A 57671-nucleotide genomic window follows, 5' to 3' on the forward strand; every position below is an offset into this window, starting at 1 on the left:
TATGTACGTCCCGTCCTCGCGCCGGATCACGTAGCCCTCGTAGGCGAGCGTGCGCACCAGGTGGTAGGTGGTGGCGACAGTCAGCTCGCAGCGCCTCCCCGGCCGGGACGGGCCGAGGACGTGCTCACGCCGGACGCCGGCGCGGCGGGCGGCGGCTGGTTCAGCCGGCAGGGACCGGCCGCGTCGGCGCCGGGTGTGACGCCGGCCCCGGCGGCGACGCCGGTGACCGGAGGGACGAACGAGCGGGGCCTGCCGGTACGCGTGCCGATGGCCCAGCTCACCTCGGTCGCCCCGGCCGGGCGTCCGGACCGCCCGGTGGTGCGGCACGAGCCGGATCCGGAGGCGGTCGGCGGCATGCTGTCGCGCCTCTACAGCGGCGTACGGCGGGCCGAGGCCGAGGAGACCACCGAGATGTACCTGCCGCACGACGAAGGAGGGCGACGACAGTGACGACGTTGAGCCAGGAGGCACGCGACCTGAGCTGGCTGGTGAACGCGTTCGCCGAGCGTGTTCCGGGGGTGGCCCACGCGGTGGTGGTGTCCTCCGACGGGCTCCTGGTGGCGATCTCGGCGCACCTGCCCCGCGACCACGCGGACAAGCTCGCCGCGGTGACCTCCGGCCTGATGAGCATCACCGCCGGGGCGGCGCAGATGTTCGACGGTGACGTCGTCAAGCAGACGGTGGTCGAGATGGGGCGCGGCTACTTCCTGGTGATGCAGATCCGGGACGGCTCGATCCTGGCCACGCTGGCCGGGGCGGACGCCGACATCGGCGTGGTCGGCTACGAGATGGCGCGGCTGGCCAAGCAGGCGGGCGAGATGCTCACCCCGGCGTTGCGCGCCGAACTCCAGCAGGCGCTGCCGCGCTGAGAGCGCGCCCGGCCGGTGGTCTGCCGGCCGGGCGCGCACCGGGTCACAGGCCGTTGCGGCGGATCACGTCGCGGTACCAGTGGGCGCTGCGCTTGAGCACCCGTCGCTGGCTCGCGTAGTCCACGTAGACCAGGCCCCAGCGCTGCTCGTACCCCTCGGCCCACTCGAAGTTGTCAAGCAGTGACCAGACGTGGTAGCTCTCCAGCGGCACCCCGTCGGCGACGGCCCGGTGGGCGGCGGCGAAGTGGTCGCGCAGGAAGGCGACCCGCCCGGCGTCGTCGATGTTGCCGTCCGGACCGGGCACGTCGGGGCAGGGCAGGCCGTTCTCGGTGATGGTGATCGGCACCCGGCCGTAGTCGCGGGTGACCCGGGTCAGGATGTCGTACATGCCCTCCGGGTAGATCTGCTGCCACTCCGCCTCGGAGGTGGGCCACTTGCGGACCGTGTCGCGGGTGCCGGTGACGTAGAGCGGCGTGTAGTACTGCACGGCGAGCAGGTCGACCGGGCTGGAGATGATCTTCAGGTCGCCGTCGCGGACGCCGCGCGCCATCCGGCTGTCCGGGCCGAGGTCGTCCAGCACGTCCTCCGGGTACGCGCCCTTGAAGATCGAGTCGAGGTAGAGGCGGTTCTCGTAGCCGTCGTGGAGCCGGGTCGCGGCGGCCGACTCGGCCGAGTCGTCGGCCGGGTAGCAGGGGTGCAGGTTGAGCGCCGGGCCGATCCGGCCGGTGACGCCGGAGGCGCGCAGCGCCCGCACGGCGAGGCCGTGGGCGAGCTGGAGGTGGTGGGCGACCAGATACGCCGCGTCCTCGTCGCGGATGCCCGGCGCGTGGTGGCCCCAGATGTAGCCGTTCTGCACCACAGTCTTCGGCTCGTTGATGGTCAGCCAGACCGGCACCTGGTCGCCGAGGGCGCGGAACACCACGTCGGAGTACTCGGCGAAGCGCTCGGCGGTGTCCCGGTTCTCCCAGCCGCCGGCGTCCTGCAGAGCCTGGGGGAGATCCCAGTGGAACAGCGTGGCCATCGGCGCGATGCCGCGCTCGTGCAGCCCGTCCACCAGGCGGCGGTAGAAGTCGAGGCCGCGCTGGTTGGGGCGGCCGGAGCCGTCGGCCTGGATGCGCGGCCAGGAGATGGAGAACCGGTAGCTGCGCAGCCCCAGCTCGCGCATCAGGTCCAGATCCTGGGCGTACCGGTGGTAGTGGTCGGCCGCGACGTCGCCGGTGTCGCCGTTGCGGGTGCGGCCCGGCGTGTGGCTGAAGGTGTCCCAGACGGACTCACCCCGCCCGTCCTCCTTCGCGGCCCCCTCGATCTGGTACGCCGAGGTCGCCGCCCCCCAGCCGAAGCCGTCCGGGAAGCGCAGCCCGCGATCCGGCTCCGGGTCGGTGGTGCGCTCGGGCCGGCTGTCGCAGCCGCCGAGCGCGACTGTCGACGCGGCGACCCCGGCCGCGGTGGCGCCGGCGAGCCCGGTCCGGGCCGCGCCGGCCGCGGTCGCGGAGAGGGCGGCGCGGCGGAGCAGGCGCCGTCGGGTGAGTAACGACATGAGGCTTCTCCTCGGAGTGACGGGCCGCCCAGGGCCGGGAGCGCTCCCAGCATAGCCAGGGGCGGCCGGCCCCGATCCGGCGGTCGCGGCGAGGATGCGGCGCGGCCGGCGGGCGGCCGGAAGGGTGTGGGGTGGGCGGGGGCGTCGCTCGGGAACGTCGCTCGCGGCGGCGTGAGCGGCGAGGGATGGGGCGGATAGCGCGAAAGGCCGTCCGGGTGGCGTGTCACGCCTGTCCCGTCGGCCTCTTTTGCCGTCGACAACGGGGGTTTAGTGTGGGGACGGGGGAGGGCAACCCCCGTCCCCACCGATGGTGCACACACGCACGAAGTGGAATTGGCGTCCGTCGTGCGCGTCGCGCGGGAGCCGGGCCACGCGAGTGGCTCTGGTTCCACCTCCCTCCGTCTGGCGGGTGGCGGCCGGCGGCGGCGTCCGGGCTGGTCCGCCGTCGGCCTCTGGGCCGACGCGCCGGGCACGGGTGTACCCGGCGATCCAGTACTTATATCTCCGTCGATGGAAGCGCTCCCATCGGCGATGCTGCGACTGTAACGCTCGTCACGGGTTTGGAAAAGACCCTAAACGAGATCGAAACATGGAAGCGCGTATCTGCCCTGGCCGTTGTGGTGGGAGCGCTTCCATGTCACACTCTCGTCACGCAGCGCGGAGCCAGTGAACGCGAGCGCGGGCCGCCGAGGGCACCCGGTGACGAACCGGTGCGGCGCCCCGATCCCCGGCACGGCCGGGACGACCACCTTTCCGGACGCCTCCGTCCCCCCGCGTACGCCCGTCGTCGCGTGGAGGCGCCCTGCCGGGGCCCCGAGGTCCCGGCCCGGTCCGAGGAGACACCGCCCACATGAGACTTCTGGCCAGACGTCGCCGTACGGCGATGGTCGCCGCCACCGCCCTCGTCATAGGCGGGGTGGCCCTGCCCGCGGGCGCCGCACAGGCCGCGCCCGCCTGCGACGTGACCTATGCGACGACCGACTGGAACAACGGGTTCACCGCCAACGTCACCATCAAGAACCTGGGTGACGCGCTGAACAACTGGTCGCTGAAGTTCGCCTTCCCGAACAGCAGCCAGCGCGTGGTTCAGGGCTGGTCGGCCCGGTGGAGCCAGTCCGGCAGCGAGGTCACCGCGACGAACGAGTCGTGGAACGGCAGCCTGCCCACCGGCGCGTCCACCAGCATCGGCTTCAACGGCAGCTACAGCGGCAGCAACCCGAAGCCCACCGCGTTCACCCTCAACGGGGTCGCCTGCAACGGCGCGCAGACCAACCAGCCGCCGACGGTCTCCCTGAGCGTGCCGGCCGGCCCGTTCGAGGCGCCGGCGGACGTCCCGCTGACCGCGACCGCGAGCGACACCGACGGCACCATCAGCAAGGTCGAGTTCTACCGCAACGGCCTGCTCGTCAACACCGACACCACCGCGCCGTACGGTTACGACCTGCTCGACCTGCCGGCCGGCAGCTACACGGTGCAGGCCAAGGCGTACGACAACGCGGGCGGCACGGCGGTCTCGGAGAAGTCGTTCACAGTGACCGCGGCGAGCGGGCCGAAGCTGGTCGCCAGCCCGTCGGCGGTCACCGTGTCCGAGGGCGGCAGCGCCACGGTCCGGTACACGCTCAGCGCGGCACCCACCGCCAACGTCCCGGTGACCCTCGCCGTCACCGGCGACAGCGACATCACCGTCTCGCCGTCCACGCTGACGCTCACCCCGAGCAACTGGAGCACCGGCGTCACCGCGACGGTCTCCGCCGCGGAGGACGCCGACACGGTCGGCGGCACCGCCACGATCACCGCGTCGGCCACCGGCTACGCGCCGATCTCCGTCGTGGCCACCGAGGCGGACAACGACACCCCCGGCGGCGACAACGCCTACATCAAGAAGTTCCTCGACCAGTACGGCAAGATCAAGAACTCGGGCTACTTCAGCCCCGAGGGCGTGCCGTACCACTCGATCGAGACGCTCATCGTCGAGGCGCCCGACCACGGCCACGAGACCACCTCGGAGGCGTTCAGCTTCTGGCTCTGGCTGGAGGCGCAGTACGGCCGGGTCACCCAGAACTGGGCCCCGTTCAACAACGCCTGGACGGTGATGGAAAAGTACATCATCCCGTCGCACGCCGACCAGGCCACTGCCGGTTCGCCCGGCACCCCGCAGTACGCCGCCGAGCACAACCTGCCCAGCCAGTACCCGTCGGCGCTGGAGGCCAGCGTCCCGGTCGGCCAGGACCCGCTGCGCTCGGAGCTGCAGTCCACCTACGGCACCGGTGACATCTACGGCATGCACTGGCTGCTGGACGTGGACAACACCTACGGCTTCGGCCGCTGCGGTGACGGCACCACGCGGCCCGCGTACATCAACACGTTCCAGCGGGGCACCCAGGAGTCGGTGTGGGAGACCGTGCCGCAGCCGTCCTGCGACACGTTCAAGCACGGCGGTCCGAACGGCTACCTGGACCTGTTCGTCAAGGAGTCCAGCGCCCCGGCCAAGCAGTGGAAGTACACAAACGCCCCGGACGCCGACGCGCGTGCCGTCCAGGCCGCCTACTGGGCGCTGACCTGGGCCAAGGCGCAGGGTAAGCAGGCCGACGTCGCGGCCACCGTGGCCAAGGCCGCCAAGATGGGCGACTACCTGCGTTACGCGCTGTTCGACAAGTACTTCAAGAAGATCGGCAACTGCGTCGGGGCGAGCACCTGCCCGGCCGGCAGCGGCCGTGACTCGGCGCACTACCTGCTCTCCTGGTACTACGCCTGGGGCGGCGCGTACGACGCCTCGCAGAACTGGTCGTGGCGGATCGGCTCCAGCCACAGCCACTTCGGCTACCAGAACCCGTTCGCGGCCTGGGCGATGACGAACGTCGCGGAGCTGAAGCCGAAGTCGCCGACCGCGGTCTCCGACTGGCAGAAGAGCCTCGACCGGCAGCTGGAGTTCTACACCTGGCTCCAGTCCGCCGAGGGCGGCATCGCCGGTGGCGCCACCAACAGCTGGGACGGCAGCTACGCCCAGCCGCCGGCCGGCACCGCCACCTTCTACGGCATGTTCTACGACGTCGACCCGGTCTACAACGACCCGCCGTCGAACCAGTGGTTCGGCATGCAGGCCTGGTCGATGCAGCGCATCGCCGAGCTCTACCTGGAGACCGGCAACGCGAAGGCCAAGGCGCTGCTGGACAAATGGGTGCCGTGGGCGATCGCCAACACCACCGTCGGCACCAACTGGTCGATCCCGTCGGACATGAAGTGGACGGGCCAGCCGGCCAACTGGAACCCGAGCAGCCCGCAGCCGAACACCAACCTGCACGTCGAGGTGACGGTCAAGGGCCAGGACGTCGGCGTCGCCGGCGCCTACGCCCGCACGCTCATCGCGTACGCGGCCAAGTCCGGCAACACCGCGGCGAAGGACACCGCCAAGGGCCTGCTGGACGCGCTCTCGGCGTCCGCCGACAGCAAGGGCGTCTCGACGCCGGAGAAGCGCGGCGACTACAAGCGCTTCGACGACGTCTACAACGCCGCCGACGGCCAGGGTCTCTACGTGCCCAACGGCTGGACCGGGAAGATGCCCAACGGCGACGCGATCGCCCCGGGCAAGAGCTTCCTGGACATCCGGTCGTTCTACAAGAACGACCCGGACTGGCCGAAGGTGCAGGCGTACCTGAACGGCGGTCCCGAGCCGGTCTTCAACTACCACCGGTTCTGGGCGCAGGCGGACATCGCCATGGCGTACGCCGACTACGGCACCTACTTCCCGCAGGGGTGAGGTGACCCCTCCTCCGCGGGCGGGCGCGAGCCCGCCCGCGGAGGAGGCCGACCCGGCCGATGGGGGAACGGAGCGGCCGGGTCGGCGAACGGCCTGACGCCCACGGTCAGGCCGGGTGGGCCGGCCGTCCGGCCGACGCAGCGGACCGGCCGGCCCACCACTCCGCCCGGCGACGACCCATGGCGCGAAAAGGCACGCGAAATTCAGCGGTCCAGGGATCACATCCGGGCCGTGGACGGAGTAACGTATTTGACGGAGAGGCCGCTCCCCCCGTGGCGGCCTCTCCATTATTCTGTGCGCGGCGCTCTACGGTCCGTGTCCATCGGGTGCCGCAGCCCCGGATGCCCGGCCGGCAGTGAGCGCCGGATCACCACCCAGCTCCCCGCCAGCGCCGCCGCGATCAGCGGCCAGGTCAGCGCCGCCCGCGCCACCGTCAGCGCGACCACCTGCCCGGACAGCCACAGCGGCACGAACACCGCGACGCGCAGCACGTAGCTGGCGGTCCACACCCAGCTGCCCCGGCCGTACGCCCGCAGCAGCGCCGGGTCGCGCCGCCACCGGGTCCGCTGGCCCAGCGCCGTGCCGACCACCACACCCAGCAGCGGCCACCGCACCACGATGCTCACCGCCCAGGCCAGCGCGCTCGCCGCGTTGGCGGCGATCTGGAGCAGGAAGAAGTCGGCGGCCCGGCCGGTCCGCAACGCGATCAGCGCGGCCACGCAGACCGCGAGCAGCCCGACCAGCACCGAGCGGGGCCGGTCGCCGCGTCGCCACCGCCAGCCGGCCACCGCCGTGCCGGTCAGCACCGCCGCGAGCACGCCGCCGCCCAGCCCGCCGAGCGCCCAGCCGAGCCCGAACGCCAGCGCGGGAAGCGTCGCGTCCACCGCCCCGCGCCGGCCGCCGAGCAGGTCGGCCAGCGACTCCGGCCGGGGCTCGCCCTCCGGTCGCGGCCCTGGCGTGCCGGTCACGGCCCACCTCCTCACATCGCCCGCCTCACCGTACGCCGCCGCCGCTGGCGCTCCGCCGCGCGCCGGAGCGGACCTACCGTTAAGTTGTCCGGGTGCGTGAGACGGCGAGGGGTTGGACGGCGGTCTGGTTGGTCGTACTGGCCCTACTCCAGACAGCCGCGTTCGGGCTGGTGTGGCGCTTCGCCGTACACACCGAACTGGGGCAGTGGCTGGACACGGTGGCGTTGACCGGCAACCGGATCGGCCAGGACCGCATCGACGGTCCGGTGGACACGATCCTCAACGCCATGTCGGTGGTGTCGCTGCTGGCCGCGACCGCCGTGATCGGTTTCATCGCGCTGATCCGGGGCCGCAAGGCGCTCGCCGTCACCGCGACGCTGCTGATCGCCGGCGCGAACGTGACCACGCAACTGCTCAAGCACTACCTGGTCCGGCCCGACTTCGGCATCGACCCGGAACGGGCCGCCGCCGGCAACAGCCTGCCCAGCGGGCACACCGCCGTGGCGGCCTCGGTGGCGATCGCGCTGATCCTGGTGCTGCCGCGCAAGGTGCGGGCGGCCGGGGCGTTCCTCGGCGCCGGGTACGCCGCCGCCGCCGGCGTCGCCACGCTCTCCGCCGGCTGGCACCGGCCCAGCGACGCGGTCGCCGCGTACCTGGTGGTCGGCGCCTGGGCCGCGGTCGCCGGACTGGTGCTGCTGTTCTTCCAGCGGGAGCAGGCGGTGGTCGAGCCGGGCGACGCGCACCGGGTGGCCGGCGCCGTGCTCGGCGGCATCGGCGTGGTGGCCCTGCTGGCCTGCGCGGTGGCGCTTTCCTGGCTGGTCGACCGCTCCACCGTCCCGGTCGAGGCGCTCGGCCGCCGTCCGCTGTTCGTCGGGTACGCGGGCAGCGCGGCCGGCATCGGCGGCACGATCGCCGTGGTGGCCGCGCTGGTGCTGGTCGTGGTGCACCGGCTGGTGCCCCGCTGGAAGGGCTGACCCGCCGTGAGCGACGTACCGGCGGCGTTCCGGTCCGAGTGCGAGCGCCTGGAACGGGTGCTGCGCGACCTGGACGACGCCGCGCTGGACCGGCCCACGCCGTGCCCGCCCTGGTCGGTACGGGACCTGGTCGCGCACGTGAGCACCGGAGCCGGACGCCTGGCGGGGATGCTCGCCGAGCCCGCGCCGCCCCGGGCCGAGGTCGACGCGGCCGCCTACTTCGGCGCGGCCAAGTTCAGCCCGCCGGTCGACCTCGACCGCGTCGAGTCCGCGCGGCGGGCGGCGCGGGAGCACCCGGGCGCGGCCGCCGTTGCCGGGGAGTTCGGCCGGGCCTGGCGGGCCACCGGCGAGGCGGTCGCCGTCGCGCCGCCGGGCCGGGTGGTACGCACCCGGCACGGTGACGCGATGGCGCTGGCGGAGTTCCTGCGTACCCGTGTGGTGGAGGTCGCGGTGCACGGCCTGGACCTGGCCGACGCGCTGGACCGGCCGCCGTGGCTGACCCCGGCCGCGGCGGACGTGGTGGTCGGGGTGCTCACCGGCGGCGTGCCGGTGCCGCCGGGCCTGAGCTGGGACGCGCTGACCGTGCTGCGCAAGGCCACCGGTCGGCTGCCGCTCACCGGCGACGAGCGCGCCCAGCTGGCGCGGGCGGGCATCGGCCGGCTGGCCTTCGGCGGCTGACCGGGCTCAGCGCGCCGCGCAGCGCCGCAGGTGCGCCAGCACGATCGGGTCGATCCGGCCGGGCACGAAGCGTTCCTCCAGGTTCTCCAGGCCGCTCCAGGCCGCCAGCGCGTCGTCCAGGCCGGCCGGGCCGACCGGGTGGCCGGTGGCGGCGAGCAGCTCCGCCACCTCGGCCGCGAGCGGACCGGCGAGGTCACGCAGCGAGGCCGGGTCGGGGCGGCCGAACAGCATGTGGTGGATGCCGAGCAGGCGGCTCAGCTCGGAGACCGGGTCCACGTGGTCGTCCACGCGCAGGTCCACCAGCTCGTCGCCGGTGCCGGCGTAACCGCCGTGGCGCCGCACCACGAGCATCGCCGCGCTCTGCCGGCCGCGCCGGTCGCCGCCGGCCTGGTCACCGGCGATGAGCGCGGCCAGCAGGCGTTGCGGGAACGGCAGATCCACGCGGGCCAGCCAGGCGTCGCGCAGCGCGTCGATCACCTGTGGCCCGCTCAGGATGTTGCCCTGCGCGGCCCAGCCGTCGCCGGCCTGCCCACCGGCCCACGGGTGGCAGCGCGGCCCGGTCCAGGTCGCCCCGTCGCCGGCCGCCCCGACCACGGCGAGCTGCCGGTCGTCGCGGCCGGGGTCGGCGGCCACCAGCCCGGCCACCGCGTCGGTGGCGCTGACGCCGGTACGCAGCAGCGCGAGCGCCTGCGACCGGTAGGCGAGGTTGGCGTGCGCCTGGGTGGCGACCGCTCCCACCTGCGCCTCAGCCGCCGGCACCAGCGCCCCGGCGGCGAGGAACCGGCTGGCCACGACGACGCCGTGCAGGAGCCCGTCGGCGGAGCGGGCGACGAGCGAGAAGGTCACGCGCGGATCGTAGCCCGGGTGCGGCGTGCGGGACCGGCGTCGCCGCCCGATCGCCCATATCGGCCTGGATCTTGCTCCCGGCGGTGCCGGACGGGCACGATCGACGGGTGACGAACCGATGGGGCATGACCGTGCCGCTGGGCGGCATCCCGCTCGCCGACCACGCCGCCGTCTACGCGGCCCTCGACGACGCCGGGTTCACCGACGTGTGGTCGTCGGAGGTGGCCGGCGCGGACGCGTTCACCCCGCTGGCCCTGGCCGCGGCCTGGTCGCCGCGGCTGCGGCTGGGCACCGCGATCACGCCGGTGTTCACCCGCGGGCCGGGACTGCTCGCGATGAGCGCCGCCGCGCTGGCCGAGGCCGCGCCGGGCCGCTTCGCGCTCGGCGTCGGCGCGTCGTCGCCGGTGCTGGTGCGGGACTGGAACGCGATCGAGTTCGACGAGCCGTTCAAGCGCACCCGGGACGTGCTGCGGTTCCTGCGGGCCGCGTTGCGCGGCGAGACAGTCGACGGCGCGTTCGACACGTTCGCCGTCCGCAAGTTCACGCTGGAACGCCCGCCCGCCGTGCCGCCGCCGGTCGTGCTGGCCGCGTTGCGCCCCGGCATGCTGCGCCTGGCCGCCGCCGAGGCCGACGGGGTGATCCTCAACTGGCTGGCCGCCGACGACGTGCCGACAGCACTGGCCGAGGTGGGCGAGCGCCGGCCCGGCTTCGAGGTCGCCGCCCGCATCTTCGTCTGCCCGACCGAGGACGCCACGTACGCCCGCGCGCTGGGCCGTCGCATGATCACCGGATACCTCACCGTCCCCGCGTACGCCGCGTTCCACAGGTGGCTGGGCCGCGAGGACTCGCTCGGCCCGATGTGGCAGGCGTGGGCGGCGGGCGACCGGCGGGGCGCCTCCGCCGCCGTACCGGACGAGGTGGTCGACGCGCTGGTGCCGCACGGCTCACCCGAGCAGTGCGTGGCCGCCGTCCGCCGCTACGCCGACAACGGCGTGGACGTGCCGGTGGTCGCGGTGCTTCCCACGCCCGAGATCACCGAGGGTGGCGCGGCGGCCTGGATGGACCTGCTGCCCCGGCTCGCCCCCGGGAAGGTGGCCTGAGATGAACCTGACCGACCGGGTTGTGGTGATCACCGGCGGGGCCGGCGGGATCGGTGCGGCGCTGGGCCGCCGGTTCGCCGCCGAGGGCGCCGCCACTGTCGTCCTGGCCGACCTGGCCGCCGACGCGGCCCGCGCCACCGCCGAGGCGATCGGCCCGGTGGCCGAAGGGGTCGGGCTCGACGTCACCGACGAGGCGGCGGTACGCGCCCTCGTCGAGGAGACCGAGCGCCGCCACGGCCGGATCGACCTGTTCTGCGCCAACGCCGGCGTGGCCACCGGCGGCGGCATCGACGCGCCCGACGCGGACTGGGACCGGGCCTGGCGGGTGAACGTGCTCGGGCACGTGCACAGCGCCCGCGCGGTGCTGCCCGGCATGCTCCGCCGGGGCCAGGGCCACCTGCTGCTCACCTGCTCGGCGGCGGGTGTGCTCACCGCGGTCGGCGACGCCCCCTACACCGCCACCAAGCACGCCGCCGTGGGCCTCGCCGAATGGCTGGCGGTCACCTACCGGGACGCCGGGATCCGGGTCAGCGCGCTGTGCCCGCAGGGCGTGGACACCCCGATGCTCGCCGACGGCCTCGCCGAGGGGCATCTGGGCGCCCGGGTGATCGCCGCGTCCGGGACGATCCTCACAGCGGACCAGGTCGCCGACTCGGTGATCGCCGGGCTGGCCGAGGAGCGGTTCCTGATCCTGCCGCACCCGGAGGTGGCCGACTACGCCCGCCGCCGCGCCGAGGATCCGGACGGCTGGCAGGCCGGGCTGCGCAAACTCGTCCGCAAGCTGCGCGCCGCCGACCGCTGAGCCGGCCCGTCACTGCGGATTCCCGGGTACGGCGGGTCGCACCCGGCGGCGGGCCGCATCCGGCCGGCCGCCGTACGCCCGGCCGGGCCCGTCAGCGGCGCCACCGCAGCGGCCCCGGGTGGACCGTCCACAGCAGCCGGCCCCACCGCGACCGCGCCGCCCGCAGCGTATCGCCGAAGCCCTGACTCAGCCGCGCGGCCCGCTCCGCCTGTTCCGGCGTCACACTGCCCGGCGCGAAGCCTGCCTGGTTGAGCAGGGCGGCCAGCTCGTCGACCGCCGACTCGTCCGGACCGCCGGCCGCCGTGCCGTCCCCGGCCCGGTCCGTGAGCCCGGCCGCGCCGTCCCTGATCCGGTCCGTGGGCTCGGCCGCGTTCCCTCTGGATCGGGCCGCGCGGGCATCGGCGAGCGTCCGGCGGGCCCGCTCGGCCACCTCGGCCGCCGTCAGGTCCGGCCCGACCGGGTGCCCGGCCAGGCGCAGCGCGTCCGTCAGCTCCCGCCACGCGCCCGCGACCCGCGCCTGCGGGTCACCGGCCTCGAGGCGGGAGCGGGTCAGCCGGCGGCGCATCGCGTACAGCACCGCCAGCACCGCGCCGACCAGCAACGCCAGCCCGCCGACGCCGTCGACGACCAGCAGCGGCGTACCGAGCCCGCTCTCGTCCCGGCCGGGGGCGGGCGCGGCGGCCGGGGGCGTGGCGCTCGGCTCCTCGGTGGGCGCGGGCACCTCCGACGGCGGCGGATCCTCCGGCTTCGGCCGGAAGTCCTCCTCCACCGGGCGGGGCTCGGAGTCCGGGCGCGGCATCGGGTCGAACGGCACCCAGCCGACGCCGTCGAACAGCACCTCCGGCCAGGCGTACGCGTCGGCGGCCCGCACCGGCCCGTCGCCCCTCGGCTCGAACCCGACCACCACCCGGGTCGGCAGGCCGGCGAGGCGGCCGAGCACCGCGAACGCGGCGGCGAACTGCTCCGAGGTGCCCCGTTGCCCGCCGCCGTTGCGCGGTCCGAACAGGAAGAACGCCAAGTTCGGGTACGCGTGCCCGCTGGGCGCGTCAGCTGTCACCCGGTAGTGCTCGGCCAGGAACGTGGCGATCGCGTCGGCGCGCGCGTACGGGGCGCCGTTCGACTCGGCGAGTTGGGTGGCGAGCCGTCGCAGCGGCTCCGGCGCCCCGTCGGCCACCCGCAGCACCCGGGCCACCTCGTCACCGGCGGGCACGTTCGCCGTGCTCAGCAGGTTCACATCCGGGCGCTCCCGAATCGAGGACACCTCGTACCGCAGCCCGGGCGCGAGCCCTTCCGGCCGGATCAGCGTCCCGGTCGCCGGGTCGTACGCCACCCGCGCGCCGGTCACCTCGCGCGGCGTGGGCACCGCCGGCAGCAGCCGCCCGGTCAGGTCGCCGACGGTGATCTGCTGGCGCACCTCGTCGGTGCCCGTGCCCGGGGGCGGCTCGGCGGCGGGCAGGATCCGCCCCGCGTTGCGGTACGTGGCCCCGACCCGCCAGGTCACCCCGTCGTAGTCGCTGAGCACCGCCAGCCGGATCCGCGGCGGCCCGCCCTCGCCGGCACCCGCGACGGTGCGCACGTCGAGCAGCCGCTGGTCCGGGTTCAGCGCCCACCCGGAGATCCGGATCAGCGGGTTCTCGTCCAGCGACTCCACCCGCGGCGGCTCCACGTAGCGGCGCGGGTCGACCGGCCGCTCGTCGACCTGGGCGGCCACCACCGGGGCGAGCAGCGCCGCCAGCGCCACCACCACCGCCAGCCCGGCCGCGCTCGCCGCCGCCAGCCGCAGGCGCACCGCCGCGCGTACCGCAGGGGTCAGACCGGCGACCGGATCGGGTGCCGGGCGGTCGCGGCGTCCGGGCGTCGCCAGGCCGGCCGCCGCGACCGCCGCGAACAGCACGGTCGGGCCGATCGCCGGATCCGCGTTCGGCCCGACCACGTAGAGCGCACCGGCGTAGAGCAGCGCCGGCGGCAGGTAGCCCAGCAGCACCCGCCCGGCCCGCAACGCCACCTCGGCGGCGGTCAGCCCGGCCAGCCAGGCCGCGACCACCGGTACCAGGACCGTGTCCGGTGTCGGCTCGACCGGGATCATCGCGGTGAGCAGCCGGGGGATCGCGTTGCGGGCCGCGTCGGCGGCCACCTCGCCGAGCCCGCCCGGCAGCGCCGCGTGCGCGGCGGCCAGCCGCAGCGACAGGAGCGTCCACCCGGTCAGCGCGGCCACCGACAGCGGCGCCACCAGCCAGGACGGCAGCCGCCGCGCGGCCACGCTGACCAGCACCGAACCGATTGCCGCACCGGCCATCAGCCGGGTCGGCAGCGGGTCCGCGTACACCCGGCCCAGCACCACGCCGGAGAGCGCGACCAGCACGACCAACGCGGCCGGCACGGGCACGGCCCGCAACACCCGGACCGCGCGCGCCGCCGCCGCGCCGCTGCGCGGCGGCGTCACCACCGGCGGACCCCGTCCCACTCGGCGGCGAACGCCGCGCCGTCGGCCGCGTCCAGCACGGTGAGGCCCGCCGCGCCGGCCGCCGTCGGCCCGTCCGCGCCGAACATCCCCACCACCACCGAGGGGTACGCGCCGCGCAACGCGCCCACGTGCCCCAGGTCGTCGCGGCCACCCGGCCCGGTCAGGAAGACGAGCGTGTCGCCGAGCCGGTCCCGGCGCAGCCGCCCGGTCGCGGCGGGCAGCACGTCCGGCCCGGCGTCCGCCAGGTCCACGGCGGCCAGCCGGTCCAGCGGCCCGGCCGCTCCGGCGGGCTCCACCTCGGCGGGTACGACGAGCAGCAGGTGCACCGGCAGGTCCTCCCGCACGGCGGCGGCCACCACCGACGCCGCCGCCTCGCACGCCGACTCGAACGACTCCGCGACGCCACCGGAACGGCCGGGATGCGCCGACGCCCGGTTGTCCAGCACCACCACCAGGCGCGGCAGGCTGGTGTCCACGTTCTCCCGCACCATCAGCTCACCCACCCGGGCGCTGGTGCGCCAGTGCACGCGGCGCAACTCGTCGCCCACCACGTACTCCCGCAGCGAGTCGAACGTGATCGACCCGTGCGGCACGCTGTCGGTGCGCCCGTCCAGGCTGCGCCCCGCGCCGGTGGGCACCGCGGAGAGGGGATGGATGCGCGGGTGCACCCACACCGGCACGGTGCCGCCGTAGCCGCGCGCCAGCGCCACCAGGCCCAGCGGATCCCGGCGCACCACCCGCAGCGGCCCCACCGGCACCACCCCACGCCGCTGCGTCGGCACGTCGTACCGCACCACGGTGTCCCGGCCCGGACGCAACCGCAGCAGCGGCACCGGCACCAGCGCCCCGGCGCAGCGGTCCTCGGCCACCAGGTTCGCCGCGCGCAGCCGGCCGGTGTTGCGCACCGTCAGCTCCATCGCCGCCGGCTCACCCCGGGCCACCCGGTCCGGGTCGGCCCGCCGCGCCACGCTCAGCCGGGGCCGCCAGGCCGCGTTCACCACGGCGTAGCCGACCGCCACCCCGGCCGCCGCGCCGAGCACAGTCAGCTCCGGGTACGCGTACCGGAACCCCACGCCGAGCAGCACCAGGGCGGCGACAAGTAACCCGACCCCACGGGCGGTGATCCCCACGCTCAGCCGTGCACCGCTGTGGCCTGGCCCGTCGGCAGCGGCACCGGCACCGACGCGACCGCCTGGCGCAGCACCTCGGCGGGCGTGACGCCGCGCACCTGCGCGTCGGGGGTGAGCAGCAGCCGGTGCGCGAACACCGGTTCGACGAGCGCCTTCAGGTCCTCCGGCATGATCCAGCCCCGGCCGTCGATCAGCGCGTACGCGCACGCCGCGCGGGTCAGCGCGATCACCCCGCGCGGGCTCACCCCGACCCGCACCTGCGCATGGGTACGCGTCGCCGCGGCCAGCCGCACCGCGTACGCGTAGAGCGGCTCGGCGATGTGCACCCGCCGGGCCATCTTCACCATCTCGCCCACGGTGGCGGTGTCGGTGACCGGGCTCAGCGAGTCGGGGGAGCGGACCGTGGCGCCGCGCAGCACCTCCACCTCGACCGCCTCGTCCGGGTAGCCGACCGAGAGCTTCACCAGGAACCGGTCGAGCTGCGCCTCGGGCAGCCGGTAGGTGCCGTCCATCTCCACCGGGTTCTGCGTGGCCACCACCAGGAACGGCTGCGGCACCGGGTGCCGTACGCCGTCCACTGTGACGGTCCGCTCCTCCATCACCTCAAGCAGCGCCGACTGCGTCTTCGGCGACGCCCGGTTGATCTCGTCGGCGATCACGATGTTGGCGAACACCGGCCCCGGGTGGAACTCGAAACCCCGGCTGGCCTGGTTGAAGATGGTCACCCCTGACACGTCGGAGGGAAGCAGGTCCGGCGTGAACTGGATCCGCCGCCACTGCCCCTTCACCGTCGCCGCGATCGCCCGCGCCAGCGTGGTCTTGCCGACGCCCGGTACGTCCTCCAGCAGCACGTGCCCCTGCGCGAACAGCGCGGTCAGCGCCAGCCGCACCACCTGCGGCTTACCCAGCACGACCGCGTTGACGTTGTCGGCCAGCCGGGCGGCCAGGGCGGCGAAGCCCTGCACCTCCGGCTGGCTGAGCGGTTCGTGCGTGTTCACTGATGCGCCTCTCGTGCGGTCAGCAGGTGGGCAGGACGCCGAGGTCGTCGCCGCCCTCCAGGTTGAGCCAGGCCCACGGGATGTACGTCTTGCCCTTGTAGTCCACCTGGATCCACCAGGTGCTCTTCTTGTTGTTGTTGTAGATCCAGGCGTCGACGTCCTCGCCCTTCACCTTGCAGTACGTGCGCAGCCGCCGGCCGTCCGGCACCCAGCCCGCCTGCCGGTCGTTGTCCTGCCTCGGCACCTCGAAGATCTCGTTGCCGTTGCGGCCGTCGACGTCCTTGTCGCAGTACGTCCGCTGGTCGCCGTCCGGACCGTTCTTGCAGGTGGCGATGCCGTACAGCGGGTCTGTGGCCTGCGCCCGGGAAGCGGTGCCCTTACCGGCGGCGTTGCTCGCGGTCAGCGTCACCGTGTACGCGGTACCCGGCGTCAGCCCGGTCACCCGCAGGCTGGAACAGCTTCCGCTGGCCGTCTTCCCGCCGGTCGCGGCCGTGCAGGTGGCCCGGCCGCCGCCCGCGTCCACGGTGAACGTCACAGTCACCGACGTGGCGTCCGCCGACGAACCGGTCACCGTGATCCGGGGCTCGGCCACCGTGCGCGCGGTGGTGCTCGCCTCCGGTCCCGGCCCGGCCTCGTTCACCGCCTTGACCTTCACCGTCACGTTCTGCCCGTTGCCCAGCCCGCCCACGGTGGCCCGCACGTCGGTCACCTCGACGGTCTTGCCGGCCGCCTCGACCAGGTACTTCGTCACCGGCCGGCCGTTGTCCAGGGCCGGGGACCACTGCACGGCGACGGTGCCCGGCTGGTCGGCGACTGTGGACGCGCGCAGCTCGGTCGGTGCCTTCGGCACGGTGAACGGCACCACCGTGTTGCTCACCGGTGACGCCTTCGACCCGGCGCCCTTCTCACTCACGGCGGTCACCGTGAACGCGTACTGGGTGCCGTACTCCAGTTGCCCGGCCGGCACCACCAGCTCCGTCTTCGGCGACTCGCCGGCCGGGGCGCTCGCGCCCGCCGAGGTCGCCGTCACCGCGTACTTCGCGATCTTGTTGCCCTGGCCGTCAGCCTCGGGCCAGCTCACCCGCACCGTGCCGTCCGGCCGCGCCTCGGCGGTCACCGACGCCGGTGGGTCCGGCACCTCGGCCGTCGGCACCACCGGGTTGCTGCGCCGCGCGGGCCCCTCGCCCTTGGCGTTCACCGCGTGCACCGAGAACGTGTACGTCTCCCCGTTCGTCAGGCCGGTGATCTCCAGTGCACGCTGGTTCGCGCCGACCTGGTGGGTCTGACCGGCGCCCTCCACCACGTACCGGGTGATCTCGGCGCCGTTCGACGCGGCCGCCTGCCAGCTCACCCGGGCCGACGCGTCACCGGCGGCGGCGGTGACCGACTTCGGGGCACCCGGCTTGGACACCTTCGGCTTCTTCGGCGGGGGCGGCGGCGGAGCGACCGGCGGCGGGTCGCCTCCGAGCACGTCGTTTGCGTACTTGTCGACCTCACGCACCTGGTTGCGGTCGTCGACCACCTGCGCCGTCGACGAGTCGGGCGGGTTGATGAACAGGTGGTTCTCGCGCACCTCCAGCTCGACCGGGCCGGGCCGGCCGGAGCCCTTGACGGTCTGCACGAGCTGACCCTCGGCGTCGAAGGCGTACACCGTGCCGGTGTTCTCGTCGGCGCAGTAGAACCGGCCCGCCCACGCCACCGCCGGGCTGAGCCGGACGCCGTCGCCCGGCACCGTGAACCGCTTCACCTCGCGGCTGTCCCGCACCACGTGCACCGACCGTTCACCGGGAACCGTCACCGGCACCTGCTGCCCGCTGGTACGCGTCGGCAGGTAGCCCGGCGCGGTCATGCTCAGCTGCGCCCGCTTCGTCTGCCCGCCGACCACAGTCACCAGCGACGCCGAGGTGCGGTCCAGCACCGCCACGCCCTCGTCCAGCGTGGACACCACCAGCTCGTGCGCCGGCTCGGCCACGTCGTACGTCTCCACGCGCTTCGGGCTGAGCCCGGCGGGCGGCGCGTCACCCGGCGTCTCCGGCAGCTCGGCGGCGGTCACCGCCGAGACGGTGCCCTCGCTCGGCACCGCGACCCACAGCTTGCCGGCGCCGTCGAGCGTGCCGCCGGTGATGCCCGGCGGGTAGCGGACCGGCTCACCCACAGGCGTCAGGGCCCGCGGGTCGAGCTGCCGCACGATGCCCTGCACCGCGTCCACCACGAACGCCGCGTCCTCGTGCAGCGCCACGCTCACCCCGAGCCCCGGCGCGGTCGGCGTGGTGGCGGTGATCTGCAACGTCGCCAGGTCCAGCGAGCTGACCCGACCGGTGTTGAGGTCGCGCAGGATCAGCAGCCGGTCGGTCTGGGCCACCTGCATCTGGTGCCGCCGCCCGCCCGGCACCTCCATCCGGGTGTCCACCCTCGCCGTGACACCGTTGACCCGGGCCAGCTCGCTGCGGGTGGTGCTCCACAACCAGGAGGACGCGTCGAAGCTCGCCACCGCGTTGTCGGCGGCACCCAGCCCGAGCACCGTCAGGCCCATCGCGGCCAGCAGCGCGGCCACCGTGCCGATGGTGACGAGTCCGCCGCGCATCCGCGGCCGTGGCCGGGCCGGCGCCGGCCCGGTGCCCGTGACGTCCTCAATGGTGGTCACTGCCGGCTGCCTCCCCGCGTCGGTGGGGGAGGGACACCGAGCACGGCCGACCCTCCCCAGAGCCGGGAGCCATCATAGGTGCCGCCCGGAGCCGGTGAAACCCGCACCGTCCTCCTGTGGACACCGAGCGTGTCGCCCGAGGCGCTCAGTTCGCCGTGCCGCCGGCCTCCCGGTCCGTGCAGACCTGACCCGAGGTGGCGTACGAGTCGGTCGAGTAGACGGCCAGCACCGTGAAGCAGTAGTCCAGCTTCGCGCTCAACCCGTTCACCGTGTAGCGGGTCTGCCCGGCGTCGACAGTCGCCATCACCCCGAGCTTCTGCCCGGCCCGGCCACCCGCCACCACGAACGGCACCCCGCCGTTCGTCGGATCGGTCCAGGTCACCGTGACGGTGGTGGTGTCGTCGCGTAGCTTCAGGTCCCCCGGCGGCGGACCGGCCACCTTCGGCGACGCGGCACCGGACGCGGGCACGGGGGCCGGTGGCGGCGCTGCCTCCCGGTTCAGCAACACCGCGCCGATACCGACCGCGGCCAGCACCGCGAGCACCGCACCGCCGACGACCAGGGCCAGCACCGTCCGACCGGACCGCTCCGGCTCTATCGGGTACGCGTCCGGCGGCTGGACCGGCGGCGGCTGGTGGAACATCGGCGGGGTCGCCGGCCAGGCGCCCGGCTCCGGCTGGCCCGGCTCGCCCGGCGACTCCGGCCGGGCGGGCTCGGGGAAGTCCAGCAGGTCCTCGTAGATCGTCATCTGCCGGTTCGGCTCCGCCGTGTCGGAGCCCGGCCCGTCCGCCGCGTCGGCGGGTGCCGGTTCGTCCTCGTCCGGCTCCGGGGCGGTGGGCCGGTCGACCGGCTGGGACGGGGCGGCGCTGCTCCACGGCGGCGCGACCATGCCCCACGGCGGTACGGAGGAACCGCTGACGGGTGCCGCGCTGACCGGTGCGGCGGGTGGTCCGCTGACGGGCGGTGGATAGGTGCCGGGGGGAGCGCTGACCGGCGGGTACCCGGCGGGCGGCGCGCTGACCGCTGGCGGGTAGGCGGGCGCGGGTGGTGCGCTGATCGGCGGTCCAGGAGGACCGCTGACGGGTGGTGCGCCGGCCAGCGACGGGTAGCCGGATCCGGGTGGCGCGCTGATCGGCGCAGCGCTGGCGTGTGGAGCGCTGATCTGGGGCGCGGCGGGCGGCGATGGCGCGTCTGCCGCCGGGGCACCGGCTGCGGGCGCGCCCACGGTGCTCGGCACACCCGGCGAGGGCGCGCTCGGCTGCATCACGCTCGCGGCAGCGTCGCCGTCACCCGTAGCCGGCGGTCCGCTGATCGGGGATGTGCTCGCCGGCGGCGCGCTCACCGCAGGCGTCACGGACGAGGCGGCCTCGGACGAGACGGCGGGCGGCGCGCTGATCGGCGGTGATCCCTCGGGCCGTCCGCTGGGCGAGGGCGCGCCGATCGGAGGGCTGCTGACCGGCCTTGCGCCGGCCGGGGTCTCGCTGGCGGCGCCGGTCACCGTGGGCTTGGCCGGGGCGCCGGGGGCCGCCGTCGCGGCGTTGCGCGCCGCCTCCTCTTCCAGCAGCGGGCCGATCTGCTGCACCTGGATCGTCGGCTTGTCCCAGCCCGGTCCACCCGGGACAGGCGGTGTCGTACCCGGGCCGGAAACGTCGGTGCCGGTGCCGGTGCCGGTGCCGACCGTCCGCTCCGCGGCAGGCCGTGGGGGAGCGGTTGCCTCGGCCGTGGGAGTCGCCCGCGGGGCGGGTGCCGGTCGCGGCGGTACAGGTGCGGAGGCCGGCGTCGGTGCGGTGGCAGCGGCCGGCGCCGACTCGGCCACCGGCTGGGGCGTGGGCGCCGGTGGCGCTGCCGCGGCCGGAGGGGTGACCGGTTGCGGAGCGGGCGGGGACGACACCGGCGGGACGACCGGAACGGCCGGTGGCGGAGGCAGGTCGCCGGCTGCCGGAGCCGGCACGCGAGGCGCCGGCGGCAGGACGGCCGGAGGCGGCGGCAGGAGTCCCGCCGAGGGCGCCCGCGACGGTGGCGGAGTGATCCCGGCAGGCGGCACCTCGGTGACCGGCGGCGCGGGCGGCGGCGGGATGACCGGCGGGGGCGGAAGTGGGGATGTGCCGGCGGTTCCCGGCATCGGCAGCGCGGGAGCGCCGATGGTTCCGGGCATCTGTGCGGGTGCCTGCGGAGGCGTGCCGGCGGTGGCCGGGTGCGAAGGCGTGACGGGGGTGCGGGGCGGCACCGGGGTCACACCGGGAGCGGCGGCCGGTCGGCCGTACGTCGCCGGTGGTGCCTGGGGGACACGCTGCGCCGGGGGAACCGGGATGACGCCCTGAGCCGGGGGCACGGGGCGGACACCGGGAACCTGCGGGGCTGTCCCGGCAGCCGGTGGCCTCGCCGGGGCGGTGGGTTCGACGGGCACTACCGGGAAGCGGGTCGTCGCCTCATCCGTGATGGGCGCGAACCGCGTGGTCGCCTCCTCGGTGATGGGCGCGAACCGGGTCGTCGCCTCGGAGGCAGGCGGCGAGGGCGGCGCCCACGGACTCGCGGGTCCGCTCGGTCCGGTTGCGGGAGGCTGCTGCGGCGGGGCAGGTGCCACAGGGGGTGGCGGAGCGACCCGCGGGTTCGGCGCGGACTGAGCCGGCTGCGCGGCGTGGGGCGCCTGCGGTGCCGGGCCCGGGCGGGGAGCCCACTGCGAACCGGGTACCGGCGGACTCGCCCCGGGCACACCCGGGGTGACGGGCCGAGGCGGTGCGGGCGGGTGCGGTGGAGTGACCGCCCGCAGCGAGACGGTGGGCTCGGACAGCCCGTGACCGGGGTACCCGGAGGAGGCGGGACCGGGCCGGGCCGGACCAGGGCTTCCCGGCAGCGCCGGATCGGGGCTTGCGGGCGGGCCCTGGTTCGGATGCCGGGGCAGGGACTGATCGGGGTGCCCGGGGCGGCCCGGATTCGGGTATCCGGGCAGGGTCGGAGCGGCGTGCGGACCGGCAGCGGCGGCGAAGCCGCCGGGGAAGGGGCCATAGCCCGCGGGAGCGGCGGCGGAGCCGCCGAGGTACTGGCGGGCCGCGCGTACCGCTGGGTGGTCCGGACCGAGCACGGCGGGCCCTACGGTCGCCACGCGGCTGTAGTTGCGGCGGGCCTCGTGCCGGTTGCCAAGCTCCTCGGACACCCCGGCCAGGTCGAAGCTGAGCGCGAGCATCAGCGGGTCGGCCTCGCCGCGGCGGCGCTCGCCGGCGGCGTAGGCCTCTTCGAGTACGCGCCGGGCGGCGGCCGGGTCGTCGGCCTCGCGGTGCAGCCGGGCCAGCAGGTGACCGGTGGCCATGACGTCCTGGTGGTCCTCGCCGTACGCCGGGCGTGCCGCGATGATCGCGTCGGCGAGCAGGCGGCGGGCGCTTGTCAGGTCACCCGCGGCGCGCAGCGCGAGGGCCTGGTGTTGAGTGGCGATCAACGGGGAGGGGTGGGACACGTGAGCAATGCTGCCCGGAATCGCCTGTTGCGCGCTACCCACGCGATTGTTGTGGCAGCTGACCTGCGCAAACGTGCCGCCCGGGAGCTGATGTGCATGATCGTTCTGGGCCGTGTACAGTAATGCCCCGTGCGGCCCGCCGGGCCGACCGATGCGGCGAGTAACTCACATTGGTCGACCAGGTAGGCTGGTACGTGCAGGTCCGGGTGGCGGAATGGCAGACGCGCTAGCTTGAGGTGCTAGTGCCCGTATAGGGCGTGGGGGTTCAAGTCCCCCCTCGGACACGTTAATACCCCACGGAAATCTCCGGTGGGCATTGCGCTTGGCTCGCCGGTGTGCTATCGGCGATCGGATGTGAGGGTCAAGTCCCAGGGGTTGCCATGGGAGATGATGGTCATTTGGTTTTCGCGCAGAATCGCTACCACCTCCGTTGGCGCAAGGGCGTGAGCCCGCCGCCTCGCTTGGCCCTGCCTGCTGCTGCGGTGAATGTCTGCCGTGAGGCTGGTAAGTAGGTCGTCCTCCCGTAGGTAGATGTTCTTGAGGCCGCATGGGAGCTTCGCGCTGGTGTGCCCGTGCCGGCAGCGGTAGCCGGCTCGGCCGTGCACCCAGTGCGATTCCATCCGCCGCCCGCAGTGGCCGCAGCGCAGCAGACCGGACAGCAGGAACGTGCGGGCGTGGCCGTCCTCGGGGGTCGGGTTACATCGGATGGATTGGGCGGTGACGAAGTCCTCCTCGCTGACCAGCGCGGCGTGCGCCATCTCCTTAGAGACCACCCACTCCCCGGCCGGGTTCAACCGGTGCACCTCGCTGCGCTGGTGGTCGACGGGGTTGTGGTCGGTGCGTTGCCGGTTCCAAACCTCTCGGCCGGTGTAGCGGGGGTTGCTCAAGATTGCGGCGACCGTGCGCAGGGTCCATCCGTCTCCGCTGCGGTGCGGGTTGCGGTCCGGGTCGACGCCGGACGGGCAGGGAATCTCCATTTCGTTCAGTGCTCGGGCGATGCTGGCGACGCTGCGGCCGGCAAGGCGTTGGGCGAACATCCACCGTATGTGTGGGGCGGTGGCCGGATCGGGTTCGAGCCGGCGTAGCCGGCGGCCCCAACGGGCGTGGGCGGCGTTCGGGTGAGGCCCGGCGTCGGCGAGCCGGTAGCCGTAGGGTGGCCGGCCGCCGAGGTAGCGTCCCTGTTCGCGGGCTTGTGCCTGCATCGCGGCCATGACCCGGAACCGCGCGCGCTGTACCTCGCGTTTGGACTGAGCCCCCAACATCATGATCAACGCCCGGTGAGTGGGGTTGTGGTAATCGAGTGGGCCGTCGGTCTCGGGTAGCCACAGCTGTACGCCGTGGCGCTCAAGGGCTGGGGCGAGGTGTAGTAGTTGGTTGCCGTGGAACGCGCGTTCGTACTCACCGACCACGATTGCGTCGAACGCGCAATCGGGATCAGCGAGCGCATCCAGTAGCGCTGCGGCTTGCGGACGCTCATCCCACGTCTTGCGGCGGGAGTGTCCGATGTCGAAGAACTCGGCCACGACCGTGCCGCGCCCTGCGGTCAGGCCGAGGGCCACCTCACGTTGCCAGTGGTACGACGATGCCGGGTCCTGGAAGTCCTTCGTTGACATTCGTCCGTAGAACGCGAACCTCAGCCCGCGGCCGGAGGGAGTCGCGTCGGGGCGACTCGCGGCCGCACGCTTCTGTTCGCGATCGATCCACCCGGTCAGCAGGTCCGGATTGCTCATACTTGTGGCAGTTGTCGTCACGTCTCGCTCCGTCGATAGGCAGTTGCTTGCGGAGCCGAGACTGCTCACTCACGACCACGCTTGGCCAGAGCGGGCACCTAGAAGCGTTCTCTCTCAGCGCTTCAATCGGCGGGGTCCGGGTTGTTGCGTGGTTGCTTTCAGGGGACAGTTACGGCGGCCGCTCCTGGCCGTGCTGGTGCAGGATCGCGCGCGAGCTCGTCGGCATGCTGCCGGGATTCGAAGTCCGGTTCGGCTACCCGCCGGACCGGCACACGATCGGCGGCCCGGCGGGGGAGGAGGAGCTCGCCTCGCTCGCGGGCACGCGTCTGCCCGGTGATCTGCTCGTGTGGTACCGGCATGTGCGCGAAGTAGGTCTGCCGGACATCGGCAACGGCTACTTCATCCACGAACCCGGCCTGGTCGCGCCCCGGGAGGTGACGTCCATTCGGGGGCGCTTCACCGCTGATGTGGTCGTGTTCGCCAGTGATGGTGGCGGCAACCTGTCCGCGGTAGGCGCGGTGACCGGCTCGCCGGTGTACCGGCTTCCTGCCGGCGAGATCGTCTCTGGTGTCTACCGCAGCGATGACCCACGATTCGACGTGGTGGCAGTGAATTTGATCGGCTTTCTCGACCGGCTACGCGACGCGGTTGAGGTGTTCGCCGCCACGGGCGCAGCCGGCGACTTGTAGAATCGGCTGGCACGGCTCGGTCGGAGAGGTGAGACTTCGTGGCTGTGGCACAGGTTGCGGGTGCTCCGGCTGGCCAGTTCCTCCGTGCCCAACGCCCTCGCCGCGCTTCTGCTGCACATCCGCGACCTGACCCATCGCCGACCCCACGTCTACTTCGAGTGGACCGAGGGCAACCCGGCCGGCAACTTCCTGCGCTACCCGATCTTCGGTCAGGGCGAGATCGCCTCCGTCACCCGGGAGATCCTGCGCCGGCAGGAGCCCGACCCGACTCGGCGGCCCCGTGCACACCGGCTGACCCGGCGCGGACGCGTCCGCCGGACCGGGCCGGAAGACCCTGCGCCTGGGCCACCCCCGGGGGCGAGCATCAAGGGGGTACGCGGACCAAGAGGAAGCTCATGGCTGACAGCGACGCCCGTCCCGCCCGACGGCACCGGCACACCCACTGGCCGCCGGCGGTGGTCAACCGGCTGATCCTGGAGGTCCTACGTTCCGGCGCCTGCACGGCCTGCTCGACGGGCAACTGTGCGAGGTGCGCTACCGCGCCGCCGACGGGCGGCCGGCCAGCCTGCCGGTGCGCTACGCCGTGGCGGGGGAGCGGTACGTCGTGCTTGTCGGCGACGCCTCGATGTACCGCTCGGTGAACACATGCCGGCGCCATCTGTCCGACCATTGGTTCGACGAGTGGCGTGACTTTCCACCGATTCACTCCATGCGGGCCTGCTGCCCGCCGACCGGTGGGTGCGGCGGACCGCGCTGGATCGTGGGTCTTCAATGGCGCAGGCGATACCGATAGGGTTGCCACCACGGTGCGACGGGGGCGGGGTGGAGCGTGGTCGTGCACTACAACCCATACGATCCGGCGACTCACGCGGATCCCTATCCGGTGTATGCGCGGCTGCGCGCCGAGGCACCGGTCTATCGCAACGACGAGCTGGACTTCTGGGCCCTGTCGCACCACGCGGACGTGGCCGCCGGCTACCTCGACCACGTCCGCTTCTCCAACGTCAACGGCAACACCATCGAGCCGGCCAGTTGGGGGCCGAACGCCTGGCGGTACGCGTCGGTGCTGGGCATGGATCCGCCCCGGCACACGAACGTCCGGATGCCCGTCTACCGCGCGCTCAACCAGCGATTGAGCGAGATCGAGCCGGCCGTGCGTGACCTCGTCCGGGCCCGGCTCGACGCGGTGCTGCCCTCCGGTGAGTTCGACTTCGTGACAGACTTTGCCGCGACGTTCCCGATCGACGTGATGTCGCTGGTCATCGGCATTCCGGCCGGTGATCGTGAGCTTATTCGGCGGTTGGCCGAGGCGGTCGTGGCACGCGAGGAGGGCTCGCACGACGTGCCCATCGTCGCGCTCGAGGCGACGCTGGAGCTGATGGACTACTACACCGCCCTGGTCAGGAGGCGGCGCGAGGAGCGCGGCGACGATCTCGTCTCCCGGGTGCTCGACGACGTGGACCGTGGCGCCGGTATCACCGACGAGGAACTGGTGGCGTTCCTTAACCTGATCACCGCGGCGGCCAACGACACCATCATCCAACTGCTCAGCCAGGCGTGGTACTGGGCGAGCCGTTACCCGCGGCAGCGGGAGATCGCTTTCGCCGGTGAGATCGAGGGCTGGATCGAGGAGACACTGCGGTTCGACAACCCGAACCAGTTCGCCGCCCGCACGGCAGCCGTCGACATCCCGCTGCACGACGCGGTCATCCCGGCCGGCGGCCGGGTCCTCCTGCTGACCGGTTCGGCCAACCGCGACCCGGCGGTGTTCCCCGACGGCGACGACTACGACCTGCGCCGCAACACCTCCAGCAAGCTCAGCTTCGGCAACGGGCGACACTTCTGCCTCGGGGCCCGGCTCACTCGACTGGAAGCCCGTGTCGCGCTGGAGGAGCTGGTCGCCAGCGTCGCCGACTTCGAGATCGACGAGGCGGGCGCGCGGCTGGTCGTGATGGCCGAGGCCCGTGGCTTCGCGGCCCTGCCGACCTCGGTCCAGCTGCGATGAGCGACCTGGACCTGGAGCTGAACCTGGACCGCGTCGCCGAGGCGACCCGGATGGTCGATCCGGTGTTCCGCGACTCCCCCCAGTTCGTCGACGACCGCCTGTGCGCCGCGATCGGACGGGAGGTGCTGGTCAAGGTGGAGACGGTCAACCCGGTCGGCAGCTTCAAAGGCCGCGGCGCGTCGTACCTGGCGCACCGGGTGGCCCGGCGTCATGACCGCGCCGCGCCCACCCTGGTCTGCGCGACCAGCGGCAACTTCGGGGTGGCGGTGGCCTACGCCGGCCGGGCGCACGGGCTGGGCGTGCATGTCTTCGTCCCGCCCGACGTCAACCCCGCCAAGCGCGCACGGATGGTCGCCTGCGGCGCCGAGGTACGGGCCGTCACCGCGTGCGACACCGACTCCGTGGAACGGACGCTGCGCGACCACGTCGGCGCCGAACCGGGCCGGATGCTGGTCACCGGCGGTGAGCCGGAGATCGCCGAGGGAGCCGCCACCATCGGCGCCGAGCTGCTGACCAGGGCGGGGAACCTGGACGCGGTGGTGCTGCCGGTCGGCGGCGGTGCTCTGGTCACCGGCGTGGCGCTGTGGTTCGCGGCGCACTCGCCGCGTACCCGGATCATCGGCGCCTGCGCGGCCGGCTCACCGGCGGTCGCCGCCAGCTGGCGGGCCGGGCACCCGGTGTCCGGCGCCGTCGAGACCATCGCCGAGGGGATCGCCGTCGATCGGCCTCACCCTGCGGCGGTCCGTCGGTTGCGGGCGTTCGTACACGACATGGTGCTGGTCGACGACGCGGCGATCCTGCGGGCCACCAGCCTGATCGCCGGCACGCTGGGCCTGCTGGTCGAGCCGACCGGCGCCGTCGGGCTGGCTGCGGTCGCGGCCGGCGCCGGCCCTGGCCGCCGGGTCGCTACCGTGCTGACCGGCGGTGCCCCGCGTCCGGAGCTGCTTCCGGCGCTTCTCGGCCTGGGCTGATCGCGGCTCAGAACAGGACGGCGATGTCGTCCAACGCCAGGTCCAGGGCGAGCAGGATTTCGTCGATCTCGGCGGGCTCGATGATCAGCGGTGGAATGATCATGATCGCCGGCCACAGCGCGAGCGTGGAGACGAGAACCCCGCGCGCCTCCATCGCCAGCCGGAGATGATTGGTGGCCGCCTCCTCGACCGGCTTTCCGTCAGAGTGGCCCAGCTCGACCGCGTACATCAAGCCGGAGCCCCGGACCGCGGTGATCCGTGGGTGTCGCGAGGACAGCGCGAGCAGGCCCGCGTGCAGCTGTTCACCGCGCGCCGTCACATTGTCCAGCAGGCCTTCCTTGGCCAACGTCTCGATCACCGCGATGGAGGCGGCCAGCGCCAGTGGGTGGCCGTCGTTGGTGGAACCGATGAAGAACTGCCGGGTGTAGGGCAGGTCGTAGAGCTGCGCGAAGATCTCGTCCGACAGCACGACTGCGGCGAGCGGCGCGTACCCGGAGGTCAGTCCCTTACCGAGCAGGAGGATGTCGGAGTCGACGTCCAGTTGCCCGGTGCGGGTGAATGCGCCGGTGCGCCCCATGCCGGTGGTCACCTCGTCCACGACGAAGTGGATCCCTCGCGCGCGGCAGAACGCGGCCAGCGAGCGCAGGTAGTCTGCGCCGAGAACGTGGCCGCCCTCGCCGACGATCGGCTCCACCACCACCGCGGCGACCCGCTCGGGCCCGTAGTCCTCGATGGTGCGCTCCAGGTCGCTGCGCGATCCGTCACCCATCGGCTCGAACGGGCCGGGCGCGTGGCGCACGTCCGGCAGCAGTGGTCCGGCCTGCCGGTGGACGTAGGGCAGGCCGGTGAGCGCGCCACCGGCGGCGCCGAGTCCGTGGAAGCCACGCCACATGCCGAATACCGCCGTCCGGTCCGGCTGGCCGGCCGCCCGGTGCAGGAACCGGGACAGCAACATCGCCGTCTCGTTCGCCTGGGAGCCGTTGCTGCAGTACCGAACCTTCTTCAGATTCGGCGGAAGGTGCGGGAGAAGGGCGTTGGCGGCCGTCACCGCGATCTCTGCCGGCCGGCCGTAGCCGATCAGATTGGCGTACGGGAGCGCGTCGACCTGCCGCTTGATCGCTTCGCGGACGGCCGGGTGGTCGTAGCCGAGGGTGACGTTCCACAGCCCGGACCGGGCGTCCAGGAACCACCGCCCGCCACTGTCGCGCACCCGGACCCCGCGCCCCTCGGTCAGCATGACCGACGGGGACAGGGTCTTCAGGTACGCGTTCATCGCCGGACTGTTCCACAACGGATAGTCGTCCGCTTCGATCACCGGCTCAGCCCTTCTGCGCGACCAACTCGTCGATCGCCTTGGCCAGCTCGACCGCGGTCGGGTTCTCGAAGATCAGCATGAGCGGTAGTTCGACCGCGAACTCCTCGCGCAGCTTGTAGGTGGACAGCGTGGCCGACATCGAGTTGCCGCCGATGGCGAAGAAGTCGTCGTCGCCGGCGATGCTGTCCCTCTTCAGAACGCCGGACCAGATCCGCAGCACGGTCTGCTCGGTACCGGCACCGGGGCCGGCGGTCGGTTCGGTGGTCATGGGTGTCCTCCTGCGGCATGGTTGGTATGGGTTGGTCTCTCCGGGCTCGCCAGGACGGTGTCCAGGAGTGCCCGGTAGCTCTCGGCGAACGCCGCGACCGTGGTCGCGTCGTACAGGTCGGTGCTGAACTCGACGGTGCCGTCGACCCCGTCGTCGCCGCGCACGACCGTCACATCGAGATCGAACTTGACTGTTCCGTTGTGGACCTCGACGGTCTCGGCCTCGATGCCCGGCAGGTCGAGCCCGCGCCCGCGGTCGTCACGCACCGAGAAGATCACCTGGAACAACGGGGAATGATTCGGTCCGCGGGTGGGGTTGAGGCCCTCCACCACGGCCTCGAAGGGCACGTCCTGATGGGCGAAGGCGGCGAGCGTGACCTCCTGAACCCGGCGCAGCGCGGCGGCGAACGCCGGGTCGCCGCCCAGGTCGACCCGCAGCACCACGGTGTTGGCGAAGAACCCGATGAGCGGGGCGGTCTCCGGGCGCAGGCGCCCGGACACCGGCGTCCCGATTGCCAGGTCGCTCGCCCCGCTGGCCTCGGCCAGCACGGTGAACAGCGCGGTGACCAGCACCATGAACTCGGTGACCCGGTGCTGCCGGGCGAACTCGGCGAGCCGGACCGCCCCGGCCGCGGGCAGCACCGGGAAGCGCAGCTGGTCACCGCGGCCGGAGGGGCGGCGCGGCCGGGACCGGTCGGGCGGCAGTGTCACCAGCGGGACCCCGGCCAACTGCCGCCGCCAGTAGGCCAGGTCGGACGGGCGGGTGGCGGGGACGATGTCACGGGCCTGGGCCGGCAGTGGCGGCAGCGGCCGACCGAGGTAACCGGCGCGCAGTTCGTCCCACAGCACGCCGACCGACCAGCCGTCGAACGCCGCATGGTGCACGGTCAGCGCCAGCAGGTGCTCACGGGGCGCGACGCGGACCAGGCGCACCCGGATCAACGGCCCGGTCGCGAGCGGGATCGGCTCTGCCGCGTCCGAGGCGGCCGCCTTCTCGGCGACCCGGCGGGCCTCGGCCAGTGGCCGGTCCGACACGTCGTCGACGACCGGCGCCACACACCCCGGCTCGCGGACCCGCTGGACCGGCCCGTGCTCGTCCTCCAGCACGAAGGCCGAGCGCAGTACCTCGTGCCGCGTGACCGTCCGGGTCACCGCGGCGCAAAGTGCCTCGACATCGAGTTCGCCGCTCAGGCGGACGACCAGCGGTACGTTGTAGGCGGGCACACCGGGCCGTAGCTGGTCCAGGAACCAGAGCGCGCGCTGGCCGGGCGTCAGCGGCGCCGGACGGCCGCCGGGAACGCGTGCCACCGCCGGCCCGGCCGGGACCGGGTCGGCGTGCCGCCGGTCGAGTTTGGCCGCGAGCTCCGCCACGGTCGGATGCCGGAACACCGTGATCAGCGGCAGCTCCACCCCGAACGCGTCGCCGACCAGGGCGGCCATCCGTGTCGCCAGCAGCGAGTTGCCACCGACGGCGAAGAAGTCGTCGCGGGCGCCCACCCGATCGCGGCCGAGGACCCGCGACCACACCTCGGCCACGCGGATCTCGGCCCCCGTGCGCGGCGGCAAGTGTTCTGCCGTCCGGTCGACGTCCTGCCCGCGGCGGCGCAGCGCCTCGCGGTCCACCTTGCCGGTGGTGGTCAGCGGCAGCGCGTCGGTGCGAATCCAGGCGGTGGGCACCATGAAGGACGGCAGCCGTTCTCGCAGGTGGGCAACCAGCACGGCCGGCTCCTCGGCCGTCACCACGTGCGCGACCAGCTCGGTCGTCAGCCCGTCGCCGCGGGGAAGGACGAACGAGTCATGCACGGCCTGATGCCGGTTCAGCTCGGCTACGATCTCACCCGGCTCGATCCGAAACCCGCGTATCTTGAGCTGGTCGTCGACCCGGCCGAGGAACTCCAGCACGCCATCCGTGGTCCACCGGACGAGATCGCCGGTCCGGTAGAGCCGCTCGCCGGGCGCCCCGAACGGGTCCGCGACGAACCGTTCGGCCGTCCGGCCCGACTGCCCGTGGTAGCCGCGCGCCAGGCCGGCGCCGCCGATGTACAGCTCACCGGCGATGCCGGCCGGCACGTGCCGCAGCCGCACGTCCAGGACGTGGACGCGGGTGCCACCGATCGGCCGTCCGATCGGTATCGAGGTCGCGTCGGTGGTGGCGGCCACCGGGTGGGTGGTGGCGAAGGTCGTGGTCTCGGTCGGCCCGTACCCGTTGACGATGAGCAGGTGCGGATGCGCGGCCGCGAGCCGTCGGATGTGCGGGACGGACAACGCCTCACCGCCGGTGATCAGCAGCCGCAGGGGAGCCAGGGCGGCTGGGACCGTGTCGACGACGAGATTGGTGAGCGCTGCGGTGAGCCACAGCACGCTCACCGCCTCGCGGCGTAGCAGCTCGCCCAGCCCTCCCGGGTCGACCGCGCCGGGCGGGTGGACCACCAGCCGGCCACCGTGGCTGAGCGGCGCCCAGACCTCCAGCGTGGACGCGTCGAACGCCACCGGCGCGAGCATCAGGAACGTGTCCTCGGCGCCGATGCGAAGCTGGTCGAGACCGCGCACCAGCCGGGTCACCGCGCGGTGCGGCACCGCCACGCCCTTGGGTCGGCCGGTGGAGCCGGAGGTGTACATGAGGTAGGCGAGATCATCCGGGTCGGGCCGAGCCGGGGGAGCGTCCGTGAGGAAGCCGGGCTCCTCCGTGGGCGGCTCGTCGAGCAGGATCTGAGGCGTCCCGTCGGGCAGCACGCCGGCCAGTGACCGCTCCGTGACCACCACCGCCGCACCACTGTCGGCCAGCATGAACCCGACCCGGGCCGGCGGGTAGGTCGGCTCGATCGGCACGTAGGCCGCGCCCGACTTCAGGACGGCCAGCAGCGTGACGATCAAGTCCGCGCCCCGGTTCAGGCAGACGCCGACCCGGCGGCCCGGGCCGACCCCGTCCCGGTGCAGCCGCTGGGACAGCCGGTGCGCCGCGGCGTCGAGTTCGCCGTAGGTCAGCGTGCGCCCCACGTCCACCACGGCGACCGCGTCTGGTCGGGCCGCGGCGTGCGCCGCGACCAGCACGTCGACCGTCGGCGCGGCGACCTCTCCGAGACCGCTACCGGCGACGAGCAGCTCGTCGCGCTCGGCGGCGGAGAGCAGCCCGAGCCGGGAAATCCGCTGATCCGGCCGGGCTAACCCGTCGGCCAGCAGCGTGCGGTAGTGCCCGGCCACCCGGACCGCGGTCGACCGGTCGAACAGGGCGGTCCGGTAGACGAGGCTGCCGGTGAGCCGGCCGTCGGCACCCTCCTGCACCACCAGGGACAGGTCGAACTGGCTGGCCGGGGCGGCGACCGGCACCGGTCGGGTGCGCAGGCCGGCCAGTCGTAGGCGGGCGCCCGGCTCCTCATAGCTCTGGAAGGTGACCTGGAAGAGTGGGTTGCGGCCCAGGTCGCGCGCCGGTTCGAGGTGCTCCACCAGCCGCTCGAACGGAAGCTCCTGGTGCGCGAACGCGGACAGCGCGGTGTCCTTGACCGCGTCGAGCAGGTCGCGGAACGTCGGGTCGGCCGTGCAGTCCTGGCGCAGCACCACCATGTTCGCGATGAGCCCGACGGTCCGGTCGAGTTCCGGTCGGCTGCGGTTGGCGACCGGTGTGCCGATGACCACGTCGCCGGTACGCGAGTATCGGGCGAGCAACGCCACGAATGCGGTGAGCAGCGTCACGAACAGCGTGGTGCCCGCCTCGCGGCTGATCGCCCGGGCCCGCTCGGTCACCTCTGCCGCCACCTCGAAGCGCACGGTGTCGCCGCCGTGGTGTGGCACCGTCGGCCTGGGACGGTCCAGCGGCAGCTCGACGGTGGGCGGGAGGCCGGCGAGTCGTTCGCGCCAGTAGGCCAGCTGGTCGTCCAGCGCGCCGCTGGCCAGCCGTTCCCGTTCCCACCAGGCGAAGTCGGCGTACCGTGCGTCCGGCGCCGGGAGGGCCGCGTCGGCCGCCAGGTATTCGTGGCTGAGCTCCTCGAAGAGCACCTCGGTGGACCGGGCGTCCGAGGCCAGGTGGTGGACCACGAGGCAGAGCACGTGCTCGTGGGCGCCGAGCCGGATCAGGGCGACCCGCATCAGCCGCCCGGCGCCCAGGTCGAACGGCCGGGACCACAGCTCGCGCAGCACCTCCGGCAACCGGTCGACGTCGGCCAGCTCGACCTGCTCCCAGTCCAACGAGCCGGTGGGATCCACCCGGAGCGAAGGGATCCCGTCCTGGACGGTGATCCGCGTGCGCAGCATCTCGTGCCGACGGACCAGGGACTCGGCCGCCCGCCGCAGCGCCCGCGGATCGAGCGGCCCCAGCATGAGGTGGGCCTCCAGCACGTGGAAGGCCGCCGGGTCCGCGCCGAGCCGGTCGAGGAACCAGAGCCCGCGCTGCCCGGCCGACAGCGGCACCTCCGCCCCCTCGGGGGCCCGGACCAGACGGCCGGTGTCCGCACCCGTGCCGACCAGTGTGGACAACGTCGCCGGGGTCGGCTCCCGCAGGAACCGCAGGACCGGCACGTCGACCCCGAGCTCCTGACGTACGCGGTTCAGCAGGCGGATGACCTGCAGGCTCGTACCGCCGGCGGCGAAGAAGTCGGCGGTCTCGGCCGGCTCCGGCAGTGGTTGTCGCAGGCACTCCTCGAACAACCGAAGGACGGTGGCGGCGATGCCGTCGGCCGGCCCGGCCGTCGACGGCGCGGCGGCCTGGGCGGGGGAGGCCGACGCCAGCGCGGTCCGGTCGATCTTCCCGTTGACGTTGAGAGGAATCGCGGCCACCTGGACGAGCCGGCCGGGCACCATGTACCCGGGCAGGCGCTCGCCGAGGTGGCGGCGCAGTGCGGCCACGTCCAGGTGCCGGTCGGCCACCAGATAGGCGGAGAGCCGTTCGTTGGCGAGGTCGGCCACGGCCCGGCGGACGCCCGGGTACGCAGCCAGCGCGGCCTCGATCTCGCCCAGCTCGACCCGCTGACCGTGCACCTTGGCCTGGCGGTCGCGGCGACCCACGAAGATCAACTCGCCGGCCCCGTCCTGGCGGACCAGGTCGCCGGTGCGGTAGAGCCGGGCTCCGGGCGGCCCGAACGGGTCGGCGACGAACGCCGCCGCGGTCGCTGCCGGATCGCCCAGGTAACCGCGGGCCAGGCCGGCGCCGCCCAGATAGAGTTCGCCGATCGCGCCCAGCGGCACCGGTCGTAACCGACCGTCGAGTACGTGGGCCCGGTGCTGGTCGACGGGCCGGCCGATCGGCGGCGCGGACCGCAGCTGGGCGGGACAGTCGTGGTAGATGACGCCGATGGTTGCCTCGGTCGGTCCGTACCCGTTCACGACCCGCCGCCGCGCCGTCCGCCAGCGGGCGACCAGCGACGCCGGGAACGCCTCACCGCCGACCGAGGCGATGCGCAGATCCGGGAAGCGGTCGGCGTCCATCGACTCCATCAGGGCCGGTGGCAACTCGGCCACGGTGATCCGGTCGCGTTCGAGCACACGCGACAACTCCTCGAGGGAGAGCCGCTGCGCATCGTCGACCGGCCAGACCGAGGCGCCGGTGAGCAGCGCGGTGAACACCTCCTGCACCCACACGTCGAAGCCGGGGGAGGCGTACTGCAGGATGCGGTCCGCCGGCGTCAGGGCGAAGAGCCGGGCCATCGCCCGCACGAAGTTGACGACCGGAGCGTGGGGCACGACCACGCCCTTCGGCGTGCCGGTGCTGCCGGAGGTGTGGATGACGTACGCCGCGTTGCGCGCGTCGACCGGCCCGGCCGGTCGAGCGTCGTCGGCAGCGGCGATCTGCCCCGCGTCGGTGTCGAGGTCGACCACCGGCCGGCCGGCCAGCTGCGCGGCCAGCCGGCCGTCGGTGACGGTGGTCTTCACGGCGGCCCGGTCGAGCAGCGCCGAGACCCGGGCGGGCGGAGTGTCCGGGTCGAGCGGGACCCAGGCCGCGCCGGCGTAGAGCACGCCGAGGCAGGCGATCACCCAGCGCGGGTCGCCACGGCCGATCAGTATGCCGATCCGGTCCTCGGGGCCGGCCGCGACCGTGGCGTGCAGGTACTGGCCCAACCGGCGGGCCTCGGTGGCCAGCCGGGCGTAGCTGAGCGGGCCGACGGCCGGGTGGTCGGGATGGCGAGCGACGGTCGCCTCGAACAGGTCCACCAGCGTGCCCCCGTCGGACGGCTGCGTGGCCCCGGTCCATGGCGGCACCTCGCTCGGCCCGGGCAGTGGCACCTCGAGAACCGGGGTGTCGGGCTGTTGCTCGAGGGTGCGCGCGCAGTGGCGCAGGAACCGGACGACGGTGTCGTGGTCGTGCCGGTCGGCGTCGAACTCGGCCGTCAGCCGGCCGGCGGCCGGGAGCGCCTCGATGACCAAGCCGTCGGCGATCCCGTCGTCGAGCAGGTCGCCGGGCGTCCGCAGCCGTACGGTCACCGGCCGGGGGGTCGTACCGGGTGCCGGGGCCACGTCGGTCAGCCGGGCGGCGATCGTGGCCAGCGTGTCGCCCCGCTCGATCGTCACGTCCAGTCCGCCGCGCACGGCCCGGCCACCGGTGCGGCGGACCAGCCCGATCGCGACCCGTGGCCACCCGGTGTACCGGCTCAGTGTGGCGACCACCGCCGCGAGCAGCGGACCGGGATCGGTGCCGGCGGGAATCGCCGTCACGCAGCGCATCCGGCGCGGTGGCGGCGCGGGGCCGGTCGCGGTTGCCTCGGGAAAGCGGGTGGGCCGGTCCGCCGTGGTGGCCGCTCTGGTGGGGCCGGGCGGTGGCGCGGCGATGGCGTGGATCCGGCAGAGGAACGCGTCGCGCCTGCTCGCCAGCGAGTCGCGCGCTGGTGGCGCCGCCCGCTTGATGACGCGAGACATCCCGCCCGGTCTCCTCCCCGCAGAAGACAACACAGGGAGTCTATCCCGCCGCTCAGGTCACCATCTACCTCCGCAAATATTTACATTATTGCTATGATCGGCGGGCGACGTCGACGGGGGAATAGGCGGTGGCGCATGGACTTCAGCCCCACGGCCTCGGACGTGGAGTTCCGCGACCGGGTCCGCGCCGTCCTCGCGGCGCCGGAGGCGATCGAGCTTCTCGCCGACCTCGCCCACCCCGACCCCGGTGAGCGCGACGAGCGGCCGCTCTATCGGTTCCTCGGCGCGGCGGGCCTGCTGGCCCCGCACTGGCCCCGAGGCTACGGCGGCGGTGGTGGCGACGCGCGGTGCGGCGTCATCGCCCTCGAGGAGCTGATGCGGGCCGGCATCCCGGACACCCTGCTGGTCAACAGCATCCTGACGGTTGGTCAGTTGATCCTGTCGTGCGGCCGCGACGACCAGCGCGACGACCTGCTGCCGCGGCTCGCGCGCGGCGAGATCTTCGCCAGCATCCTTTACACCGAGCCCGGCGCCGGCTCCGACCTCGGCGCCTTGACCACGGCCGCCGAGCCGGTGACCGACGGGTTCCGGATCACCGGCAGCAAGGCGTTCAACCTGAGCGAACGCTGCGACGTCGGGCTGTGTGCGGCCCGCACCTCGCCCGCCTCGACCCGGTACGACGGTCTCAGCCTCTTCCTGGTCGACCTCCGCGCGCCCGGCGTCCGGATCGAACGGATGCCGAGCCTACCCGACGAGCAGTTCACCCTCGTCCACCTCGACGGCGTCGCGGTCGACCAGGCCGCCCTGATCGGCGCACTCGACGACGGGTTCGCGCTGCTGACCCGCGCGCTCGCGTTCGAGCGCACCGGCTTCGACTTCGCGCTGCGCGCCGCCCGCTGGTTCGACCTGGCCGGTCGGGCCACCCCTGACGATCCCGACGAACTGGAGCGGACCGGACGCTACGGTGCCGGGGTGGCCGCCGCCCGGCTGCTGGCCTGGCAGGCCTCGCTGGCTGTCGCAGGCGGCGATGCCGACCCGACGCGGGCTCCGGTCGCCAAGTGGTACGGCAGCGAACTCGCCGCCGCTGTCGCGACGTGGGCGCTGTCGCGGCACGGCCTCGACGACGACGGACGGCTCCCGGTCGACGTCGACCGGGCCTACCGGGAGGCGCCGGGCCTCACGCTGGCCGGCGGCACCTCCGAGATGATGCTGCGCACGTTGGCCGAGCAGTTGACCGATGCCGTGGCGGCGGAAGGCTGACATGGATCTCGAGCTCGACCCGGATCAGCTGGCCCTCGGCCGGGCGGTGGGCGGGGAGCTGGACCGGTTCGGCGACGACCAGCTCCCGGGCCCGGTCCACGACCGCCTCGCCGGCCTGCAGCTGTACGCGCTGGAGGCCCCGGCCGCCGCCGGCGGCCTGGAGCTGGGGCTGGGGTATGCCGTTGTGGTCTGCGACGAGCTGGGCCGCCGGGTCGCGCCGGACGGGTACCGCGCCGCCGCGCTCCTCCTCGACCTACTCGGCGGCCAGGACGCGGCGCTGGCCCGGGACCGGGGTGCGGCGGTCGTCGCCGGCACGGTGCGGGTGGCGCTGTCGGGCGGCACGGACGACGCCGACGTGGTGGTGGCGGTGGACGGCGCGGGCGCGTTGCGGGCGGTGCATCGGCGGTCGGGCGCCCTCTGGGCCGAGGTCGCCGGCACCGGCCCGGCCGGCCGGCCGCCCCGTCCGCTGTACCGGGCCCGGGTGCGGCAGGCCGCCTACCTGTCCGGGTTGGCGGCCCGGGCGCATCGGCTGGCGGTCGAGCGGGCGGCCCAGCGCCACCAGTTCGGGCAGGCCCTGCTGAGCCACCAGGCGATCGCCTTCTCGCTGGCCCGGCAGCTCGCGCACTTGAGAGCCGCGCGACTGCTGGTGCACGAGGCGGCCTGGCGTGACGACACCGGGGCGCCGGCCGGGCTGGCCGCCACCCGCGCGCTGGCCTACGCGAGTGAGCTGGCCCTCGAGATCACGGCCGCAGCGGTGCACGTGCACGGCGCGCTCGGCCTGACCGGATCGGCGCCGGTCCACCGGTACTACCGGGCGGCGGCCGTGGAAGCGCTGCGGTTCGGTCGCCCGGCCGAGCTGTGGCGTGCCGCTGGCCGGTGGGAGCGGTCGGCAGAGGAGGCAGGATGAGCACAGCAGCGAGGGTCGCGGTGGTGACCGGCGGTGGACGCGGCATCGGTGCCGCGACCGCGGTTCGGCTGGCCGAGGACGGACACGCGGTGGCCGTCGTGGACCGCGACGCCGAGGCGTGCGCGGAGGTCGCGGCGCGGATCGCCGCCGCCGGTGGGCGGGCACTCGGGATCGCCGCCGACGTCAGCGATCACGGGGACGTCACGGCCGCGGTCGCCCGGATCGCGGACGAACTCGGCCCGCCGGTCATCCTGGTCAACAACGCCGGCCTGACCCGGGACGCGCCAATCGAGGAGCTGACCGAGGACGACTGGGACGAGGTGATGGCAACCAACCTGCGTGGCGCCTTCCTCGTCACCCGCGAGGTCCGCCCGCATCTCGGTGGCGAGCGGTGGGGCCGGATCGTCAACATCTCCAGCATGGCCGCGCTCGGCACCCGCAACCAGGCGAACTACTGCGCGGCCAAGGCCGGCATCCAGGGCCTCACCAGGGCACTGGCTTTGGAACTCGGCCCCGAGGGCATCACGGTCAACGCGGTGGCCCCCGGGTACATCGCGACGCAGATGACCGCGACGAACGCGGCGAACCTTGGGGTCAGCTTCGACAAGCTGCAACGCGTGGTGGCCGCGCAGACGCCGTTGCGCCGGGTCGGCCAGCCCGAGGACGTCGCCTGCGCCGTCGCGTTCCTGGTCAGTGAGGGGGCCGGCTTCATCACCGGGCAGGTGATCGCGGTCTCCGGCGGCCTGATGCCGGGCTGAGCGGCCCAGGAGGGAACGGTGGAGCGGATGAACGGAATCCTCAGCGGACAGACGGCGCTGGTAACCGGCGGCTCGCGGGGCATCGGGCGAGCCGTCGTGCAACGGCTGGCCCGCGACGGCGCCGCGGTCGCCTTCAGCTACCGCACCCGCGAGGACCTGGCCGACCAGCTCGTCGCCGAACTCACCGAGGCGGGCGCCCGGGCCTGCGCGATCCGCGTCGATCTGACCGACCTGACCGCTGTCCGTGGCCTGTTCGCCGCGGCCGAGGAGCGCCTGGGAGGCCTGGACATGCTAGTCAACAACGCGGGGGAGACACGGGTCGCGAGTATCGCGGACAGCACCGAGGAGGATTTCGACCGTCTCATGGCGGTGAACGTCAAGGCGGCATTCTTCCTGATCCAGGAGGCGGCCCGCCGGATGCGCCGGGGCGGCCGCATCGTGAACATCTCCTCAACCAACACCGTGCTCCACGCGCCCGGCATCGCCCTCTACGCGGCGAGCAAGGCGGCCCTCGAGCAGCTCACCCTGGTCGCCGCGCGGGAGCTGTCATTACGGAGGATCACCGTCAACACGGTCTCGCCGGGCCCGGTGGACACCGACATGCTGCGCGCCTCGCAGCCGGTGGAGGCGTTGGACATGGCCGCCGCGATGACGCCGCTGCGCCGGCTGGGCCAGCCGGCCGACGTGGCCGACGTGGTCGCGTTCCTGGTCGGGTCGGACGCCCGATGGCTGACCGGGCAGAACCTGCGGGCCGCCGGTGGCCTCGCCTGATGCCGGCCCGCCGCAGCGGGTCGCGATCGTCACCGGCGCGGCCCGGGGCATCGGCGCCGCCACCGCCGCGCGGCTGGCGGCCGACGGCCTCGCGGTGGCGGTCCTCGACGTCGATGCGGCCGGTTGCGCCCAGGTCGTCGCGGACATCACGGTGCGCGGTGGCCGGGCGCTGCCGGTGCCGGGCGACGTGACGGACCCGGTCCAGGTGCGCGCCGCCGTCGCTGCCGTCGCCGAGCGGCTCGGGCCACCCACCGTCGTGGTCAACAACGCCGGAGTGATCCGGGACGGCCCGCTGGCCGAGATGACCGACGACGACTGGGACGTCGTCCAGGCGGTCAACCTGCGCGCGGCGTACCTGATGTGCCGGGAGGTTCGCCCCTACCTGGTGGGCGGTACGGGCGGCCGGATCGTCACCCTGTCCAGCGTGGCCGCCGTGCTGGGCAACCGCGACCAGGCGAACTACGCGGCGGCGAAGGCCGGCGTGCTGGGGCTGGTGCGCGGGCTTGCCCTGGAACTCGGGCCGTTCGGGGTGACCGTGAACGCGGTCGGACCGGGCTACATCACGACCGAGATGACGCGGGCGGCGGCCGGCCGGCTCGGCGTCGACTTCACGGAGCTGCAGCGGATGGTCGCGGCGCAGACGCCCGTCCGCCGGGTGGGCCGGCCGGAGGACGTCGCCCACGCCGTCGCGTTCCTGGTGAGCCCGGACGCCGGCTACATCACCGGCGAGGTGCTGCACGTCAATGGCGGGGTGTTTCGCTGAGCGTCGCCGCGGGCGTCCACTCCGGCAGCATCTCCCGCAGGTGCAGCGTCATGCCCTGGCAGTAGGAGATGTTGTCGTCGAGCGTGCGGTGCCGCAGGTAGGGCAGCTTGTGGCGGACCGGGTGGCGCAGCAGCAGTGGCCCGTCGACCGCCCGGCCGCCCATGTCGAGCTCGCTGAGCAGGCTGCCGACCAGCTCCGGGGTGGTGACCTCGAACCCGTCGTCGCGAGGGCGCACGTCCAACTCGGTGAACGGGTAGTCGGGCATGGCCGGGGTTTCCCGGTAGATGTACGGGCGGGCCAGGAGGTCCAGCTCGAACATGGCGCGAGCGTCGGCGTCGGACCAGAACGGCTGTGTGCGTACGAAGTCGGTCAGCAGCCGGGTGAAGTGGTCGCGTTCCGCGTGCAGCGTCAGGTGCGCCAGCCGGCCACCGTTGAGCAGGTAGTAGTTGCCCAGCCCATGCACCGACTCGTCGATGAACCGGCAGATCGGCGAGTCCGCCACCCGCCCGGCAAAGTAGCGGGCGGCCTCGGCGTAGAGGTCTCCGAAGGTGATCTGGCCGCTGCGATCCAGGTGATTCGCCAGGTAGTAGAGGCCGCGGAGGCTGTACAGCGCGTGGACCGCGTAGTAGAGGGCGGACCCCTCGTGATAGTCGTCCTCGGTGACCCACCTGGTCCCGACCACGATGTCGGCCTCGGCCACGACATCGTCCACCCGGCGCAGACTGATCCCGTAGCGCTCCCGGTTCTCGTAGATCGGGGTGTTGTGCAGCAACATCTGCGGATACACCAGGATGGTGTCGGCACGGGCGCGGGCGAGCGCGGTGATGCCCTCGCGGAACGACGCAACGGTCTCGCCGGGCAGCGGCCAGATCATCTCGATGTACGAGCTGATGTTCTGCTCGCGCAGCGTGCGTTGCAGGGCGGTGTAGGTCTCGGCGCGGATGTTGCTGCGATCGATGAGCTTCAGCACGCCGGAGTCCATCGTCTGCAACGAGATCGGCTGGCTGGTCAGCATGCCGCCCTGGACCAGCAGCTTGGTGATCTCGGCAACCCGCTCGGGCTTGTTCTTGGCCGCGTTCATCGAGATCACCATCGGGAACCCGGTGCGCTCGCGGCACGCCAGCATGTGCCGGGTGAACTCGACGTCGCGCGGGGCCATGCCCCAGTTGGCATCGGCGAGGAAGATCGTCACGCAGCCGGTCTCGCTCATCCACGTGATGTCGTCCAGCACCCGCTCGGTCTCGAACCGGTTGACCTTCGCGTTGGTGGCCGCGCCCCAGAAACAGAACCCGCAGTTGTATGGGCAGCCACGGTTGGTCTCCAGGATCGCGAACGTGTACTTCCCCGGCTCGTAGAGCCCGCTGGTGTACGGCGACGGGATCTCGGAGAGTTCCTTGATGCGCTCGGGCCGTTCGGTGGTGACCAGTTCGTCGTCCCGCCAGAAGCTGATTCCCGGCACCGCGGACAGGTCCGGCTCGTCGTTCAGCAGCTCCCGCAGGTAACGCTGGAAAGTCTTCTCGCCTTCGCCGTTGCAGACGACCACGTTGGGCAGCCGATCGGGCACGTACTCGTGGGCGTGGCTCATCACCTGCGGACCGCCCAGGATGCACCGGGCGTCCGGCCGGCGCGCGAGCAACTCCGCGAGCAGCCAGCGGACCAGGCCCATGTTCCACACGTAGCAGCTGAAGCCGTAGACGGCGCTGTTTAGGGCGACGAGATCGGCGAGCACCGCGTCCCGGTCGAGGGTCACCGGACCGTCGTAGATCCGGAACTCGTAGCCCGAGTCGACCTCGGGATCGAGCCGGGCGTAGCCGCACAGGTAGCCAGAGGCCAACGGAACGATCTTCTCGAAGGCCGTCAGCTCGACCAGCGTGACCATCTTCATCGCGTATTACCCCGCCCCCGTCGGCCGGTCCCCGTAGCCCCTACGTTAGCGGCCGTCGATGGGAGAGTCCATTGGCGAACGCCACTGTACGATCGGGGATCACCACGGCTCGCGCAGGCGATGGGGGAGGTCGTGACAGTACGGGTCACACCGGCGACGGTGCTTCGCCGCATGGTGGAGATCTACTCTCCGACCGGTGCCGAGGACGAGTTGGCCGACTACGTCGTGCGGGTGGCCCGGCAACTGGGCCTGGCGGCGCACCGCGACGAGGCGGGCAACGCGGTGGCGGTCGCGGGCGACGCCGGGCCGACCGTGATGATGCTCGGCCATCTGGACACCGTGCCCGGCCGGCTGCCCGTGTGCGAGCGCGAGGGCGTGCTGTACGGCCGGGGCGCGGTCGACGCGAAGGGCGCGCTGGCCGCCATGCTCTGGGCGGCGGCCGGGTCGCTCCGCGCCGGCACGCACCGGGTGGCCGTGGTCGGCGCGGTCGGCGAGGAGGGCGACTCGCCCGGTGCCCGGCACCTGCTGACGGGCCCGCGCCCGGACGCGGTGATCGTGGGCGAGCCGAGCGGATACGACACCGTCGTGGTCGGCTACAAGGGAATCCTGCGGCTGCGGCTGGAGGTGACGCGTCCCCCCGTGCACAGCAGCCGCCCGGACGCCAAGGCGATCGAGGTCGCGGCCGACTTCTGGCAGGACGCGCGGGCCTGGCTGTCCGCCCGGCACCCGACCGGCAGCGCTTTCCACCGGGCCATCCCGACCCTGGTCGGGCTGCACGGCGACGCGCGGCGCGCGACCCTGCGCCTGTCCTGCCGTACGCCGCCCGGCTTCGACGTCGAGGCGGCCCTCGGCTGGCTGCGCGAGCGGGCCGCCGGCGACCGGCTCACCGTGGTCGAGCGGATGCCGGCGGTTCGGTCCTCCCGGGCCGACCCGGTGGCGTCGGCGCTGGCCGGCGCGATCCGGGACCGGGTCCGTCCACCGGCAACCAGGCTGAAGCTCGGCACCTGCGACATGAACGTGGTCGCCCCGGCCTGGTCGGTGCCGATCGCGGCCTACGGCCCGGGCGACGCGCGACTCGACCACACCGAGGAGGAGCGCATCGACCTGGCCGAGTTCACCGCGTCGATCGGGGTGCTGGCCGATGCGGCGGGTCGGGTCGCCCGCGCGGTGGCCCACGACCGGGCGGGCGGACCGTGGTGACGCCGGTGCTGGCCCTGCTGGCGTCGCGGATCCGGGCCGAGGAGAAGTGGCTCATGGCCGCGCTCGACCAACGCCGGGTCGCGTTCGACCCGCTCGATCCCCGACGGCTGACGTTCCGTCACGAGTCCACCGGGCCGGCCGACCGCCCGCCCTACCGGGTCGCGTTCCTTCGGGAGATCTCCCACCACCGCGCGCTCTACGCCGCCCGCCTGCTCGAACACGCCGGCGTGCCGGTGGTCAACCCGTCCCAGGCGGTGGCGGTCTGCGGCGACAAGGTACAGACGACGCTCGCCCTGCGCGCCGCCGGCGTACCGACACCGCGCGGCATGGTCGCACTCACCACCGAGGCGGCGCTGGCCGCGCTCGACGAATTCGGCTACCCGTGCGTGGTGAAGCCGCTGGTCGGCTCCTGGGGGCGGCTGGTCGCCCGGTTGGACGGCCCGGAGGTGGCCCGAGCCGTGCTGGAGCACCGCGCCGCACTGCCCAACCCCCAGCACGCCATCACCTACGTGCAGGAGTACGTGGACAAGCCGGGCCGCGACATCCGTGGCCTGGTCGCCGGCGACGAGGTGATCGGCGCGGTGTACCGGGTCGCGGCCGACTGGCGTACCAACACGGCCGGCTCGGCCGTGACCCGTCCGTGCCCGCTCGACGACGAGCTCGACCGCCTGCTGCGGGCCGCAGCCGCGGCGATCGGGCCGGGGTTCTACGGCATCGACGTGATGGAGGACCGGGACGGCCGCCGCTACGTCAACGAGATCAACCACACGCCCGAGTTCCGCGGCGCGGCCGAGGTCCTGGGCACCGACGTGGCCGTCCGCTACGTCGACTACGTGACGAGCCTGCTGCCACCGGACTGAGTCCGATCCGGCGAACGCGACGGGGGGTGTGATGGACCGGCTGGCGATGTTCGGTGGAAGCCGGACGGTCGTGCTGGACGACGCCGATCGAGACCGGCTCGCCTGGCCGATCGTGACCGACGCCGAGCGCGGCGCGGTCGGCCGCGTGCTGGACGGTGGTGGCTTCACGAGCGTCGGCCGCGGCGCGGCTGAGGTGGAGAGCCTGGAACGGGAGTGGGCGGAGTTCACCGGAGCCGAACACTGCGCGGCGGTCTCCTCCGGTACCGCCGCCCTGGAACTGGCCCTGGCCGCAGCGGACCTGCCTCCCGGCGCCGAGGTGGTGGTCCCCGCGCTGTCGTTCGTCGCCACCGCGTCCGCACCGGCTCAGCGGCTGCTGGTGCCGGTGTTCGCCGACATCGATCCGGTGACCTACACGCTCGACCCGGCTGCGGTGGCGGCCGCGATCACCCCGCGGACCGCCGCGATCGTCGCCGTCCACCTGCACGGGCTGCCGTGCGACATGGCAGCGCTGCGCGCGCTGGCCGACCGGCACGGGCTCTTTCTGCTGGAGGACGCCGCACAGGCGCACGGCGCAACATGGGCCGGCCGGAACGTCGGCACGCTCGGCGACGCCGCCGCGTTCAGCCTCAACGCCAGCAAGAACCTACCGACCTGCGGCGAAGGTGGCCTGGTCACCACGGGCGACCCGGTGCTGAACGAGCGGCTCGGGCGGCTGCGCCAGTTCGGCGAGCGGCCGGCCGGCGGCGGACCTCGGCGCTACATCTCCGAGGAGATCGCCGGCAACGCGAAGCTGGCGGCCGTGCAGGCCGCGTTCGCGCGGTGCCAACTCGCCCGGTTCGCCGAGCGGCGGGCCGCGCGAGCGGCGCAGGTCGCGGCGCTGCTGGACCGGCTGGCCGCGCTTCCTGGGCTGGTGGTTCCCGAGTGCCCACCGGACCGGACCCACGCGTGGCACATGCTGCGGCTGCGGATCGACCCGGCGGCGGCCGGCCACGCCGGGTTGGATGCCGGCGCGCTGCGGGCGATCCTGCAGCGAGCGTTGCGGGCCGAGGGTGTGCCGGTCCAGCCCTACCAGTCGTTGCCGCTGCCCGGCCAGCCCGCACTGCGGGACCACGCCGCGCCGGGCGGCTACCCGTGGCGACTGCCCGGGGTGTCGCAGCGACCGTACCGCGCTGAGGACCACCCGGTGACCGTCGCCCTCATCGACCGGTCGTTCACGCTGCAGCGCTGGCACCTCAACCCGGCTGCCGGGCCGGTGTTGCGACGCTGCGCGGACGCGTTCGAGAAGGTGTGGCACCACCTCGACCGGCTGGCCACGGTGGCCGCGTTGCGACGCACGGTCGAGGTGGCCCGGTGACCGCGGCGCCCGACCCGCTGCGGGCGGTGGCCGCGCGGGTCCGCCGTACCGTGCTGGACATCGCGGCCACCGAGCACGGCACGCACGTCGGTGGCAGCCTGTCCGCCGTGGACCTGCTCGTCCTTCTGTACGCCGAGGTGCTGCGGGTGCGACCGCGGGAGCCGGACTGGCCGGACCGGGACTGGTTCGTGCTGAGCAAGGGGCACGCCAGCGCCGCGCTGTACGCGGTGCTCGCCGAGCACGGGTACTTCCCACCGGAGGAGTGCCTGACCTACGGGCGACCGGGCAGCCGGCTGGCCGGGCATCCGCTGGCCAAGGTGCCGGGCGTGGACTTCCCGACCGGCTCGCTCGGACACGGGCTGTCACTGGCCACCGGCGTGGCGCTCGCGGCCAAGCGGACCGGCCGGCCGGCCCGGGCGTTCGTCCTGCTCGGCGACGGGGAGCTGCAGGAGGGTTCGAACTGGGAGGGGATCATGTCCGCGCCCGCATTCGGCCTGGACAACCTGGTGGCCATCGTGGACCGGAATCACTGGCAGATCACCGGCCGCACCGAGGACCGCATCCCGCTGGAGCCGCTGGCCGAGCGCTGGCGCAGCTTCGGCTGGACCTGCGAGGAGGTCGACGGCCACGACTTCGGCGCGTTGCGGGCGGCCATGGCCGGCGTTCCCCGGGTAGCGGCACGGCCGACCGTGCTCATCGCCCGGACCGTCAAGGGCCGCGGCGTACCGATGTTCGAGGACCGGGGAAAGAGCCACTACGTCCGGCTGACGCCGGCGCTGTACCAGCGGGCCCTGGCCGGGCTGCGGTCCCGGGAGCGGGACGCCTCGTGACCACGCCGGCACCAGCCACCCGCGACGTGTACCGCCGGACGCTGCTCGACCTGGCCCGCCGCGATCCGCGGATCTTCTGCGTGGACTCCGACATGGGCGGGCTCGAGGACACGTTCGGCGCCGAGCTGCCCGGGCAGTACGTCAACGTCGGCATCGCCGAGGCCAATCTGATGGGCGTCTGCGCCGGCCTGGCCGCGGCCGGCCTCATCCCGTTCGCCAACACGATGAGCGGGTTCGCCCTGTGGCGCGCCGGTGAGCAGTTGCGTAGCGACATCGCGGCCAACAACCTGCCGGTGCGGGTGGTGGTCACCCACGCCGGGCTGTCGGCCGGCCACTACGGCCCGTCGCACCACGCGCTGGACGACCTCGCGGTCGCCCGCACGCTGCCGAACCTTACGCTGGTGGCGCCGGCCGACGCGGTGGAGACCGAGCACGCCGTCCGGGCTGCGGTCGACCACCCCGGACCGGTGTTCATCCGGCTCGGCCGGGCCGCCACCCCCGCCGTCCACTCCCGCCCGTACCGGTTCGAGCTGGGCGTGGCCGTCGAACTCGCCGCAGGCGACGACGTCGCGATCATCGCGGCGGCCCCACGGCCGGTCGGTGTCGCGCTCGCCGCCCGCGACGAACTGGCGCGGGCTGGCGTCGCCGCGCGGGTGCTGGACATGCACACCGTCAAGCCCGTCGACCGCGCGGCGGTCGTGCGCGCCGCCCGACAGACCGCCGGCATCGTCACCGTCGAGGATCACCTGACGACCGGCGGGCTCGGCGGCGCGGTGTGTGAGGTCGTCTGCGCCGAACAGCCCTGTCGGGTGACCCGGATCGGGGCGGCGGAATCCTATCTGGACGCCGTCGCCGACGAGGAGACGTTGCTGGCCGTGGCCGGCATCACCGTTGAGCGGGTCACCGAGGCGGCCCGCGAACTGCTCGGGCACCGGGCCCGATCGGTCACCCTGCGATGAGGACCACCGGTATCAGGACGCCCCTACGGGCGGAAGGAGCAACGATCATGGTGCAGACCACGTGCCCGACCTGCGAGAGCGACGTCGTGCTGCAGGATTCGGTGGTGCCCAACGAGATAGTCGAGTGCGCGGAGTGCCGGTCGGAGCTGGAGGTGCTGAGCGTGGCGCCGCTGGTGCTCGCGCAGGCCCCGGAGATCGAGGAGGACTGGGGCGAGTGACGGGCGGTGACCTGCGGATCGGGATCGTCGGCGCCTCGGGTTACCTGGGCGGCGAGCTCCTGCGCCTGCTGCTCGACCATCCCCGGGTGGCGGTGACCGGCGCGGTGTCCCGGCGGCTGGCCGGGCGGCGGGTCGACGGCCCGCACCCCCACCTGCGAGGGCTGACGGACCTCGCCTTCGTCGATCCGGCTCGGCTGCCCGCCTGCGACGTGGTGTTCCTGTCCACGCCGCACCGGGAGACGATGAAGCTGCTACCCGAGTTCGTCGACCGGGCTCCCACCCTGATCGACCTCAGCGGCGACTTTCGGCTGACCGACCCGGCCCGGTACGAGCGCTACTACGGCGTCCCGCACACGTCGCCGGAGCTGCTCGGCGCGTTCGTGCCCGGATACCCGGAACGGTGCCGCGCCGAGTTGGGCGGCGCGGACCGGATCAGCGTGCCCGGCTGCATGGCCAACGCGGCCGTGCTGGCGTTACTGCCGCTGGCCGACGCCGGGCTGGTGGCCGGCCCCGTCACGGTCGACGGCCGGGTGGGTTCCAGCGGTGCCGGCGCGGGCGCGGGGGCCGTCAACACGCACGCCGAGCGCAGCGGCGCTATGCGGGTCTTCGCACCCGTGTCGCACCGGCACGAGACGGAGATCGCGCAGGCCACCGGCCTGTCGGTGGCGATGAGCGCGTCCGGCATGCCGACCGTGCGCGGCGTGCAGGTGGTGTGCCGCGTCGGGTTGACTGCCCCGGTACGCGAGGTCGACGTGCGGCGGCTGTACCGGGACCGTTACCGGGACGAGCCGTTCGTTCGGGTGGTCGCCGAACGACGGGGACCGCACCGGCTGCCCGAGCCGAAGATCCTGCTGGGCTCCAACTTCTGCGATGTCGGCTTCGCACTCGGCGTCGACGGCCGTGAGCTGGTCGCGGTGGCCGCCCTGGACAACCTCATGAAGGGCGGTGCCGGCAACGCCGTGCAGTGCCTCAACATCCGGATGGGCTGGCCGGAGCGGCTCGGCCTGGCCTTCCCCGGCCTGCACCCGGTCTGAGTGGCCGCGCGATGGGCGTGACCGTGGTGAAGATCGGCGGAGAGGTCCCGGCCGGCCCGTTGGGCGTCGACGTGGCGGCGCTCACCGCGACCGGGGCCCGGGTGGTGGTCGTGCACGGCGGCGCCGCGGCCATGGCCCGGCTGGCCGGGCGGCTCGGCGTCGCCCTGCGCGAGATCGTGTCGCCCGACGGCGTGGTCACCCGGCGGACCGACGCGGCGACGCTGGAGGTGCTCACCCTGGCCCTGGCCGGCGACGTCAAGCCGGCTCTGGTGGTCGAACTGGTCCGGCACGGCGTGCGGGCGGTCGGGCTCACGGGGCTGGACGCCGGGCTGGTCCAGGCGCGTCGCCGCGCCGCGGTGCGTGCCACCGTGGACGGCAGGACCGTCGTGCTCCGCGGCGATCACAGCGGGCGGATCACCGGCGTCGACGGCGATGTGCTGCGTACCCTGCTGGGCGCCGGCCTCGTCCCGGTGGTCTCGCCGCCGGTCCTGGCTGACGACGGCACCCCGGTCAACGCCAACGCGGACCGGGTCGCCGCGGCGATCGCGGTCGCGCTCGGCGCCCGCCGGCTCGTCTTCCTCACGGCGTCCGGCGGCGTACGGGCCGACCCGGACGATCCGGCCAGCGTCCTCGCCCGGTATCGGCTGCCGGCATCGGGGAGCCGACCCGGCGCCGGCATCGGTGGCGGGATGCGGATCAAGTTGGTCGCGGCGGCCGAGGCCCTGGCCGGCGGCGTCGCGTCGGTGTCGGTCGGCGAGCATCTGCTGCCGACGGTGCGGGGTGACGCCGGAACCCTGGTACGACCGCCCTTGTCTCCCGGCCCGGACGGGCTCTAAGTTCGACAGATGTATACGGGGATCTATGTCGAGACGTTCGAGGAATGCGCCGATGTTCGCCTGCTCGCCCAGCTGGCGGTCGAGGCCGAGGCGGCCGGCTGGGACGGGTTCTTCATCTGCGACCAGCTGATCTGGCCCTGGGCCGACGACATTGTCGACACCACGGTCGCGCTCACCGCGATCGCGCTGCGGACCGAGCGCATCCGCTTCGGTCCGCTGGTCGTGCCGCTGCCCCGGCGTCGCCCGGCGAAGGTCGCCCGGGAGTACGCGACCCTCGACCGGCTCAGCGGCGGCCGCCTCGTCTTCGGGGCCGGTGCCGGTGGGTTCCCCGAGGAGTTCGGGGATCTCGGCGAGGCGACCGAGGACGCCACCCGGGCCGCGATGCTGGACGAGGCGCTGACCGTGGTCACCCGCCTGTGGTCCGGCGAGACCTTCGACTTCGAGGGCGCCCACTACCGGGTCCGTCGCACGCGTTTCCGCCCGACGCCGGTGCAGCGTCCCCGGATCCCGATCTGGATCGGCGGTCAGTGGCCGCGGCGGGGGCCGGTCGCCCGCGCCTCCCGGTGGGACGGCTTCGTGCCGATGAAGCGGGACGGCTCCGACATGACGCTGGACGACCTGCGGGCCATCGCTGCGCGGCTGGACCTGCCGTCCCGCCCCGGGTTCGACCTGGTTGCCTACGGCGCCGAGCCAGACCTGGCCGGACTGTCCGAGGTCGGCGTGACCTGGTGGGTGCACGCTCGGCCGCCCTGGGCGGTGTCGGTGAGCAAGACCCGCGACCGGATCGCGGCCGGGCCGCCCCGGATCGCTCAGCCCGGCGGAGCGTCGCCCTCGGCCAGGTAGGCGGCGACCGCGCGTACGGTCCCGCGCCGGTAGAGCTCGGCCAGGGGGACGCCGGCCCCGCGGGCGTCCAGCTCCGCGACCACCCGCAGCGCGGTCAGCGAGTCGCCGCCCAGGTCGAAGAAATCGTCGTCCAGCCCGATGTCGGGACGGTCGAGCGCCTCGCGCCAGACCGCCGCCACCAGCTCCTGATCTGCCGTCAGGGGTTCGGGTGACGGGGCGGGCGGCGCGTCCGGCACCGTGGGCAGCGCCGCCCGGTCCACCTTGCCGTTGGCGGTCAACGGAAGCTCGGGCAGGCCGACCAGCACAGCCGGCACCAACGGGGCCGGCAACCGGTAGCGCACGTGGTCGAGCAGGGCCGCAGTGGTCACCGGGTCGAGCGCGGTGCCGGCCTCCGGGACCACGTACCCGACCAGCCGGAGACCGCCGGCGCCGGAGCGGGGCACCACGACGGCCGACCGCACCAGCGGGTGCTCGCGCAGCGCGGCCTCGGTCTCGCCCGGCTCGACCCGGATGCCGCGAATCTTCAGCTGGTCGTCGTGGCGGCCGAGGAACTCCAGCGCGCCGTCGTCGAGCCAGCGGGCCAGGTCACCGGTCCGGTACATGCGTTCACCCCGTACGAACGGATCGGCCACGAACCTCTCCGCGGTCAGCGCCGGGGCGCCCAGGTAGCCACGGGCCAGGCCCGGACCGCCCAGGTAGAGTTCCCCGGTCACGCCGAGGGGCACCGGGCGTAGCCGCACGTCGAGGAGATACCCACGCATCCCGGGCAGCGGGCGGCCGATCGGTACCCGGTCGAACGCCGTGCGCCGCGAGGCCGGTCCGGCCACCGCGGCGATCGTGCACTCGGTGGGGCCGTAACAGTTGAGCGTGACGCGGTCTGGTGACGCCGCCCGGGCCCGGGCCCGGGCCACCAGGTCGGGATCGACCCGGTCGCCACCCAGGCCGAGCAGCCGAGGACCGGCCGCGATCGCCGGATCCACCCGTAGCAGCGTGGCGAGCAGCCCGGGCGTCATGAACATCGCGGTCGAGTGGTGGGCCAGCCAGCGGTAGTCGTCCGGGTCGAGACGTTCCTTCGGCGGTGCCAGCAGCAGCCGGCCGCCCGCGCACAGTGTGCTCCACACCTCGTATCCGAACGCGTCGAAGCCGGCGGACGAGTGGACCGCCATCACGTCTTCCGGGACGGGCGTCATCGGGCTGCGCGCGGAGGTGAAGTTCACCAGCCCGGCGTGGGTGATCGAGACGCCCTTCGGTCTGCCGGTCGAACCGGAGGTGTAGGCGACATAGGCGAGGTTGGCCGGGTCGACCCGCACCCGGGGTCGGTCGGTGGGGCCGTCGACGGGCAGTGCCGTGCCGTCGGTGACCACCAGGGCCGGCCGCGCGTCGGCCAGCATCCACCGGCGCCGCTCGGTCGGCTCGGCCGGGTCGAGTGCCAGGTAGGCCCCGCCGGCCTTGAGGACGCCGAGCAGCGTCACCACCAGTTCGGGACCGCGCGGCAGGCCGACGGCCACCAGCCGGTCCGGACCGACACCGCGGGCGACCAGCGCGTGGGCCACCGCGTTGGCCCGGGCGTCGAGCTCCGCGTAGGTCATCACAGCGGTTGCGGTGACCAGCGCGGGCGCGTCCGGGCGGCGGTCGGCCACGCTCTCGATCAGGGTGTGCAGGCCAGCGGGTGGCTCGGCGGGACCGGTGACGGCCAGCTCCGTCACCAGCCGGCGGCGTTCACCCGGACCGCACACGTCCAGGTCGGCCAGCCGGGCCCCGTCGACCACCGCGCCGGCCAGCAGGTTCTGGAACCGTTCGGCGAGCCGTTCGACCGTCGCCCGGTCGAACAGATCGGTGCGGTATTCGAGGTACCCGGAAAGCTGCTCGCCGGTGTCGTGGAACAGCACGTTGAGGTCCAGCGTGGTGCTGGGGCCGATCGGCGTCGGCAGCACCTCGGCGCGCAGGGTCGGGAACTCCACGCCGTGCTCCGGGATGGCCTGGACCGAGAACACCACGGAGAACAGCGGGTGGCGGCCCGGCTCGCGGCGGGGCGCGAGGTCGCGGACGAGCCGGTCGAACGGCACTGCCTGGTGCGCCATGGCGTCCAACGTGGCCCGTCGCACCAGAGCCATCAGGTCCGCGACCGTGTCGCAGGACGCCATCGGCAGCCGGATCGGCAGCGGATTGACCAGGAGCCCGATCAGGTCGACGGTGTCGGGCCGGTCGCGGTTGGCCAGCGGCACGCCGACCACCACGTCCTCCGTGCCGGCCATGTGGGCCAGCAGGCGGGCGAAGACGGCCAGCAGTGTCACGAACATCGTGGTCCGGTGTCGGGTGGCCAGCCGCCGCGTCTCGTGTGCGAGACCCGGCGGAAGCGTGAACGCGTAGCCGGCGCCGTCGTAGCCGCGCACCGGCGGGCGCGGCCGGTCCAGCGGCAGCTCGAGGTCGCGGCCGCCGTCGGCGAGCCGGTCCCGCCAGTGCCGCAGCAGGTCGTCAAGACGCCCATCGCGCAGCGTGTCGGACAGTTCCGCGGTGTAGCCGGAGAAAGTGATCGGCAGCGGCTCGAACGGGCCGGGCACACCGGCCAGCGCCGCCTCGTAGGCGATCGTCAGGTCCCGCCACAATACGCCCATCGACCAGCCGTCGATGATGACGTGGTGCAGCGTCAGGAACAGCCAGCTCTCGTCGTCGGCCACGGTGAGCAGCAACACCCGCCACAGTGGGGCGCGGCCGAGGTCGAAGATGAACTCCTGCGCATCGCGAAGCCGCTGCCAGGCGGCCCGCTCCCGCTCGCCGGGCGGCAGCTCGCGCAGATCGTGGTGCTCGAGGACCGGCGGCAGGCCGTCGTGGATGACGAGCGCGGCCCGGCCGTCCACGAGCCGGATCGCCGACCGGAGCATCTCGTGCCGCGCGGTGACCTCGACCAGTGCCGCCCGCAGCGCGCCGACATCCAGGTCGCCGCGCAGCCGCAAGCCGCTGGCCAGGGTGTACGCCGGGCCGATGTCCTGGAGGTTCTCCTCGGCAAACACGCGCTGCTGGGAGAACGACGGAGTCGCGTACGACCAGCCGGGCGTCTCGTTCACGGCACACCGACCGGCAGGCCGAGCCGGTGGCACACGATCCGGCTCAGCTCCGGCCCCTGGCTGGTGAGATAGAAGTGGTTGCCCGGCAGGCGATAGAGAGCATGGTCGGTCCGCGAGACGCCGGCCCAGCCCGCGAGGTCGACGACCACCGGATCGTCGGTGCCGGCCAGCGCGGTCACCGGCGCGTCCACCGTGACGTCGGCCAGCGAGGTGCCGTGCAGCAACCGCAGGTCCGCTCGGAGGATCGGCAGGATCAGGGCGGCCAGTTCGGCGTGGCCGTACCGGAGCGCGGCCGCCGGGTCGAGTATCGCGAGCGACCTGAGCAGGTCCTCGTCGGTCGCGGTCGGCGGCGCGATCAGTCGGGCGTCGGTCGGCCACGGGCCGGTGCCGAAGTGACCGGAGACGAACAGATGGCGGACGGGACGGCCGGACTGCTCCAGCGCGCCGCACAGGCGGGTCGCGAGGACCGCACCCATGCTGTGGCCGAACAGCGCGAGGTCGGTCAGCCCGGCCCGTCCGATCACCGTGGTGAGGTCCGCGACCAGCGCGTCGAGGCTCTCCGCGAACGGCACGCTCATCCGGTTCTCCCGGCCGGGCAACTGGATCGGCAGCACGTCCACGTGCGGGGTCAGGTCGCGCAGCCAGGTGCGGTAGCTGGACGCCGCTCCGCCGGCGTGGGGCAGGCAGAGCAGCGAAATCCGGTCGGGGCGGGTCCGCAGTCCACCGAGGAACCAGCGGGGCATGTCGTCCCCGTCCTGCGCCGACATCGCCCTCCCCGCCCGGTCGATCGTCTTCGGCGAATCTATGCCACGGCCGGACAGGCTGGCAACCTTCGGCTGACGGACATCGATGAACCCTTTCCAGCGCGCCGGAGTTGTAGCATGCTGGATCCGTTGCCGTGCCGTTCACGACGGCGACCGGAGCTTCGACCAACGGGGGACGGTGTTCGAAGACAATGGTAACTGCTGCGATCAGGTCCACTCTGGCCGTGACGCTCGTCGAAATGGCGGCATTCGAAGGGATCACACCGCTGGCTTCGGGCTACCTGTCCGGCTACGCCGCACTGGATCCGACGATCGCCGAGGCGTGCACGTTCTCGATCTATGACGCACCGGTCACGAAGGGCCGGGCGACCATCCTCGACGACCTGCTCGAACGCGGCGGCGACGTGTTCGGCTTCAGCTGCTATGTGTGGAACATGGGCCTGGTCCGCTGGCTGATCGACGCGCTGCTGGCGGCCCGGCCGGAGGTGCAGGTCATCATCGGCGGTCCCCAGGTGATGGGCCACGCCACCGAATACGTGGCACCCGAGCGGACCAACGTGGTGGTGTGCGACGGCGAGGGCGAGAAGTCGTTCCAGCAGTACCTGCTGCAGCTGCTGCGCCCGAAGCCCGACTTCGCGCGCGTGCCCGGGATCAGTTTCTGGCGGGACGGCCAGCTGGTCACCACCGACCGGCCCGAGCGGATCAAGGAACTCAGCGAAATTCCCTCGCCGTACCTCGGCGGGGTGTTCGAGCCGGGCCGTTACACCTACGCCATCCTGGAGACCAATCGCGGCTGTCCGTACAATTGCGGGTTCTGTTTCTGGGGTGCGGCGACCAACTCCAAGGTGAACCGGTTCGAGACCCAGCGCGTCCTCGACGACATCACCTGGATCAGCGAAAACGGCTTCATGATGCTCTATATCGCCGACGCGAACTGGGGGATGGCTCCCCGCGACGTGGAGATCACCCGGCATGTCGTGTCCTGCCGGGAACGCACCGGCTACCCGCTGATGATGGGCATGAACGCGGCCAAGAACCGCCCGGACCGGGTGGCCGACATCACCCGGCTGATGGTCAAGGGCGGCATGCTCACCAGCCAACCGGTGTCCCTGCAGTCGATGGAGACCGAGACGCTGAAGCTCATCGAGCGGGCTAACATCCGGCCGGAGACCTACACCGCGCTGCACCGGACGCTGCGGGAGCAGGACATCAGCTCGTTCACCGAGATGATCTGGCCACTACCCGGCGAGACGGTCGAGTCGTTCCGCCGCGGGCTCACCGAGCTGTGCCGGGCCCGAGCCGACATGATCCTGGTATACCTGCAGCTGCTGCTGCACAACACGCCGATCTACGAGAACCGGGAGCGGTTCGGCATCACGGTCCGCCGGGTGCCCGACCCGGCCGCCGAGGCGGACGTGGTGGTCGCCACCAAGTGGGTGACCGAGGAGCAGTACGACGAGGGCGTCGCCCTGTACTACGCGATGCAGAGCCTGTACAGCCTGCGCGGCCTGTATTTCCTGGCCAACCACCTCGACCGCACCGGTCAGCTCTCGTTCGGCGACCTGTTCAGCCGCGCTTCTGCCTACTTCGCCACGCGGGCCGCCGACTCGCCGATCTGCCGTTTCATCGCCGACTCGGTACGCGAGCTGGGCAACTACTACCTGCTCAACAGCGGCCGGCACACGCACATGCTCCTGCACGGCAATCGGGACGAGTTCACCCGGCTGCTGCGCGACTTCGTCACCGGGCAGCCGTTCTGGTCCGACCCGGATGCCCGGGCGATGTTCGAGCTCGACCTCGTCGCCCGCCCGTACGTGTACCGGGAGGGCCCGACACTACCCGACCACGAGTTCACCGAGCTGCGCGTCGACCTGCGCGACGACGGGGCGGTGGAGATCGACGGTCCGGCCGCGATCACGGACGTGCTGCGCGCCCTCGATGTAGCGCCCGATCTCGGCGACGGTCCGGTCCTGATGCGCCATCCGTTCCGGCGCAAGCTACCTTTCCGGGCCGGCCAGCCACTGGACGACAACATCGCCTACTGCCAGGGCATGACCGTGCACCTACGGATGATGTTGCCGGAGTTCTCATCGGTGCCGGCGCTGACGCGCTGAGCCGGGGGCCGGCTCAGCGCGCCGACGCGGGACCGGCAGCACGAGTGTGACCCCGGCGAACCGCGGCCGGCCGGGCCGCGGGCGGACGTGACAGGGCCACCGCGCACTGCGGTCTCGCCGCGCCGGTCACCTGTCGGCGTCGGCCCCTCCCGCCACGGCCGGCTCTCCGGCCCGGCGGGCGTCCGCGGTCTCCGCCGAGTCCTGCCCGGGCGCGACCGTCGTGTCCGCCGCCTGCGTCCCGGCCACGGCCGGTGCGTCCGCCTGGGCCGTCTCCGGATCCGGCGCAGAGGGCCGGACGAGCAGCGACAGCGCCGCGCCGAGGGCGGCGGCGCAGCCCGCCACCACGAACGCGACGGTCGTCTCCCCGCCGGCCCGCTGCACGAACTGACCGGTCGCGGCGGTGCCAGCGGCGTAGCCGACCCACATGAACGTGCCGAGCCAGGCGAACGCCTCGGCCCGGTACCGCTTTGGCGCCGCCTCGCCCAGGATCACCTGGTGCAGCGTGTCCCGCGGGCCGCCGGCCAGGCCGATGCACAGGATGATGAGCGCGAACAGTGCGATCAGGCTGACCTGGCCGGCGAGCACCAGCAGGATCGCGCCGGCCAGGTGGAACACGGCCAGTTGGCGGCCCGGTGCGGCGGCTCGTGGCCGGGCGCCGTAGATCACGCCGCTGATGACAGCGCCCAGGGAGCCGAGGCTCAGCAGCGCCCCGCCCAGGGTCTGCGTGCCGAGGTCCGCGGCCGCGGCCGGCACGCCGACCACCATGGACCCGAACGCGAATGTGTCGCACACGATGATGCCGAGGAGGATGAGCACCTGCGGGTGGGCGAGCGGGCCGAGGTAGTTGCGCGGCTCGGACTGGTCCGGCGGGCGGCGGTCGCGCAGGCTGGGCACATTGACCAGCAGCAGGACCCCGCAGAGGAGGGACAGGCCGACGATCCCGACGATGACGGTGGGGGGAGCGATCAGCAGCAGCCCCGAGACGAGGAGCGGGCCGCCGACGAAGAGTGATTCGTTGAGCACCGCGTCCATTGCGTAGGCGGTCTGCAGCCGCTCGGCCGGGACCAGCGACGGCCACAGGCCCCGGGTGACCGGTCCGGCGGGCGGCGTGGTCGCACCGAGCAGGACGGCACACGCGATCAACACGCCGACCGGTGCCTTCGCCTGCAACGCGACGATCGTCGCGGTGTACCCGATGACGTTGCCGGCGAG

At 73.4% G+C, this 57671-nt stretch carries 42 protein-coding genes, 1 tRNA gene and 2 pseudogenes (1 of these 45 running past the window's edge); 27 read left to right on the forward strand and 18 right to left on the reverse strand.

Going from position 1 to position 57671, the window contains the following annotated elements:
- Nucleotides 1-96 (reverse strand): annotated as a pseudogene (locus tag AB0D28_RS16720) (IclR family transcriptional regulator); the annotation flags it as partial.
- Nucleotides 97-315: 219 nt separating this feature from the next.
- Here AB0D28_RS16720 and AB0D28_RS16725 point away from each other — a divergent pair.
- The gene (locus tag AB0D28_RS16725) at nucleotides 316-450 is read left to right on the forward strand and encodes a hypothetical protein (protein ID WP_357386601.1); all 135 of its coding nucleotides are present in this window, start codon (nucleotides 316-318) and stop codon (nucleotides 448-450) included.
- Between the two features lie 5 nt (nucleotides 451-455).
- Nucleotides 456-869 (forward strand): roadblock/LC7 domain-containing protein, encoded by a 414-nt coding sequence (locus tag AB0D28_RS16730; protein WP_196806755.1) that lies wholly within the window; start codon nucleotides 456-458, stop codon nucleotides 867-869.
- A gap of 43 nt (nucleotides 870-912) precedes the next feature.
- Here the strand turns inward: AB0D28_RS16730 and AB0D28_RS16735 are convergent, their stop codons facing one another.
- On the reverse strand, nucleotides 913-2406 hold the full coding sequence (locus AB0D28_RS16735; RefSeq protein ID WP_357386603.1) for a GH1 family beta-glucosidase: 1494 nt from the start codon (nucleotides 2404-2406) through the stop codon (nucleotides 913-915).
- A gap of 859 nt (nucleotides 2407-3265) precedes the next feature.
- Between AB0D28_RS16735 and AB0D28_RS16740 the strand changes: the two genes are divergently transcribed.
- Nucleotides 3266-6163 carry a glycoside hydrolase family 48 protein gene (locus AB0D28_RS16740; RefSeq protein WP_357386739.1) on the forward strand — a complete coding sequence of 966 codons (2898 nt, stop codon included), beginning with the start codon at nucleotides 3266-3268 and terminating at the stop codon, nucleotides 6161-6163.
- A gap of 287 nt (nucleotides 6164-6450) precedes the next feature.
- On the opposite strand, the gene AB0D28_RS16745 is transcribed toward AB0D28_RS16740, so the two are convergent.
- Entirely contained in the window at nucleotides 6451-7131 is a 681-nt protein-coding gene (locus AB0D28_RS16745) for a DUF3159 domain-containing protein (protein WP_357386605.1), read from the reverse strand.
- Nucleotides 7132-7223: 92 nt separating this feature from the next.
- Here AB0D28_RS16745 and AB0D28_RS16750 point away from each other — a divergent pair, with 92 nt between their 5' ends.
- Nucleotides 7224-8105, forward strand: a complete 882-nt coding sequence (locus AB0D28_RS16750) for a phosphatase PAP2 family protein (RefSeq protein WP_357386607.1) — start codon at nucleotides 7224-7226, stop codon at nucleotides 8103-8105.
- 6 nt (nucleotides 8106-8111) lie between these two features.
- The gene (locus AB0D28_RS16755) at nucleotides 8112-8783 is read left to right on the forward strand and encodes a maleylpyruvate isomerase N-terminal domain-containing protein (protein ID WP_357386609.1); all 672 of its coding nucleotides are present in this window, start codon (nucleotides 8112-8114) and stop codon (nucleotides 8781-8783) included.
- Nucleotides 8784-8789: 6 nt separating this feature from the next.
- Here the strand turns inward: AB0D28_RS16755 and AB0D28_RS16760 are convergent, their stop codons facing one another.
- Entirely contained in the window at nucleotides 8790-9629 is an 840-nt protein-coding gene (locus tag AB0D28_RS16760; RefSeq protein WP_357386611.1) for a DUF1028 domain-containing protein, read from the reverse strand.
- A 125-nt stretch (nucleotides 9630-9754) separates the two neighbouring features.
- On the opposite strand from AB0D28_RS16760, the gene AB0D28_RS16765 reads away from it, so the two are divergent.
- Nucleotides 9755-10729 (forward strand): LLM class F420-dependent oxidoreductase, encoded by a 975-nt coding sequence (locus AB0D28_RS16765; protein WP_357386741.1) that lies wholly within the window; start codon nucleotides 9755-9757, stop codon nucleotides 10727-10729.
- A gap of 1 nt (nucleotide 10730) precedes the next feature.
- A complete protein-coding gene (locus AB0D28_RS16770; protein ID WP_357386613.1) occupies nucleotides 10731-11531 on the forward strand; it encodes an SDR family oxidoreductase in 801 nt (266 codons plus the stop codon).
- Nucleotides 11532-11622: 91 nt separating this feature from the next.
- On the opposite strand, the gene AB0D28_RS16775 is transcribed toward AB0D28_RS16770, so the two are convergent.
- The 6 genes and pseudogenes from AB0D28_RS16775 to AB0D28_RS16800 form a co-directional block, all read right to left on the reverse strand.
- Complete coding sequence (locus AB0D28_RS16775; RefSeq protein WP_357386615.1) at nucleotides 11623-13977, reverse strand: DUF3488 and transglutaminase-like domain-containing protein; 2355 nt, start codon at nucleotides 13975-13977, stop codon at nucleotides 11623-11625.
- Nucleotides 13971-15125: a DUF58 domain-containing protein gene (locus tag AB0D28_RS16780; RefSeq protein ID WP_357386617.1), complete on the reverse strand. Its 1155-nt coding sequence runs from the start codon at nucleotides 15123-15125 to the stop codon at nucleotides 13971-13973. The genes AB0D28_RS16775 and AB0D28_RS16780 overlap by 7 nt, the downstream gene beginning before the upstream one ends.
- Nucleotides 15126-15127: 2 nt before the next feature.
- Nucleotides 15128-16123 (reverse strand): MoxR family ATPase, encoded by a 996-nt coding sequence (locus AB0D28_RS16785; protein ID WP_357386619.1) that lies wholly within the window; start codon nucleotides 16121-16123, stop codon nucleotides 15128-15130.
- Nucleotides 16124-16142: 19 nt separating this feature from the next.
- Complete coding sequence (locus tag AB0D28_RS16790; protein ID WP_357386743.1) at nucleotides 16143-18707, reverse strand: fibronectin type III domain-containing protein; 2565 nt, start codon at nucleotides 18705-18707, stop codon at nucleotides 16143-16145.
- Nucleotides 18708-18912: 205 nt separating this feature from the next.
- The gene (locus AB0D28_RS16795; RefSeq protein ID WP_357386745.1) at nucleotides 18913-20349 is read right to left on the reverse strand and encodes a hypothetical protein; all 1437 of its coding nucleotides are present in this window, start codon (nucleotides 20347-20349) and stop codon (nucleotides 18913-18915) included.
- A gap of 1695 nt (nucleotides 20350-22044) precedes the next feature.
- Nucleotides 22045-22260: pseudogene (locus AB0D28_RS16800) on the reverse strand (hypothetical protein); the annotation flags it as partial.
- A gap of 158 nt (nucleotides 22261-22418) precedes the next feature.
- Here AB0D28_RS16800 and AB0D28_RS16805 point away from each other — a divergent pair.
- Nucleotides 22419-22502 (forward strand) — tRNA-Leu (locus tag AB0D28_RS16805).
- A 54-nt stretch (nucleotides 22503-22556) separates the two neighbouring features.
- Here the strand turns inward: AB0D28_RS16805 and AB0D28_RS16810 are convergent.
- Nucleotides 22557-23948, reverse strand: a complete 1392-nt coding sequence (locus tag AB0D28_RS16810) for a recombinase family protein (protein WP_269705208.1) — start codon at nucleotides 23946-23948, stop codon at nucleotides 22557-22559.
- Nucleotides 23949-24172: 224 nt separating this feature from the next.
- On the opposite strand from AB0D28_RS16810, the gene AB0D28_RS16815 reads away from it, so the two are divergent.
- The 4 genes from AB0D28_RS16815 to AB0D28_RS16830 all read left to right on the forward strand — a co-directional run bounded on the left by AB0D28_RS16815 (nucleotide 24173) and on the right by AB0D28_RS16830 (nucleotide 27613).
- Nucleotides 24173-24637, forward strand: coding sequence for a hypothetical protein (locus tag AB0D28_RS16815; protein WP_269705209.1), 465 nt, complete (start codon nucleotides 24173-24175; stop codon nucleotides 24635-24637).
- A gap of 84 nt (nucleotides 24638-24721) precedes the next feature.
- A complete protein-coding gene (locus tag AB0D28_RS16820) occupies nucleotides 24722-25108 on the forward strand; it encodes a hypothetical protein (RefSeq protein WP_269705210.1) in 387 nt (128 codons plus the stop codon).
- Nucleotides 25109-25520: 412 nt separating this feature from the next.
- Nucleotides 25521-26642, forward strand: a complete 1122-nt coding sequence (locus AB0D28_RS16825; protein ID WP_269705211.1) for a cytochrome P450 — start codon at nucleotides 25521-25523, stop codon at nucleotides 26640-26642.
- Nucleotides 26639-27613, forward strand: coding sequence for a PLP-dependent lyase/thiolase (locus AB0D28_RS16830; protein ID WP_269705212.1), 975 nt, complete (start codon nucleotides 26639-26641; stop codon nucleotides 27611-27613). Before AB0D28_RS16825 ends, AB0D28_RS16830 begins: the two co-directional genes overlap by 4 nt.
- A 7-nt stretch (nucleotides 27614-27620) precedes the next feature.
- Here AB0D28_RS16830 and AB0D28_RS16835 read toward each other — a convergent pair whose 3' ends face one another.
- The 3 genes from AB0D28_RS16835 to AB0D28_RS16845 are packed head-to-tail and all read right to left on the reverse strand — an operon-like array spanning nucleotide 27621 to nucleotide 36038.
- Entirely contained in the window at nucleotides 27621-28886 is a 1266-nt protein-coding gene (locus AB0D28_RS16835; protein WP_269705213.1) for an aminotransferase class III-fold pyridoxal phosphate-dependent enzyme, read from the reverse strand.
- Nucleotides 28887-28932: 46 nt separating this feature from the next.
- The gene (locus tag AB0D28_RS16840) at nucleotides 28933-29196 is read right to left on the reverse strand and encodes a phosphopantetheine-binding protein (protein WP_269705214.1); all 264 of its coding nucleotides are present in this window, start codon (nucleotides 29194-29196) and stop codon (nucleotides 28933-28935) included.
- Complete coding sequence (locus AB0D28_RS16845) at nucleotides 29193-36038, reverse strand: non-ribosomal peptide synthetase (RefSeq protein WP_269705215.1); 6846 nt, start codon at nucleotides 36036-36038, stop codon at nucleotides 29193-29195. The genes AB0D28_RS16840 and AB0D28_RS16845 overlap by 4 nt, the downstream gene beginning before the upstream one ends.
- 135 nt (nucleotides 36039-36173) lie before the next feature.
- On the opposite strand from AB0D28_RS16845, the gene AB0D28_RS16850 reads away from it, so the two are divergent.
- The 5 genes from AB0D28_RS16850 to fabG (AB0D28_RS16870) are packed head-to-tail and all read left to right on the forward strand — an operon-like array spanning nucleotide 36174 to nucleotide 40497.
- Entirely contained in the window at nucleotides 36174-37298 is a 1125-nt protein-coding gene (locus AB0D28_RS16850; protein WP_269705216.1) for an acyl-CoA dehydrogenase family protein, read from the forward strand.
- 1 nt (nucleotide 37299) lies between these two features.
- Entirely contained in the window at nucleotides 37300-38205 is a 906-nt protein-coding gene (locus AB0D28_RS16855) for an acyl-CoA dehydrogenase family protein (protein ID WP_269705217.1), read from the forward strand.
- Nucleotides 38202-38963 (forward strand): 3-oxoacyl-ACP reductase FabG, encoded by a 762-nt coding sequence (fabG, locus tag AB0D28_RS16860; protein ID WP_269705218.1) that lies wholly within the window; start codon nucleotides 38202-38204, stop codon nucleotides 38961-38963. Before AB0D28_RS16855 ends, fabG (AB0D28_RS16860) begins: the two co-directional genes overlap by 4 nt.
- Before the next feature lie 27 nt (nucleotides 38964-38990).
- Nucleotides 38991-39734, forward strand: coding sequence for a glucose 1-dehydrogenase (locus AB0D28_RS16865; RefSeq protein ID WP_269705219.1), 744 nt, complete (start codon nucleotides 38991-38993; stop codon nucleotides 39732-39734).
- Entirely contained in the window at nucleotides 39721-40497 is a 777-nt protein-coding gene (gene fabG / locus AB0D28_RS16870) for a 3-oxoacyl-ACP reductase FabG (RefSeq protein ID WP_269705220.1), read from the forward strand. Before AB0D28_RS16865 ends, fabG (AB0D28_RS16870) begins: the two co-directional genes overlap by 14 nt.
- Here fabG (AB0D28_RS16870) and AB0D28_RS16875 read toward each other — a convergent pair.
- On the reverse strand, nucleotides 40475-42382 hold the full coding sequence (locus AB0D28_RS16875) for a cobalamin-dependent protein (RefSeq protein ID WP_269705221.1): 1908 nt from the start codon (nucleotides 42380-42382) through the stop codon (nucleotides 40475-40477). The genes fabG (AB0D28_RS16870) and AB0D28_RS16875 overlap by 23 nt on opposite strands.
- A 132-nt stretch (nucleotides 42383-42514) precedes the next feature.
- On the opposite strand from AB0D28_RS16875, the gene AB0D28_RS16880 reads away from it, so the two are divergent.
- The 9 genes from AB0D28_RS16880 to AB0D28_RS16920 are packed head-to-tail and all read left to right on the forward strand — an operon-like array spanning nucleotide 42515 to nucleotide 50516.
- On the forward strand, nucleotides 42515-43582 hold the full coding sequence (locus tag AB0D28_RS16880; RefSeq protein ID WP_357386625.1) for a M20/M25/M40 family metallo-hydrolase: 1068 nt from the start codon (nucleotides 42515-42517) through the stop codon (nucleotides 43580-43582).
- 5 nt (nucleotides 43583-43587) lie between these two features.
- Nucleotides 43588-44442: a lysine biosynthesis protein LysX gene (gene lysX, locus AB0D28_RS16885; protein WP_269705223.1), complete on the forward strand. Its 855-nt coding sequence runs from the start codon at nucleotides 43588-43590 to the stop codon at nucleotides 44440-44442.
- Between the two features lie 31 nt (nucleotides 44443-44473).
- Nucleotides 44474-45796 carry a DegT/DnrJ/EryC1/StrS family aminotransferase gene (locus AB0D28_RS16890; protein ID WP_269705224.1) on the forward strand — a complete coding sequence of 441 codons (1323 nt, stop codon included), beginning with the start codon at nucleotides 44474-44476 and terminating at the stop codon, nucleotides 45794-45796.
- Nucleotides 45793-46626 carry a transketolase gene (locus tag AB0D28_RS16895; protein ID WP_269705225.1) on the forward strand — a complete coding sequence of 278 codons (834 nt, stop codon included), beginning with the start codon at nucleotides 45793-45795 and terminating at the stop codon, nucleotides 46624-46626. Before AB0D28_RS16890 ends, AB0D28_RS16895 begins: the two co-directional genes overlap by 4 nt.
- Nucleotides 46623-47585, forward strand: a complete 963-nt coding sequence (locus AB0D28_RS16900) for a transketolase C-terminal domain-containing protein (protein ID WP_269705226.1) — start codon at nucleotides 46623-46625, stop codon at nucleotides 47583-47585. Before AB0D28_RS16895 ends, AB0D28_RS16900 begins: the two co-directional genes overlap by 4 nt.
- A 47-nt stretch (nucleotides 47586-47632) precedes the next feature.
- A complete protein-coding gene (locus AB0D28_RS16905; RefSeq protein ID WP_269705227.1) occupies nucleotides 47633-47803 on the forward strand; it encodes a lysine biosynthesis protein LysW in 171 nt (56 codons plus the stop codon).
- Nucleotides 47800-48837 carry an N-acetyl-gamma-glutamyl-phosphate reductase gene (gene argC, locus AB0D28_RS16910; protein WP_269705228.1) on the forward strand — a complete coding sequence of 346 codons (1038 nt, stop codon included), beginning with the start codon at nucleotides 47800-47802 and terminating at the stop codon, nucleotides 48835-48837. Before AB0D28_RS16905 ends, argC begins: the two co-directional genes overlap by 4 nt.
- An 11-nt stretch (nucleotides 48838-48848) precedes the next feature.
- Entirely contained in the window at nucleotides 48849-49673 is an 825-nt protein-coding gene (argB, locus tag AB0D28_RS16915) for an acetylglutamate kinase (RefSeq protein WP_269705229.1), read from the forward strand.
- 9 nt (nucleotides 49674-49682) lie between these two features.
- Nucleotides 49683-50516, forward strand: coding sequence for an LLM class flavin-dependent oxidoreductase (locus AB0D28_RS16920; protein WP_269705230.1), 834 nt, complete (start codon nucleotides 49683-49685; stop codon nucleotides 50514-50516).
- On the opposite strand, the gene AB0D28_RS16925 is transcribed toward AB0D28_RS16920, so the two are convergent.
- Nucleotides 50483-53581 carry an amino acid adenylation domain-containing protein gene (locus AB0D28_RS16925; protein ID WP_269705231.1) on the reverse strand — a complete coding sequence of 1033 codons (3099 nt, stop codon included), beginning with the start codon at nucleotides 53579-53581 and terminating at the stop codon, nucleotides 50483-50485. The two genes, AB0D28_RS16920 and AB0D28_RS16925, sit on opposite strands and share 34 nt — an antisense overlap.
- Complete coding sequence (locus AB0D28_RS16930) at nucleotides 53578-54348, reverse strand: alpha/beta fold hydrolase (protein ID WP_269705232.1); 771 nt, start codon at nucleotides 54346-54348, stop codon at nucleotides 53578-53580. Before AB0D28_RS16930 ends, AB0D28_RS16925 begins: the two co-directional genes overlap by 4 nt.
- Nucleotides 54349-54569: 221 nt before the next feature.
- On the opposite strand from AB0D28_RS16930, the gene AB0D28_RS16935 reads away from it, so the two are divergent.
- A complete protein-coding gene (locus AB0D28_RS16935) occupies nucleotides 54570-56459 on the forward strand; it encodes a cobalamin-dependent protein (RefSeq protein WP_357386630.1) in 1890 nt (629 codons plus the stop codon).
- A 126-nt stretch (nucleotides 56460-56585) separates the two neighbouring features.
- On the opposite strand, the gene AB0D28_RS16940 is transcribed toward AB0D28_RS16935, so the two are convergent.
- Nucleotides 56586-57671 carry the 3' portion of an MFS transporter gene (locus AB0D28_RS16940; RefSeq protein WP_269705234.1) on the reverse strand. The gene runs 201 nt beyond the window's last position, so only the last 1086 of its 1287 coding nucleotides appear in the window; the start codon falls outside the window, past its right edge; its stop codon occupies nucleotides 56586-56588.

This window comes from Micromonospora sp. NPDC048169, from assembly GCF_040652815.1.
Classification (GTDB): domain Bacteria; phylum Actinomycetota; class Actinomycetes; order Mycobacteriales; family Micromonosporaceae; genus Micromonospora.

What these genes read in the sequence shown, in the direction of transcription:
- AB0D28_RS16735 (WP_357386603.1), bottom strand. Translation starts at nt 2,406, where the DNA reads ATGTCGTTACTCACCCGACGGCGCCTGCTCCGCCGCGCCGCCCTCTCC.
- AB0D28_RS16765 (WP_357386741.1), top strand. Translation starts at nt 9,755, where the DNA reads ATGACCGTGCCGCTGGGCGGCATCCCGCTCGCCGACCACGCCGCCGTC.
- AB0D28_RS16770 (WP_357386613.1), top strand. Translation starts at nt 10,731, where the DNA reads ATGAACCTGACCGACCGGGTTGTGGTGATCACCGGCGGGGCCGGCGGG.
- AB0D28_RS16790 (WP_357386743.1), bottom strand. Translation starts at nt 18,707, where the DNA reads ATGCGCGGCGGACTCGTCACCATCGGCACGGTGGCCGCGCTGCTGGCC.
- AB0D28_RS16810 (WP_269705208.1), bottom strand. Translation starts at nt 23,948, where the DNA reads ATGAGCAATCCGGACCTGCTGACCGGGTGGATCGATCGCGAACAGAAG.
- AB0D28_RS16815 (WP_269705209.1), top strand. Translation starts at nt 24,173, where the DNA reads ATGCTGCCGGGATTCGAAGTCCGGTTCGGCTACCCGCCGGACCGGCAC.
- AB0D28_RS16830 (WP_269705212.1), top strand. Translation starts at nt 26,639, where the DNA reads ATGAGCGACCTGGACCTGGAGCTGAACCTGGACCGCGTCGCCGAGGCG.
- AB0D28_RS16835 (WP_269705213.1), bottom strand. Translation starts at nt 28,886, where the DNA reads ATGAACGCGTACCTGAAGACCCTGTCCCCGTCGGTCATGCTGACCGAG.
- AB0D28_RS16840 (WP_269705214.1), bottom strand. Translation starts at nt 29,196, where the DNA reads ATGACCACCGAACCGACCGCCGGCCCCGGTGCCGGTACCGAGCAGACC.
- AB0D28_RS16845 (WP_269705215.1), bottom strand. Translation starts at nt 36,038, where the DNA reads ATGTCTCGCGTCATCAAGCGGGCGGCGCCACCAGCGCGCGACTCGCTG.
- AB0D28_RS16850 (WP_269705216.1), top strand. Translation starts at nt 36,174, where the DNA reads ATGGACTTCAGCCCCACGGCCTCGGACGTGGAGTTCCGCGACCGGGTC.
- AB0D28_RS16855 (WP_269705217.1), top strand. Translation starts at nt 37,300, where the DNA reads ATGGATCTCGAGCTCGACCCGGATCAGCTGGCCCTCGGCCGGGCGGTG.
- fabG (WP_269705218.1), top strand. Translation starts at nt 38,202, where the DNA reads ATGAGCACAGCAGCGAGGGTCGCGGTGGTGACCGGCGGTGGACGCGGC.
- AB0D28_RS16865 (WP_269705219.1), top strand. Translation starts at nt 38,991, where the DNA reads ATGAACGGAATCCTCAGCGGACAGACGGCGCTGGTAACCGGCGGCTCG.
- AB0D28_RS16875 (WP_269705221.1), bottom strand. Translation starts at nt 42,382, where the DNA reads ATGAAGATGGTCACGCTGGTCGAGCTGACGGCCTTCGAGAAGATCGTT.
- AB0D28_RS16890 (WP_269705224.1), top strand. Translation starts at nt 44,474, where the DNA reads ATGGACCGGCTGGCGATGTTCGGTGGAAGCCGGACGGTCGTGCTGGAC.
- AB0D28_RS16905 (WP_269705227.1), top strand. Translation starts at nt 47,633, where the DNA reads ATGGTGCAGACCACGTGCCCGACCTGCGAGAGCGACGTCGTGCTGCAG.
- argB (WP_269705229.1), top strand. Translation starts at nt 48,849, where the DNA reads ATGGGCGTGACCGTGGTGAAGATCGGCGGAGAGGTCCCGGCCGGCCCG.
- AB0D28_RS16920 (WP_269705230.1), top strand. Translation starts at nt 49,683, where the DNA reads ATGTATACGGGGATCTATGTCGAGACGTTCGAGGAATGCGCCGATGTT.
- AB0D28_RS16930 (WP_269705232.1), bottom strand. Translation starts at nt 54,348, where the DNA reads ATGTCGGCGCAGGACGGGGACGACATGCCCCGCTGGTTCCTCGGTGGA.